Here is a 57,671-nt window from a genome sequence, read left to right as displayed (position 1 = left end):
CACCGCCACCGCGACGCTGGGCCGCCCGGCCGCCGAGGTCGTCGCCCAACTGGACGCGGGGGAGCGGCCCGAATTCCCGGTGACGATCGAGATCCAGCGCGGGGACGGGGCCGTCACCGGTGAGATGACGGTCGTCTGGACGCTGCGGCCCAACAGCTGAGCCGACCGCACGGCAGCAGTCAGGGGCCCCGCGCGGGCCCCTGATCGCATTCCGGGCCTCTGTGCAGCCGTGCGACATGCGGAATTGAAGATTCCGTGGACCAATGTTCTTTGGTCGTACACAATTTGACGGCGTGTTCGTCGACAACTTCGAATGCGGGTGCGGATACCGCGGGTAACTTTTCTGAAATTCTCGCTTTTTGAATCTCGGTCACTCGAACTTCTTGTTTCCTGTGCGTCGCTTGTGCGAAAGTGAGCGGCCCCGATGGTCGATCCATGGCTGACACGGCCTAGGTATGCACCAATCAGGCGCCTGCTTTTCCGACGGACGCACATTCCCCATGGCGTCCAGCGGCTGGGAAGGAAATGGTTCAGTGCAATTCCCCCACCCCCCACGACCGCCGTACCCGCCACGCCCCGGGGCGAGCTCCGGAGAGTCCGACCGTGATCTCGTCGCGAGCCTGAATGAGGCCGGCGCGGACTCCCGCGCCGTCGCCCTGCTGATGGCGCGGCACTGGCGTGCCACCTACGACTACGCGGCCATCTGCCTGGTCTCCACGGAGAGTTCGGCCGCCATGGTGGCCGCCGCGGCGTTCCATCGCGTGCTCCGCAAGCCGGCCGACGGCGCACTGCGTCCCCAACTCCTCGCCGCAGTAAGGGACATGGTGAAGGAGTGGGCGGCGGACGGCCGTATTTCCGCTCTCCTGCCGGAACTCGGCAAACCCACCGGCGGTCGCGGACTGCGTGCCGCACGGTCCGTGACGCCCGAAAGGCGGCAAATCGCCGAGCGCGCATTCCAGGCCCTGTCGGGAGCCTCGCAATGCCTTCTGTGGCACACCGAGGTCGAGGCGGAACCGATAACCGTACCCGCTGGTCTGCTGGGGGTGGACAGGGCCACCGCGACGGCCGCGCTGGAGGAAGTGCGCGAGCAATTCCGCAGGGGTTGTGTCCGCGCCCACGGCGAACTCGCGCCCACCCGGGAATGCCGCTTCTACAACCGCCTCCTCGACGTCCCCATTCGCCGCGGCGGTGCCCTGCTGCCCGATGTCCAGCAGCATCTGATGGAGTGCCGCTACTGCCGGCACGCCGCCGAGCAGCTCAGCCATTTCGAGAGCGGCCTGGAGGTGCTGCTCGCGGAGACCGTGCTCGGCTGGGGCGCCCGGCGCTACCTCGACTCCAGACCCGGGCGGGGCGGCTCGGGAGCGCCGGCGTCCGACCGCGGCCGACGGGGCGGACGGCATCGCCCGGGTCGACCGGCCCCGGCGCACGGACGGGCGAAGTCCCTCGCCGTGGGCGCCGGCCTGACCGCCTTGGCCCTGCTCGTGACGGTGCTCACCGCGAAGGGCTGGACCGAGGAGAGCGGTGCCCCCGAGACCACCTGGGGCGTGCCCAGCAGCCAGACCGTCCACCCCGGCGCCGTGTCCCCGCCCGAGTCCGGCGGATCACCCTCGGCCGCCTCGGCCGAGGACCCCGTCGAGGTCGCCCAGGGCAGGCTCCGCAACCTCGACGACGGCCTGTGCCTGGACCTGCGCGACGGCAGGGTGCGTACCGGTGCCCCGGCCGAGCTGGCGGAGTGCTCCTCAGCCGCCTCCCAGCAGTGGTCGTACCGCGGCAACGGCGTGCTGCGCAGCGCCGCCGAGCCCGCCCTCTGCCTCGACTCCGACCCCGACGAGGGCACGGTCGTGCTGGCGAACTGCCTCGCCCACGCCGGCGAGGTGCGCTACGACCTCACCGTCCACGGCGAGCTGCTGCTGCGCCGGGCCGAGCGGCTGGCGGTCGCGGGCGGCAAGGGCGTGAGCGTGGTCGTCGCCGAACGGGACGGATCCGAGGCGCAGCGCTGGATGCTCGACGGCGACCTGGCGGACGAGGGCGGGCAGAGCCGGCCCGAGCAGAAGCAGAAAGAGGAGGAGCAGGAAAGGGAGGAGGAGCAGGAAGGGGAGAAGGAGAAGGAAAGGGAGAAGGAGTGGGACACCGCGCCCGGGGAGCCCGATCACGGGTCCCCGCACGACCCCGCCCCCGAGCCACCGACCACCGAGCAGCCCACGCGGAACGATCCGGACGGGCCCGAGGAGCACCCTCAGCCGCACTACGGGATGCGGTACGCCCAGGCGGACCCCGGCGAGAAAGCCACCCCGGCCGCCCCGGCCACCCCGGTCGACACCGTGCCTTCGGTTCCCCGACAGCATCCGGCCGATTCTCGTGCAGATCATTGACTCGAGTCACTCCGGTTCATAGTTTTCCCGCCGCGCCAGTGCTGTCCTGCCACACACCCTCACAACGGAGGTGGACCGGTGTTACGTCGTATGTCCGTCGCACTGCTGGCCTTAGCGGCCGCGCTCATCGCTCCCTCACCCGCGCAGGCCGCCGACTCTCCCGTCGTGCGCACCGACGCCGGCTGGGTACGGGGCGAGACCACCGCCGAGGGCCGCCAGTTCCTCGGAATCCCCTACGCGCAGCCGCCCGTCGGCGCGCTGCGCTGGAAGGAGCCGCGTCCCGCGCGGCCCTGGCACGGCGTGCGCGGTGCGGGCGACTTCGGCAACAAGTGTGCGCAGAACGCGAGTTGGGACCCCGGCTACGAGCGGCCCAGCCACACCGAGGACTGTCTCGACCTGAATGTGTACGCCCCCGAGGACGCCGCCCGCCGCGCGGTCATGGTCTGGTTCCACGGCGGCGGACTCACCCAAGGGGCCGGCCAGGACGTCGTCCCCGACACCTTCGCGCGGCAGACCGGCACCGTCGTCGTGACCGTCAACTACCGCCTGGGCGCGATGGGCTTTCTCGCCACGTCCGGCCTCGACGGCGAGGCCCGTGACGGGGTCTCCGGCAACTTCGGCATGCTCGACCAGCAGGCCGCGCTGCGCTGGGTGCGGTCCAACATCGGACGCTTCGGCGGCGACCCCGCCCGCGTGACCGTCGCGGGCGAGTCGGCGGGCGGCCGCTCGGTCTGCACCCAGTTGGCCTCGCCGACGTCCAAGGGCCTGTTCCGCGCGGGGATCATCCAGAGCGGGGCGTACGAGGACTGCGGCGGCCGTACCCACGAGACCGCCCTGGCCCAGGGCGCCGCCTTCGCCGAGCAGCTCGGCTGCTCCGACCTGGCCTGTCTGCGTGCCAAGCCGGCCGCCGAGATCCTGGCCGCGCAGGACGGGTTCGACTGGGCACCGGTGGTCGGCGGCGCCTTCCTGCCGAGGCAGCCGAAGGAGGCGTTCGCACACGGGGCCGCGGCCGGCGTGCCGGTCATGAACGGGGCCAACCAGGACGAGGGCCGGCTGTTCGCCTTCGCCCGCTTCGACCTGGACGGCACCCCGCTCACCGCCGACCAGTACCCGACGGTGATGCGGGAGGACTACGGCGAAGAGGCGCTCAGGCGCTACCCCCTGTCGTCGTACCCGTCGCCGACCATCGCCTACGCCACCGCCCAGGGCGACCATCTCTTCGCCTGCCCGGCACTCCGCCTCGACGCCGCGCTCGCCGGACGCGGCAAGGTCTACGCGTACGAGTTCGCCGACCGCACCTCCCCGCCCTTCGCCTCGCTGCGCAACCTCGGCACCGACTTCGACTTCGGCGCGACCCATGTCAACGAGGTGCAGTACCTCTTCAAGCACTTCGGCCTGCAGAGCCCGCTGAACGCCGAGCAGCGGACGCTGTCCCGGCAGATGGTCCAGTACTGGGGTTCGTTCATCCGGGACGGCGTACCCCGGGCGGCGGGACAGCCCGCGATGCCCGCCGGGCCCGCGGGCACCGTGCTGGCTCTGCGCACCTCGTCCGCCGGCGGGAATGTGCTGAGCGCCACCGTGCACGGTGAGCACCTGTGCAACCTGTGGGACAGCGGGAGCGTCACCCAGACCGGGTAGGCTTCCCCGGCGCACGCCCCCACCGGGCGTGCGCCGGGAACACACGGTCCAGGACACGAGAGGAAGCGGCGTTGCACGTCCAGGAATGGCTCGAAACGGTGCCCCCGCTGGCCATCTATCTGCTGGTCGGCCTGGTCATCGGCCTGGAGAGCCTGGGCATCCCGCTGCCCGGCGAGATCATCCTGGTCTCCTCGGCGCTGCTCGCCTCACAGCACGGTGAGATCGACCCGTTCGTGCTCGGCGCCTGTGCCACGGCGGGCGCGATCATCGGCGACTCCATCGGCTACGCCATCGGCCGCAAGGGGGGCCGCCCCTTGCTGGCCTGGCTCGGCCGCAAGTTCCCCAGGCATTTCAGTGAGGCCCATATCGCGACCGCCGAGGGGTCCTTCCAGAAGTGGGGCATGTGGGCCGTCTTCTTCGGCCGCTTCGTCGCCCTGCTGCGCATCTTCGCCGGTCCGCTCGCGGGCGTGCTGAGGATGCCGTACTGGAAGTTCCTGACCGCGAACGTCCTCGGTGGCATCCTCTGGGCGGGCGGCACGACGGCGGTCATCTACTACGTCGGCGTGGTCGCCGAGTCCTGGCTGAAGCGCTTCTCCTGGCTGGGCCTGGTGGCGGCGGTCCTGATCGGCCTGACATCGATGCTGATCATCAAGCGCAAGGCGAAGAAGGCCCAGACGGCACATCAGGAGCCGGAACCTGTGGGCGCCGGGGACTAAGACGCCGTCCAGGGGCCCTCTACGCCCCGTGCTCTTCCCGATGAGCCTTCGCCAACTCCGCATACATGGTCCCGTTGAGCGTCACCCCCTGCCGCTCTTCCTCACTCAGTTGCCGCCTGACCTTCGCGGGAACCCCCGCCACCAGTGAACCGGGCGGCACCTCCATCCCCTGCGGCACCAAAGCCTGCGCGGCAACCAAGGACCCCGCCCCGATCACCGCACCGTTCAGCACGGTCGCCCCCATCCCGATCAAGCAGTCGTCCTCCACCGTCGCCCCGTGCACGACGGCGTTGTGACCGACCGACACCCGTTCCCCGATCCTCACGGGGAACCCGGGGTCGGCGTGCAGCGTGCAGTTGTCCTGGATGTTGGACCGGGCCCCGACGGAGATCCGCTCCACGTCACCCCGCACCACCGCGCCGTACCAGATGCTCGCGCCCGCCTCCAGCGTCACGTCCCCGATCACCACGGACGCGGGGGCCACGAAAGCCTCTCCGTCGATCTTCGGCTCTCTGCCGCCGATGCCTTTGATCAGCGCCTGATGCGTCATCACCGTCTCCCGTCGTCCGCGATACACCGGCACGTTACGCCACGCGGTAGGGCGAAGATCACAGGCCCCGCACCTCATGAGGGCCCCGTACGGTCAGTACGGTGAAGCGGTGTCCAAGCGCAAGAACACGTTCTCGTCCTGGCGGCGCGGCCTCACGCAGCGCGCGGTGCACGCCGCCTGGGCCTGGGCGCAGCGCACGGGTTCGGTGACGGCCGAGCACCCCGGCCGCTTCCGCTTCGGCTCGATCGGCGAGGCCACCCGTCTCGCCTTCCCGCTGGGCACCGTCTTCGGCGAACCCTGGATCCACCTCGGCTCGCACTGCATCGTCGGCGAGCAGGTGACGCTGACCGCCGGTCTGATGCCCGACCTCGACCTCGGCCCGGAGCCGATCCTGCGCATCGGAGACGGCGTCGTGCTGGGCCGCGGCAGCCATGTCATCGCCGACACGACGGTCACCATCGGCAGCGACTGCTACTTCGGGCCGTATGTCTACGTGACCTCCACGAATCACTCCTACGACGATCCCCACGAGCCCATCGGCAAGCAGTGGCCGCGCATGGAGCCGGTCGAGATCGGCCCGGGGTGCTGGATCGGCACCGGCGCCGTGATCCTGCCGGGTGCGCGGATCGGGCGGAACGTGGTGGTCGCGGCCGGTGCGGTGGTCCGGGGCACGGTGCCCGACCATGCCGTGGTGGCGGGGGCGCCCGCCCGGGTCGTACGGCGCTGGACGCCCGACGAAGGCTGGCAGCCGCCGCTGCGGACCCCGGCACCGGTGCCGATACCCGACGGGGTCACCCCCGAGCAGCTCCAGGCGCTGGCCGAGCTGGACGAGGAGACGGCGGCGAAGCTCGCCGAACTGGACGAGCGGACGGCGGCCCGGCTCGCCGAGGTGGACGCCGAGTCCTGAGTCAGCCGGCCGCCAGCAGCACCGTGCCCACCAGCGCCAGCCCCGCGCCGGCCGCCTGCACCGCCAGCAGCCGCTCTTGCAGGAAGCCTCGCGCGGCCAGGGCCGTCACCACCGGGTACAGCGAGGCGAGCACGGCGGCCACCGTCACCGGGCCGTGCTGGGCGGCGACCACATAGGTGCCGTTCGCCGCGACGTCCGCGAGGCCGACGAAGCCGAGCGCCGGCAGCGAACGCCAGGGGAACGCACCGCCGTCGGGGAGGGCGGCGATGCCGCGCCGCGCGGAGGCGTACAGCGCGAGGCCGCCCGCCACCACGTTGACCACCCGCTGGACGAAGAGCGCGAGGAACAGGCCGGTGACCGTGGTCGACGCCTCCGCGATCAGCGCGAACACCGTGCCGAAGCCGAACGCCGCGATCAGCGTGAGCACGATGGCCTGCCGCTGCACGGGCGCGCCCCGAAGCTGCGGTCCGCCCGCGAGCACGACGCCGAGCACGGCGACCGCGATCCCGGCGACCTGGACCAGCCCCGGCCGTTCGCCGAGGAAGAGGCCCACCCCGACCGGGACGGCCACGCCCACGGTGCCGAGCGGCGAGACCACGCCCATCGGGCCGAGCGCGAGCGCCTTGTAGAAGCAGATCAGGGCGATCGGGCCGACCACTCCGGCGGCGGCCGCGAACCAGAGCCGGTCGCCGGCCTCGCTCCACGCGCCGGTGGCCACCACGATCACGCCGAGCACGGCCGCCGCGATCGCCTGCGAGACGACGACCACCGTCAGCGCCGGGGTGCGCCGGGTCAGCAGTCCGCCGCCGAAGTCGGCCAGCCCCCACAGCAGGCTGGTGGCCAGGGCGAAGAGTGCTGTCACGGGGGCCTCGCAGTACAGTTCGGTGCACGATCGGTCCATCCCACCGTAGTGCAATGTACTGGACTCTGTCATCCAGAATATTGGACTCCGGATCTCGGATGGAATCGGGTGTAGTCAGATGGAATTGGACGGAATGTGTCGGACCTCGACCTGCTGACCCAGTCCCTCGCGCGCAACGTCAAGCACTGGCGTGCGGTGCGCGGCTTCACGCTGGACGTGCTCGCCGCCCGGGCCGGTGTCAGCCGCGGCATGCTCATCCAGATCGAGCAGGCGCGCACCAACCCCAGCCTCGGCACCGTCGTCAAGATCGGCGACGCGCTCGGGATCAGCATCACCACCCTCCTCGACTACGAGCGCGGCCCCAAGGTCCAGATCGTCCCGGCCGAGCGGGCGGTACGGCTGTGGAGCACCGACGCCGGCAGCTACAACCGGCTGCTCGCGGGCGCCGAGGCCCCCGGGCCGCTGGAGATGTGGGACTGGTGCCTGATGCCGGGCGAGAACAGCCCGTCGGAACCGCATCCCGCGGGCACCGTCGAGCTGATCCATGTCACGGCCGGCGAGCTGACGCTGACCGTCGACGGCGTGGACCACCAGGTGCCGGCCGGAGCGAGCGCCTCCTTCGAGGCCAGCAGCCCGCACACCTACGCCAATCAGGGCACCGTACCGATGGAGATGATCATGGCAGTCTCGGTGCCGCCCGTGCCGTGAGCGGCTGTTACGGTGCGGCCATGGACGCACCCATCGGACGCTTCGACCACGCCACCGCCGCCCCCGACTGCCTCGACGAACTCACCCGCCCCGTCGCCGACGCCGTACGCCACTGGCGCGGCAGCGTGCCGGCCGACCAGATCGTCTACGTCGAGACCGATCCGCAGTGGGCCGACACCGCGGTCTTCGTCCAGCACTACGGGCAGGAACTGCTCGAACAGTCCGCGAACTGCGTCGTCGTCGCCGGCAGGCGGGGCGGCGAGACGACGCTGGCCGCGTGCGTCGTGCTCTCCACCACCCGGGTCGACGTCAACGGTGTGGTGCGCCGCCAACTCGGGGCTCGCAAGGCGTCGTTCGCCTCGATGGACACCGCGACCGGCGAGACCGGCATGGAGTACGGCGGCATCACCCCGCTCGGACTGCCCGACGGCTGGCCGGTGCTGGTGGACTCGGCCGTCGTCGACCTGCCCTACGTCCTGGTCGGCAGCGGACGCCGGCGCGGCAAGCTGCTGGTGCCGGGGAAGGCGTTCGCCGAGCTGCCCGGGGCGGTCGTACTCGAAGGGCTTGGCGTCGCCTGAGCCGGCCTCACGTCGCCGTGTGGTGGGCGAGGGCCAGGTGCGGATCCGCCTCGCCCGGCACCGGCGCCGGATCGGCGTGGACCAGGGCCGCGGTGAGCCGCGGGACGGCGTGCAGCAGGGCGTGCTCGGCGTCCACGGCGATGGCGTGCGCCTGCCGTACCGTCGCCTCGCCGTCCACCACGACCGCCACCTCGGCGCGCAGCCGGTGCCCGATCCAGCGCAGCCGCAGCTCACCCACCTCGCGCACGCCCGCGACCTCCCGAAGCGCTCGCTCGGCCCGGTCCACCAGGGCCGGGTCCACGGCGTCCATGACCCGCCGGAACACCTCGCGAGCGGCGTCCCGCAGCACCAGCGCGATGGCGGCCGTGATCGCCAACCCCACGATCGGGTCCGCGAGTTGCCACCCCAGCGCCGCGCCGCCGGCGCTCAGCAGGACGGCCAGTGAGGTGAACCCGTCGGTGCGGGCATGCAGCCCGTCCGCGACCAACGCCGCCGACCCGATGGCGCGGCCCACCCGGATCCGGTACCGGGCCACCCACTCGTTGCCCGCGAACCCGACGAGCGCCGCCACCGCCACGGCCGGGATCTGCTCCACGGGCCGCGGGTCGAGAAGGCGGTCCACGGCCGTCCATGCCGCGAAGGCCGCGGACGCGGCGATCGTCAGCACGATGGCGATGCCCGCGAGGTCCTCGGCCCGCCCGTAGCCGTAGGTGAAGCGGCGTGTGGCCGCGCGTCGCCCCAGCACGAAGGCGATCCCGAGCGGTACGGCGGTCAGCGCGTCCGCCGTGTTGTGCACCGTGTCGCCGAGCAGGGCCACCGACCCGGAGGCGACCACCACGACCGCCTGCGCGAGCGCCGTCACACCGAGGACCGCCAGCGAGACCCACAGGGCGCGCATGCCGCGGGCCGAGGACTCCAGGGCGGAGTCGAGCTTGTCGGCCGTTTCGTGGGAGTGGGGCTTGAGGAGGTGGGTGAGGCGGTGGCGATGACGGTGATGGTGATGGTGCCCGTGGTCATGGTCATGGTGGTGCTGGTGCCCATGGCCGTGCTCGTGCCGGTCGCTCACGGCGGTCTCCTTTCCGGTGCGCGGGAGTGGACGTGCGCCCGTCCACGAGGCCATTATGTGCGTATGAGCGCACGCATGCACCTGTCACCTGCGCACGATGCGCATCCGCGCACCCCGGGCGAGGAGCAGTTCGCGCTCGCCGCCGAACTCCTCGCCCTGCTCGGCGACCGCACCCGCCTCACGCTGCTGCACGCCCTGACGGCGGGCGAGGCCGATGTCACGACGCTCACGGGGGCGTGCGGGGCGGCGCGGCCGGCCGTCAGCCAGCATCTGGCCCGGCTGCGGCTCGCGGGGCTGGTGAGCACGCGCAAGGAGGGCCGCCGGGTGATCTACTTCCTGCGCGACGGCCATCTGCGCCGCCTCGTCGACGAGGCGCTGAACGTGGCGGACCACCGGCTCAGCGACCGGCCTCCGCACGACTGACGTACTCGGGCGCGGTCAGTGCCCGGCGTTCCTGCCCAGGTACTGCTCCGCGAACGCCATCGCGGCCGTGGGGGAGTCGAACAGGCGGCGCAGGCGGGCGAGGGTGGTGCCCGCGCGGTACGGGTCGCCCGACGACGTGCCGTGGTAGACCTCGGAGAGCCACAGGGAGAACTCCTGGCAGTCCCACACCCGGTTCAGACAGGCCGTCGAGTAGCCCTCCAGGCCCGTGTCAGCGCTCTTGGTGAGGTGCGCCACGAGGCCGTCGCCGAGCAGGAAGGCGTCGTGCAGGGCGAGGTTCATGCCCTTGGCGGCGATCGGGGCGGTCAGGTGGGCGGCGTCGCCGGCCAGGAAGAGGCGGCCGGACACCATGGGCTCGACGACGTAGTTGTGCATGTCGAGGACGCGCTTCTCGATCAGCCGCCCCTCCGTCAGCGGCGGCACGCCGTTCGCCCCGAGGCGCTGCTGGAGCTCCGTCCAGACCCTGTCGTGCGACCAGGTCTCCGGGTCGTCGCCGGGCGGGCACTCGAGGTAGTAGCGGGTGACCTCGGCGCTGCGCGGCATGTGCCCGGCGAACCCGCGCGGATGCATGCCGAACAGGACGCAGTCGGAGGACGGCGGCGCCTCGGCGAGCAGTGCGAGCCAGCCGATGCCGTAGTCGCTGCGGGAGATGCGGGTACCGTCGGCGGGCAGTGTGTTGCGCGTCACGCCGCGCGCCCCGTCGCAGCCCGCGACGAAGTCGCAGTGCACGACCTGGCGTTGCCCGGTCTCCGGGCAGGTGTACGACACCGAGGGGTGATCGGTGTCGAGGTCGTGCAACTCCACGTCCCGCACCCCGAAGCGAATGGCCCCGCCGCGCACATCGGCGTACTCGCGCACCAGGTCCGTCACCAGCAACTGCTGGGGGTAGACCCAGTGATGAACACCCGTCAGCCGCCCGTACTCGAACCGGAAGCGCTCCCCGGCGAACCGGAACTCGCACTCGGTGTGCCGCTGGGCCCGCGCCAGCAGGTTGTCCGCGAGGCCGCGCCGCTGGAGTCCGCGTACGGCGCCCTCCTCGAGCACCCCGGCCCGCGGTCGCCGCTCGATGAACTCGCGGGTCTCGATCTCCAGAACCAGGCAGTCGACGGACGCCGCCCGCAGGATGTTGCCGACGGTGAGACCGGCGGGTCCGGCACCCACGACAACGACCGGAAAGCGCTGCGCGGGGCCGGAGTTGGGGTGGGGGGAGGTGGAAGTCACCGGAGCATTATGCGGGCGCCGATGTGGGGGAGGGGAGGGTTCCGGCCGACGCTGGGACGATCCGGAGGGCCGGGTCTAGCCCAGGCGGGGGATCTCGATCGCCGGGCAGCGGTCCATGACCATCTCCAGGCCCGCCGCGCGAGTGCGGTCGTACGCCGCCTCGTCGATCACGCCGAGCTGGAACCAGACCGCCTTGGCCCCCTTGGCGACCGCCTCGTCGGCGACCGGGCCCGCGAGGTCGCTGTTCACGAACACGTCGACCACGTCCACGTCGAAGGGGATGTCCGCCAGGGAGGCGTAGCCCTGCTCGCCGTGGACCGTCTCCGCCTTCGGGTGCACGGGCACGATGCGCTTGCCGAAGCGCTGGAGGACCTCGGCGACCCCGTACGCCGCACGCCGCTGGTTGGTCGACAGGCCCACGACGGCCCAGGTGTCGCCGAGCTCGGTCAGGATCTTGCGGACGGTCGCCGGGTCGCCGTACACGCTCGGACTCCTCGGGGTCGGTGCGAGGGCTGCTGTCCTGGCAACAGCGGGCCGAGTGCGGTGATTCCCGCGTACGTCGACGCGCGGCCCCGCCCGCCCTCACCTCCCGGCCGGCATGGCCTCGCGCACGAGGGCGGTGTCGACGAACTGCTCGAATCGGACGATCAGGCCGCCGCGGACCACGAAGTGGTGGGCGACCCGGACGTCGATCCGTCGTGGACGATCCAGTCGTCCCAGTCCTGGCCGAGCCTCTCCATGACGTTGGCGGTGACACCGTCGGGAGTGCGGTAGGTCCCCGCGAGCGGGAAGCCCGCCATCTCGGTCCATTCCACGTCGGGGGCGAGCGTGGCGCGCAGCGCGTCCAGGTCGCCCGCCGCGGAGGCCAGGTACTGGCGCCGGACCACGTCGGCCGGCGCGGTGAACTCGGTCATGTCAGCCCCACTTCATCTCGCCCTTGGCGACCTTCGCGCCGATCTGGGCGGCGATGCCCATGCCGTTGTCCGGGTAGCGCTCGACGAGGGCGTCGGTCAGGGCGGCACCGTCGGCGGCCTTGCCGAGCTCCTCCTCGAAGGCGACGAGGTAGTCGCGGGTGGCGGTGATCGCGGAGGCGTCGGCGGGGGTGCCGGGAAGCCGGTGGCCGGGGACGACCAGCTCCGGCTGGAGGGCGGCCATCTCGTCGAGGAGGTCGATCCAGGCGGCGCGGTCGGCGGGGGCGGGGGTGTCGGCGACCCAGACGTGCTCCTGCTGGAAGAGCAGGACGCCGCCGAGGATCGCGCGCTGCTCGGCCTGCCACAGGTAGTGGCGGTCGGGCAGCGCGGCCGGGCCGCCCCTGAGCTCGAAGCGATGCCCTTCGAGGGTGAGACCGCCGGTCAGCGGCTCCAGGTCGACCAGGCGGGTGGGCAGGTTCTGGCCCAGGGCCGCCCATGCCTTGAGCTTGCCCTCGTAGGAGTGCCGGATGTGCTCGATGACGAGGGGGGTGGCGACGAACTTCGCCTCGGGGAAAGCGTCGGCGATGACCTCGGCGCCGAAGTAGAAGTCGGGGTCGCCGTGGCTGATGAAGACCGTGGTCAGTGTCCTGCCGGAGTCGAGGACCTCGGCGGCCAGGCGGTGACCGTCGGCGCGGGTGAAGGCGGCGTCCACGAGCAGCGCCTCGTTCTCGCCGGTCACGAGGGTGGCGGTCTTGTTCTTGCTGCCGGCGGGGAAGTCCAGGTCGAGGATCTTGAAGGAAAGGGTGCTCATCGGTGACTCCTTGACGTGAGGGAGGTTCAGGAGGTGCGTACGGCCGCGAGGCGCGCGTCGATCGCGTCGGCCGTGGCGTGGCCGTAGGCCAGGGGGGTGACACGGTCGCCGTCCACGGCGAGGAGGGTGGGGAAGCCGGTGACGCCCAGTTCGGCCCCGAGGCGGAAGTCGGCCCGGGCCGCCTCCCGTGTCTCGGGAGCTTCGAAGGCGGCGGTCACGGCGTCGGCGTCCAGCCCGGCGCGCTCGGCGAGCTTGCGGTAGGTCGCCGGCTCGGAGAGGCTCAGGCCGTCGACGTAGAAGGCCTGCTGCAGGTCCATGGCCAGCTCTGCCGCGCGGTCGGGGGCGAACTGCCGCAGGGCGGCGACTCCCCGCGCGGCGGCCTCGGAGTCCATCACGAACGACCCGTCGGCGATCAGCCGCTCGTACGCGTCGCCGAACTCGGCGCCGGTCTGTTCGGCGATCTTGGCGTTCGCGCCCGGGACGTGGCCGAACTCACGGATCGGCATCCGACGGGGCCCGGTGAACAGGCCGCCGGAGACGACCACCACCGGCAGCTCCGGATGGCGGGAGGCGACCTCGCGCAGGGTGCGGGAGAACTCGTGCGACCAGCCGCAGTAGGCATCGAAGACGTAGACGAGCTGCATGGAGATCCTTGGCAGGGCGCCCGCCGGGTGCGAGCGATTCATCTGAGAGAACAGTAGCTGACTCGTCAGATATTTCCATAGTCGTGTGACGGTGGACACATCCGAGTGCCTCAGGGCAGGCGCGGGAGTTCGTCCCGGGCCGAGTGGCTGAGGACGCGCAGGTTCTCGGCGAAGCGCTCCCGGTCCTCGGGCGGCAGGGGTGCCAGGAAGTAGCGGCGGATGTTCTCCACGTGCAGCCGGGACGCGCGCACGGTGGTCTCCTCCCCCAACGGGGTCAGGCGCACCAGCCGACCGCGCCGGTCCCCGGGGTCCTCGGTGCGCTCGACCAGCCCGGCGGTCTCCATCCGGTCCACGAGACGTGTCACACCGCCCGTGGTCAGTACCTGCTCCTGGGCTATGGCCCGCATCGACATCCCCGGCTCACCGGTCCGCCCGAGGATCAGCAGCACCTCGAACATCAGATGGCTGATGCCGCACTCCCGCTCCAGGGCCCGCCCCAGGATGTACTCCAGCCTGTTCGCGGCCCCCTGCAGCCGCCCGAAGGCCAGCACCAGCGCGTTGTTCGCCGCCTCCATCGGCGACCCGATCTCCGCTTGCTCGTCCACGTCCCCACCGTCCGTCCGGTCCTCCACGGCCTTCAACCCATGATCATGCCGTGTTTGCGGACCGGGCGACGTTCCCTTGACAGAAGGTCGGCGCCCGGGCTTTCTTAGATTCGTTGCGCATCACGATACTGATTGTGTAGTTCGCAACGAGCAAGAGTGGGTCCGATTTCCCTACACCGCGGAGTAGCGCTACCGATGACTCGTAAGCCACCTGCTGAGGACCCCGGCGACGCCCGTCTGCGGGTCGGCCCGCCGAAGGAGTACGCCGCCGGCATCCCCGCGGTCACCTCCTCGCTGCGGCACGCCGGCGAGCAGATGGGGGTCCGCCGCAGCCTGCTCACTCTGCTCCGGGTGAACCAGAAGGAGGGCTTCGACTGTCCGGGCTGCGCCTGGCCCGAGCCGGACCACCGGCACAAGGCGGAGTTCTGCGAGAACGGGGCCAAGGCCGTGGCGGAGGAGGCCACCGTACGCCGGGTCACCCCGGACTTCTTCGCCGAGCACACCCTGGAGGATCTGCTCCCGCGCAGCGACTACTGGCTCGGGCAGCAGGGACGTCTCACCCACCCCATGTACCGCCCGGCCGGCGCCGACCGCTACCGGCCGATCTCCTGGGACGACGCGTTCGCCGTGATCGCCCGCGAACTCGCCGCGCTCGACCACCCCGACCAGGCCGCCTTCTACACCTCCGGACGGGCGAGCAACGAGGCCGCGTTCCTCTATCAGCTCTTCGTCCGCGGCTTCGGCACCAACAACCTGCCGGACTGCTCCAACATGTGCCACGAATCCAGTGGCTCGGCCCTGGTCGAGACGATCGGCATCGGCAAGGGCAGCGTCAGCCTGGCGGACCTCCACGAGGCCGACCTGATCCTCGTCGTCGGCCAGAACCCCGGCACCAACCACCCCCGGATGCTCTCCGCGCTGGAGGAGGCCAAGCGGCGGGGCGCCCGCGTCATCGCGGTCAACCCCCTGCCCGAGGCCGGCCTGCTCCGGTTCAAGAACCCCCAGAAGCCCTCGGGCGTCATCGGCGGCGGCACCCAGCTCGCCGACCGATTCCTGCAGATCAGGCTCGGGGGCGATCAGGCGCTGTTCCAGGCCTTCAACCGGCTGCTGCTGGAGGCGGAGGACGACGAGCCCGGCACCGTCCTGGACACCTCCTTCATCACCGCGCACACGCACGGCTTCGAGGAGTTCGCCGAGCAGGCCCGCAAGGCGTCCTGGGAGGAGATCCTTGAGGCCACCGGTCTGCCCGAGGAGGAGATCCGGGAAGCGTTCGGCCAGGTGCTGGCTGCCGAGAAGATCGTCGTCTGCTGGGCGATGGGACTCACTCAGCACAAGCACTCCGTGCCCACCATCCGGGACGTCGTCAACTTCCTTCTGCTGCGCGGCAACATCGGCCGCCCGGGCGCCGGCCTCTGCCCGGTGCGCGGCCACTCCAATGTGCAGGGCGACCGCACGATGGGCATCTACGAGAAGCCGGACGCCGCGTTCCTGGACCGGCTCGGCGCCGAGTTCGCCTTCACACCCCCACGGCACCACGGCCACGACGCGGTCGACAGCATCCGCGCCATGCGCGACGGTGATGTACGGGTCTTCGTCGCGCTGGGCGGAAACTTCGTCGCCGCGGCGCCCGACACCGAGCTGACCGAGCAGGCGCTGCGCAACTGCCGGCTCACCGTCCAGATCTCGACCAAGCTCAACCGCTCGCACGTCATCGCCGGGGAGCAGGCCCTCATCCTCCCGTGCCTGGGCCGGACCGAGGCCGACCTGCGGCCGGGCGGGCCCCAGCTGGTCACGGTGGAGGACTCCATGGGCATGGTGCACCTGTCCCGGGGGCGGCTCGCGCCCGCCTCCGAGCATCTGCTCAGCGAGGTCGCGATCATCTGCCGGATGGCACGGGCCGCCCTCGGGGAAGCGGGCCCGACGGCGCCGTGGGAGGAGTTCGAGTCGGACTACGACCGCATCCGTGACCGTATCGAGCGCGTCATCCCCGGCTTCGAGGACTTCAACGCCCGCGTCCGGCAGCCCGGCGGCTTCGCCCTGCCCCACCCGCCCCGCGACGAGCGCCGCTTCACCACCGCCACCGGCCGGGCCAACTTCACCGTGAACCCGGTGGAGTTCCCGCGCGTACCGCAAGGCCGCCTGCTGCTGCAGACCCTGCGCTCGCACGACCAGTACAACACCACCATCTACGGACTGGACGACCGCTATCGCGGCATCCACCAGGGCCGCCGCGTGCTGTTCGTGCACCGGGACGACCTCGCCGACCGCGGCCTGGCCGACGGCGACCTCGTCGACATCGTCAGTGAGTACGAGGACGGGGTGGAGCGCAGAGCACCGCGCTTTCGCACCGTCGCCTTCCCGACGCCCCGTGGCTGCTGCGCGGCGTACTTCCCGGAGACCAACGTCCTGGTGCCGCTGGACTCGACGGCGGAGACCAGCAACACCCCCACGTCCAAGTCCATCGTGGTCCGGCTGGAACCCTGCGCCGGGGTGTGAGCAGAGGGAGGTAGGGGCGGCCGGCGTCTTCACGCCGGCCGCCCCGACCTGTTCCGTCGCCACCGTCGCTGAGGGACTCACCCGCCGCCGACGTCGGCCCCGCACGCCACCGCGAGCAGCCGGGACGCCTTCAGTTCGGTCTCGTCCCACTCCCGCTCGGGGTCCGAGCCCCGGGTGATGCCCGCGCCGGTGCCGAAGCGCAGGACGGGGCCGCCGGTCGCGGTCCGGTCGATCCAGAAGGTACGGATGCCGACGGCCGGCTCGCCGGTGCCACGGTCGGCGTCGACCCAGCCGATGCCGCCGCAGTACGGGCCGCGGGGCGCGGTTTCCAGCGTGCCGATGATCCGCAGCGCGCTGGACTTCGGGGCGCCCGTGACAGAGCCCGGCGGGAACGTCCCCGCCGGCAGCTCCGGCCAGCCCGTGCCCTCGGCGAGCTCGCCGCGCACGGTGGAGACCAGGTGCACCAGGCCGGGATGGCGCTCGACGGCGCACAGCGCGGGGACGGTCACCGAGCCGGTGGCGCAGACACGGCCCAGATCGTTGCGGACCAGGTCCACGATCATCACGTTCTCGGCCCGGTCCTTCTCCAGCAGGTCCGCGGCCGTCCACCCGGTGCCCTTGATCGGCCCGGACTCCACCACCCGGCCGGCGCGGCGCAGGAACAGCTCGGGTGAGGCGGTGGCCACTTCCACGCCATGGGCCGGCAGCCGGACCGTACCCGCGTACGGGGCCGGGTTGCCCCGGGCCAGCAGCGTGGTCAGCGCGTCCACGTCCGCGGGTCCCCCGGGCCCGGGCAGCGGCGCGGACAGCACGCGGCAGAGGTTCGCCTGGTAGACCTCGCCCGCCGCGATGTGCTCGCGGATCCGCCGTACCCCCGCGGTGTACGCGGCGCGGTCGAGCGAGGACGTCCAGTCACCGGCGGCGGGGCCGCGCCAGGAGCCGGGCCGGGGAGCGGGGGCTCGTGGCGTACGTCCCCGAAGCGGGCGCAGACCAGGCGGCCCTCGAAGTCCGCGACCACCGCCCAGAACCCGGTCGAGTCCAAAGCCGCGGGGTCGCTGGTGACGTCCCGCAGGCCGGTGGCGACGAGTTCGCCGAAGCGGGCGAGAGCGGGCAGGTGGTGCGCCCCGCGCACACTGTGCTGAGCCGTGCGCCGGGTGGTGCGGGAACCGAGCACGCGCCTCCCCTTTCGGAACGTTGGGCGCCAAAGGCGTGAGCCTCCTGGAACGGTGCTCCAGGAGGCTCACTGAGTGGGACGTCTGCCTATGTGGTGCGCGTGCCTATGTGGTGCGCGCGTCCACCGGGCTGTCCTTGGACTCGTTCGACGAGGTCCCGTTCCCGTTCCCGTTCCCGTTCTCCAGGCCCTCCTCGAACGCCGTGACGGCCTGGTCGATCAGCCGTTCCTCCTGCTTCTTCCGCTGGGCGGCCTGATAGGCGTGGTGTTCCCGGCGGAAGGACTTGGCCGTGGCCAGGCACATCCCGATCATCACGAAGGTGAAGGGCAGTGCCGTGATGATCGCCACCGTCTGCAGCGTGGACAGCGACGAGGTTCCCGTACCGCTGGCGATCAGCAGCGCGACGGCCACGGCGCCCTCGGCGGCGCACCAGAACACACGGCTCCAGGTCGGCGGGTCGGGGTGGCCGCCGGAGGCCAGCACGTCGACCACGTAGCTGCCGGAGTCGGAGGAGGTGACGAAGAACAGCACGATCAGCAGGATCGTCATGCCGGCGATGAACGCGCCGCCCGGCAGGCCGTCGAGGAGTTGGAAGAGCGCGCTGTCCGTACCGACCGCGCCGTCCTCGCCCACCAGTCCGCCCTCACCGACCGTCTCGCGGTGGAGCGCCGAGCCGCCGAGGATCGCGAACCAGAGGAAGGTCAGCAGGGTCGGTACCAGCAGCACGCCGGTGACGAACTCACGAACGGTCCGGCCGCGGGAGATACGGGCGATGAAGACGCCGACGAACGGAGCCCAGGAGATCCACCAGCCCCAGTAGAAGACCGTCCAGCCGCTGACCCACGCGGTGCCGTCCGCGCCCTGGGAGGCGCCGGTGTCGAAGCTCAGCGCGAGGAGGTTCTGCAGATACGCGCCGATGTCCTCGACGAAGCCGTTGAGGATGAACAGCGTCGGGCCCGCGACGAGGACGAACACCATCAGCGCGCCGGCCAGGCCCATGTTGATGTTCGACAGCCACTTGATGCCCTTGCCGACGCCCGTGACCACGGAGACGGTGGCGAGCGCGGTGATGATGACGATGAGGACGACCCGAAGTGGCGTGCCGGGCTCGTCCACCCAGCCCTGGAAGCCGAGGCCCGCGGAGATCTGCAGGACGCCGAAGCCGAGCGAGGTGGCCACGCCGAAGACGGTGCCGACGATGGCGATGGTGTCGATGGCGTCGCCCCAGGCACCCTTGATCCTGTCGCCGAAGATCGGCTCCAGAGCCCAGCGGATCGAGATGGGACGGCTCCTGCGGTGCACGGCGTAGGCGACGGCGAGGCCGACCACGACGTAGATGGCCCAGGGGTGGATTCCCCAGTGCAGGAACGTCTGGACCATGGCCATCTCGCTCCGCTCGGCCACGGCGTCACCGACGCCCGGCCTCGGGGAGGTGAAGTGGTTCAGCGGCTCGGCGACACCCCAGAAGACGAGCCCGATACCCATACCCGCGGCGAACAGCATCGCCAGCCAGGAGGCCATGCTGAACTCGGGCCGTTCGTCGTCCTTGCCGAGCTTGATGTCTCCGAAGCGGCCGATTCCGACCCAGAGGGCAAAGATCACAAAGAGTGAGACGAGGGCTGTGTAATACCAACCGACACCGCTGATGATCTCCGTCTGCACCTTGGTGATGACGTCCTGGGCAGACTTCTTGAAGATTGTTGCATAGAGCACGAAGGCGACGATGATGATCGCGGATGGCCAGAAGACTCGCGGTGCGATCGATGCCGAGGGGGAGCGGATCTCCGATTTCTCTTGATCCGTGGTATCGCCTGGTGATTTCGCCGTCTGGGGAGCAGCCATGCTCTTGTTCCTTCTGTCGTCGGGCTTTGGCATGGTCGGTGGGACTGCCGTGTACTGCGGGGACATGGGTGGCAGTCTGTTGCGCAATGAGAAATTGTTCGCTGTTGGCGCAACAGCGAACACGCCTCGTGTCCTGCCGTCAAGCCCCTTCGGCCAGCCGCTGGGCTCTCGACCAGCATCGGAATCGAGCTGTGACCCATGAGGTGCGGCTCCCGCGTCCCTGTCGCGGTAAGAGTCGTCAAATATAGCCGCCCGCGTGCGCCGTCACCTTCGGTGAGGACGCAACCACCGGTGCACCGGCGAATCTCTTGACCGCTGGTCGGCGCTCCAGGATGCTGTGTTGCGGAAGATGAGATGTGTGCCGTAATGAGCAACATCTGATTCAGATTTCGTATCAGCCGAGGAGTGGCCATGACGCACCAGGTCCGTGCCGTCGTCGCGCGGGGCAAGGGCGCCCCCGTCAGCCTGGAGACGATCATCGTGCCCGACCCGGGCCCGGGTGAGGCGCTGGTGAAGATCGAGGCCTGCGGGGTCTGCCACACCGATCTGCACTATCGCGAGGGCGGCATCAACGACGACTTCCCGTTCCTGCTGGGCCATGAGGCCGCGGGCATCGTGGAGTCGGTGGGGGAGGGGGTCACCGACGTCGCGCCCGGCGACTTCGTGATCCTCAACTGGCGCGCGGTGTGCGGCCAGTGCCGCGCCTGTCAGCGCGGAGAGTCCTGGTACTGCTTCAGCACCCACAATGCCAAGCAGAAGATGACCTTGCTGGACGGCACCGAGCTGTCACCGGCCCTGGGCATCGGCGCCTTCGCGGAGAAGACGCTGGTCGCGGCCGGACAGTGCACCAAGGTCGACCCGGCCGCTTCGGCGGCCACCGCCGGTCTGCTGGGGTGCGGTGTGATGGCGGGCATCGGCGCGGCCATCAACACCGGCAACGTCGGACGGGGCGACTCGGTCGCCGTCATCGGCTGCGGCGGGGTCGGGGCCGCGGCGATCGCCGGGGCGAACCTGGCGGGCGCGGCCAAGGTCATCGCCGTCGACATCGACGACCGCAAGCTGGAGACGGCCCAGAAGCTCGGCGCCACCCACACCGTCAACTCCAAGAACGCCGACGCCGTCGAGGCGATCCGCGAGCTGACCGGCGGCTTCGGCGCCGACGTCGTCATCGAGGCGGTCGGCCGCCCGGAGACGTACCGGCAGGCCTTCTACGCCCGCGACCTGGCCGGCACGGTCGTCCTGGTCGGCGTCCCCACCCCGGAGATGAAGCTGGAACTGCCGCTGCTGGACGTCTTCGGCCGGGGTGGCTCCCTGAAGTCCTCCTGGTACGGCGACTGCCTGCCGTCGCGCGACTTCCCGATGCTCATCGACCTCTATCTACAGGGCCGGCTCGACCTGGACGCCTTCGTCACCGAGACCATCGCGCTGGACGACGTCGAGAAGGCCTTCGAGCGGATGCACCACGGCGACGTGCTGCGCTCGGTGGTGGTCCTCTGATGGCCGCCCGCATCGAGCACCTCGTCACCTCGGGCACGTTCTCGCTGGACGGCGGCACCTGGGACGTCGACAACAACGTGTGGATCGTCGGCGACGACTCCGAGGCGATCGTCATCGACGCCGCGCACGACGCCGAGGCGATCGCCCGGGCCGTCGGCGGACGCACCCTCAGGGCCATCGTGTGCACGCACGCGCACAACGACCACATCGACGCCGCGCCGGAACTCGCGGCGCGCACGGGTGCCCCGATCCTCCTCCACCCGGACGACCTGCCGCTGTGGAAGCAGACCCACCCCGACAAGGCGCCGGACGCCGAGCTGACCGACGGGCAGGGCATCACGGTGGCCGGCGTCGAGCTGACGGTGCTGCATACGCCCGGCCACGCCCCTGGCGCGGTCTGCCTCTATGCCCCGGCCCTGACGGCCCTCTTCAGCGGCGACACGCTGTTCGCCGGCGGGCCCGGCGCGACAGGACGCTCGTACAGCCATTTCCCGACCATCGTCGAGTCGATCCGGGACCGGCTGCTGACGCTGCCCGGAGACACCGTCGTGCACACGGGACACGGGGAGACGACCACCGTCGGCGCCGAGGCCCCGCACCTCCAGGAGTGGATCGACCGCGGTTTCTGACGCCCGCAGGCGACCCTCACACGCCCGCCCTCGGCTCGCGGCCACCGCGAGCCGATGTGGCGGGCTGTTGTTGTTCTATATGAACTGTGTTTTGCATGATGCAACCCCAAGGAATGGCTCACAGCACCCTCTGAACGCCTTGACACGGGGTTCGGGACGACCTCAAACTGGCGTTGCGCTAACCGCAATCCGTTTCGTTATACGCACCGAGGTGGTCATGATGATTCCCGCGTGTCCTCTGGCGGATCTGCCGCGAGGAGAGGCCTTCCGGCTCGAGACCGACCCGGCGGTCACGGTGTTCCACACCGAGGACGGCGAGCTCTTCGCCATCGACGACACGTGCACCCACCAGGACGCTTCGCTCGCCGACGGCTGGGTGGAGGACTGCTGGGTGGAATGCCCGCTGCACGCCTCGAAGTTCAACCTCAAGACCGGTGAGGTCGACGCCCCGCCGGCCAAGCTCCCCGTCCGGACCCACGAGGTCGTCGTCGAGGACGGCATGGTCTACGTCAAGCTGTCCACGGCCGCCCCCAACCTGCCGCACTGCGCCGTGCGCAAGCTCGCGGGGATCACCGCGTGAGGACGGTGGCCGTGGTGGGCGCCTCGCTCGCCGGCCTGTCGGCCGCGCGCTCCCTGCGGAAGCAGGGCTACGACGGGCGGCTGGTGGTCATCGGAGACGAGCTCCACCGCCCGTACGACCGGCCCCCGCTGTCCAAGGAGTTCCTGGCCGGCACCGTCGGCGAAGCCGACCTCGCGCTGGAGATGGACGACGAGGACCTGCAGGCGGAGTGGCTGCTCGGCGTCCGCGCCACCGGACTCGACCGCACCGACCGCGCCGTCCGGCTCGACGACGGCCGGGAGGTCCGCGCCGACGGCATCGTCATCGCGACCGGCGCCGCCGCGCGCACCCTGCCCGGCTCCGAGGGCCTGGCCGGAGTGCACGTCGTGCGCACTCTGGACGACGCCCGCACGCTACGGGACGAACTGGCCCGCGGCGGACGGCTGGTGGTGATCGGCGGCGGATTCATCGGAGCCGAGGTCGCCTCCACCGCCTACACCCTCGGGCTCGACGTGACGGTGGTCGAGGCGGCCGCGACGCCGCTCGCCGGACCGCTCGGCGAGACCATGGGCGGCGTGGTCTCCGCCCTCCACGCGGACCACGGTGTACGGCTGCTGTGCGGCGTGGGCGTCAAGGGACTGGGCGGGGAGACCCGAGTGGACGCCGTTCTGCTGGAGGACGGCCGCAGCATCCCCGCCGACATCGTGGTGGTCGGCGTAGGCGCACGCCCCTGCGTCGAGTGGCTGGAGGGATCCGGCGTCGAACTCGACAACGGCGTCAAGTGCGGTGCGGACGGCCGCACCAGCCTGGCCGGCGTGGTCGCGGTCGGAGACTGCGCCAACTGGTACGACCCTCGTGCGGGCGCCCATCGCCGCGTCGAACACTGGACCGGTGCGCGTGAGCGCCCCGACGCCGCGATCGCTACGCTGCTGGCGGGCGGAGCCGTCGAACCGGGTGTGCCCCGGCCGCCGTACTTCTGGTCGGACCAGTACGGCGTGAAGATCCAGTTCGTCGGCCATGCGGCCGGCGCCGACAGTGTGACGATCGAGGAAGGTTCCGCGGACAGCCGCGATGTCCTCGCCGTCTACCGGCGGGCCGGTGAGCCCGTCGCCGCGCTCGGGATGAACCAGCCGCGGCTGTTCACCCGCTGGCGCAAGCAGCTCGCCCGCCCCACATCTTGACACCGCCCTTGACGGACCCCATGCTGCGGTTTCATATGGCGCGCAGCGTTGCTCCATACACAACGCTGTCCGGAGTCGTTCTTCCCGGCGCGTGAATGACCCCACCACGACGTTCTCCGAGGAGTGCAACGTGACCTCGACCAGCCTGCCGGACAGCCTGATCGCCACTCTCCCCGGCTCCTTCTACACCGATCCCGGGATCTTCGCCCAGGAGCAGGAGCACATTTTCGAGTCCATGTGGTTCTGCGTCGCGCGCTCGTCGGACCTGGACAAGCCCGGCGCCTTCCGGACCGTCGATGTCGGCCGCGAGAGCATCCTCGTCACGCGCGCCCGCGACAAATCGATCCGCGCCTACTTCAACATCTGCCGGCACCGCGGCGCCAGGCTCTGCATGGAGGAGACCGGCGAGGTCAAGCGGGGCTTCCAGTGTCCGTACCACGCCTGGACCTACGGCCTGGACGGCAAGCTGGTCGCGGCGCCCAACCTCACCAAGATGCCGGACATCGGCCGCACCGAGTACGGCCTGGTGAGCGTGGCCACCCGCGAATGGCTCGGCTATGTGTGGGTGTGCCTCGCCGAGAACCCCCCTGCCTTCGAGGAGGCCGTCATCGGCGATGTCGTCGCGCGGCTGGGCGACGCCGAGTCGATCGAGCACTACGACATCGAGAACCTCTCGGTCGGCAGGCGGATCGTCTACGACGTGAAGGCGAACTGGAAGCTCATCATCGAGAACTTCATGGAGTGCTACCACTGCGCCACGATCCACCCCGAGCTCACCGAGGTGCTGCCGGAGTTCGCGGACGGCTTCGCCGCCCAGTACTACGTCGGCCACGGTGCCGAGTTCGGCGAGGAGGTGCGGGGCTTCACCGTCGACGGTTCCGAGGGCCTGGACCGCATTCCGGGTGTGGCCGAGGATCAGGACCGCCGTTACTACGCCATCACCGTCCGGCCGCAGGTCTTCATCAACCTCGTGCCCGACCACGTCATCTTCCACCGGATGTTCCCGATGGCCGAGGACCGCACGGTCGTGGAGTGCGACTGGCTGTATCTGCCGCATGTCGTGGAGAGCGGCAAGGACGTCAGCCGGTCCGTCGAGCTCTTCCACCGGGTCAACCAGCAGGACTTCGACGCCTGTGAGCGCACTCAGCCGGCGATGAGCTCCCGGATGTACGCCAAGGGCGGCGTCCTGGTGCCCAGCGAGCACCACATCGGCGCCTTCCACGACTGGGTGCACGAGCGCCTGGGCACCCACCAGCAGTAGGCGAGGGGGGCGGTCAGCCCAGGTAACCCATCCGGTGGCTGATCTCCTCCGCGCCCTTGACCAGCACCGGAGCGAGTTCGTGCAGGCGCTCCTCGGTGAGCCGGTACGAGGGTCCGGAGGCGCTCACCGCCGCGACGATCTCTCCGTCTCGATTGCGGATGGGAGCGGCTATGGCGTGCAGACCGAGCTCCAGTTCCTCCATGGCCCAGGCGTAGCCACGCTCCCGGATCTCGGTGAGATTTCTCTCGAGCTTCGTCTTCGCGGTGATGGTGTGCGAGGTGACCTTCTTCAACCCGGACTGGGTCATCAGCGTGGCACGCTCCTTGGCGGGCCGGTGCGCCAGCAGCACCTTGCCGCTCGAGGTGGCGTGCAGCGGGGTGAGTTGGCCGACCCAGTTCTGGGCGGTGATGGCCCCCGGGCCGCGCACCTGGTAGAGGTTGACCGCGTAGTGCTCCTGCAGTACGGCGATGTTGACGGTCTCGCCGATCTCCTCGGCGAGGTCCTCGCAGACCGGGCGGCCCTGCTGGGTGATGTCGATGCGCGAGGTGACCGCACCGGCCAGGCGCACGATGCCGAAGCCCAGGCGGTACTTGCCGCGCTCACCCGCCTGTTCGACCAGGCCGCGCGCCTCCAGGGCGCCGAGCAGGCGGAAGGCGGTGGACTTGTGAACATCAATCTCGCCCGCCACCTCGCTGACGCCTGCCTCGCCGCGGTGGGCCAGAATCTCCAGGACGCTGATGGCCCGGTCCACGGACTGTACTCCGCCGGTGTGTGAAGTTGAGGTTTCGGTTTCAAGGTTGTAGTTGCTCACAACGCAACTATACCCACAGTAAACAACGCTACTGCAAGTAACGATAACGAAATGAAGTCCTTGAAAGTTGCGCTTTTCGCAACCTGGTGCGTATAGCGCTACGGCGGCTAGCATGCCCGCACATCTACGGCGCGAGTGAGACGAGGCAGCATGGCTCCCCTCCACTACGACTTCGTCATCGTCGGCGGCGGATCGGCCGGCAGCGCACTGGCGAACAGGCTCTCCGCCGACCCGGCCAACCGGGTGCTGGTCCTGGAGGCGGGTCGTTCGGACTACCCGTGGGACGTCTTCATCCACATGCCCGCGGCGCTGACCTACCCGATCGGCAGCCGGTTCTACGACTGGAAGTACGAGTCCGAGCCCGAGCCCCACATGGGCGGACGGCGCGTCTACCACGCGCGCGGCAAGGTGCTGGGGGGCTCCAGCAGCATCAACGGCATGATCTTCCAGCGCGGCAACCCCATGGACTACGAGCGCTGGGCGGCCGACCCCGGCATGGAGACCTGGGACTACGCCCACTGCCTGCCGTACTTCCGGCGCATGGAGAACTGTCTGGCGGCCGACCCGGACGACGAGTTCCGCGGCCACGACGGCCCCCTCGTCCTCGAACGCGGCCCGGCGGACAACCTTCTCTTCGGCGCCTTCCTCAAGGCCACGCAGGAGGCGGGCTACGCGCCCACCGACGACGTCAACGGCTATCGGCAGGAAGGTTTCGCCAAGTTCGACCGGAATGTTCACCGCGGGCGTCGGCTCTCGGCCTCCAAGGCCTACCTCAAGCCCGCGATGAAGCGGCCCAACCTCACCGTCACCACCCGCGCCCTCGTCACCCGCGTCCTCTTCGAGGGCAAGCGCGCCGTCGGAGTCGAGTTCCAGCGCGGCCGGGGCGCGCCGCAGCGGGTCCGCGCCGGGGAGGTCATCCTCTGCGGCGGCGCCATCAACTCACCGCAGCTGCTCCAGCTCTCCGGCGTCGGCAACGCCGAGGAACTGCGCGCCCTCGGCATCGACGTCGTCCACGACCTGCCCGGCGTCGGCGAGAACATGCAGGACCACTTGGAGGTGTACATCCAGTACGCCTGTAAGCAACCCGTCTCCATGCAGCCGTACCTGGCGAAGTGGCGGGCGCCGTTCATCGGCCTTCAGTGGCTGTTCAGGAAGGGCCCTGCCGCGACCAACCATTTCGAGGCCGGTGGCTTCGCCCGCAGCAACGAGGACGTGGACTACCCCAACCTGATGTTCCACTTCCTGCCCATCGCGGTCCGCTACGACGGCTCCGTGCCCGCCGGCGGCCACGGCTACCAGGTGCACGTCGGACCCATGTACTCCGATGCCGTCGGCTCCGTGAAGATCAAGAGCAGGGACCCGCGCGAGCACCCGGCACTGCGCTTCAACTACCTCTCCACCGAGCAGGACCGCCGCGAGTGGGTCGAGGCGATCAGGGTGGCGCGCAAGCTGCTCAACCAGCCCGCGCTCGCCGCCTACAACGGCGGGGAGATCTCGCCCGGACCGTCGGTGGAGACCGACGAGGAGATCCTGGCGTGGGTGGCCAAGGACGGTGAGACCGCCCTGCACCCGTCCTGCACCTGCAAGATGGGCACCGACGAGATGTCCGTCGTCGACCCCACCAGCATGCGGGTGCACGGAGTCGAGGGCCTGCGCGTGGTGGACGCGTCGGTGATGCCGTACGTCACCAACGGCAACATCTACGCCCCGGTGATGATGGTCGCCGAGAAGGCCGCCGACCTGATCCTCGGCAAGGAGCCGCTCGCGCCGTCGAAGGCCGCGTACTACCGCCACCGTGACGTCCAGAAGCAGGCGGAGTAGGAGTTGGGTGCTGCAGGTCTCAGGGCGCTGCTGGACAGCGTCCGCTACGAGGTGCTGCCCGCGAAGGCGACCGAGGACAAGGTCCTCGCCCATGTCCCGCGCGACGTCGTCGTCACCGTGACGGCGTCGCCGGTCAAGGGCCTGGAACCGACCCTCGACCTCACCGACCGGCTCGCCGCGCACGGTTACCGGGTCGTTCCGCATGTGCCGGCGCGGCTGCTGCGGGACGACCTGCACCTGAAGGAGGTCACGGGCCGGCTGACCGAGGCGGGCGTGGACGACGTCTTCGTCCCGGCCGGCGACTCCGACCCGCCCGCCGGGGCCTACGACGGGGCGCTGCCGGTGCTGCGCGCACTGAGCGAGCTGGGCAGCCCCTTCGCCCGCGTCGGCGTCACCGGCTACCCCGAGAGCCATCCCCTCATCCACGACGACGTCACCATCCAGTCGATGTGGGACAAGCGCGAGCACGCCACGTACATCGTGAGCAACCTGTGCTTCGACCCACGGGTGCTGGGGGAGTGGCTCGCTCGTATACGGCGCCGGGACGTCACCCTGCCGGTCCATGTGGGCGTCGCCGGGCCCGTGCAGCGGGCGAAGCTGCTGGCGATGGCCACGAAGATCGGGGTGGGGGAGTCGACGCGCTTCCTGACGAAACACGCCTCGTGGTTCGTGCGTTTCGCGGCCCCGGGCGGGTATGCCCCCGAGCGGCTGCTGACCCGCACCGAGGAGGCCCTCACCGCATCCTCGGCGGGCGTGGCCGGCCTGCACCTGTTCACGTTCAACCAGATCGCCGAGACGGAGCGGTGGCGCCGCGCGCTGCTGGAACGGCTGGGCGCCTGAACCGGGAGAAGGATGGCAACGGACATCGACTGGAAGCTGACCCGAACCTTCAACAGCTCATCGGGTGACGTCCGCTGGGACCAACTGGGGGAGCCCGGCCGGCCACCGGTCGTCCTGCTGCACGGCACCCCCTTCTCGTCGTACGTGTGGCGCGCAGTCGCCCGCTCGCTCACTCGCCACCACCAGGTGTTCGTCTGGGACATGCCCGGCTACGGAACCTCCGAGAAGGCCGCGGGACAGGATGTGTCCCTGGCGGCCCAGGGCCGTGTCTTCACCGAGCTCCTGGACCACTGGGGCCTCGTGGAACCACTCGTGGTCGCCCACGACTTCGGCGGCGCCGTCGCCCTGCGGGCGCACCTGCTGCACGGCGCTCGCTACCGGGCCCTCGCTCTGGTGGATCCGGTCGCGCTGGCACCGTGGGGGTCCCCGTTCTTCCGGCTCGTCGGCGAACACGCCGACGTATTCGAGCGGTTGCCGACCACACTCCACACCGCCCTGGTGCGTGAGTACGTCACCTCCGCCAGCAGCCCCGGTCTGCACCCCGCGGTCCTCGAACGGCTCGTCGAGCCCTGGCTGGACGGCCCCGGCCAAGCTGCCTTCTACCGGCAGATCGCCCAGGCCGACCAGCGCTACACCGATGAGATCCAGGGCCGTTACGGCGAGATCGGCATCCCCGCGCTCGTCTGCTGGGGTGAGGACGACACCTGGATCCCGGTCGCGAAGGGGCGTGAGCTCGCCGCTCTGATCCCCGGTGCGCGCTTCGAACCCATCGCCGGCGCGGGCCATCTCGTCCAGGAGGACGCCCCCGCGGAACTCACGGCCGCGCTCATCGCCTTCCTCCGGCGGCAGTTGTGACCGGGGGACGGCGCGCCCGGGGCCGTATACGACTCAGCGGAAGACCACCGTGCGGTTGCCGTCCACCATCACACGGCTCTCGCTGTGCCACTTGACCGCGTTCGCGAGCACCTGCGCCTCCACGTCCCGCCCGACCGTGACCAGGTCGCGTGGGTCGAGCGAGTGGTCCACCCGGACCACGTCCTGCTCGATGATCTGGCCCTCGTCCAGGTCCGGCGTCACAAAGTGCGCCGTCGCGCCGACGAGCTTGACTCCGCGCTGGTAGGCCTGGTTGTACGGGCGCGCTCCCTTGAAGCTGGGGAGGAAGGAGTGGTGGATGTTGATGGCCTTGCCCTCCAGCCGCTTGCACAGGTCGTCGGAGAGGACCTGCATGTAGCGGGCCAGTACCACCAGGTCGATGTCCAGCTCACGCACCAGCTCCAGCAGCCGCGCCTCCGCCTCGGGCTTGGTCTCCTTGGTCACCGGGATGTGGTGGAAGGGGATCTGGTACGTCTCGGCGAGTGACTCGAAGTCCCGGTGGTTGGAGACGATCGCCGGGATCTCGATGTTGAGGGCGCCGGTGCGCCTGCGGAAGAGCAGGTCGTTCAGGCAGTGGCCGAACTTGGACACCATGATCAGCGTCCGGGTCGGCGTGGCCGCCTCGCTCAGGGTCCAGGACATGTCGTGGGCCTGGGCGACGGGCCCGAACCGGTCACGCAGATGTGCCGGCTCGACGTTCGGATCGGAAACGTCGAAGTGGACCCGCATGAAGAAACGACCTTGAAGTCGATCGTCGAACTGCTGGCTTTCCAGGATGTTTCCGGAGTTCCTGACGAGAAAGCCGCTCACGGCGTGTACCAGTCCCGCGCTGTCGGGACAGGAGAGGGTCAGGACGTACTCACGGCCAGGGCGGGGTCGGGGTGACATGGGCGGCCTCCGTCGGTGCGTATTGCACAACATGGTGAGTGATACGCAACATGGTCGGCTCGACACTTCTTGCGGTCAAGGGTGGGTAGGTAACGGCGCACCGGCGAAAACGTCATCAGTCAACCCCTTGACGCCGGTCTGCCCATTCGACACTGTGTTCCACCACAAGCAATCGGGTGCACGATGCGCAACGAATTTCCATTGAAAGGCTCGTCGCGTGGCAGACCTGTATGTGGATGGCGAATGGCGGGATCCGGTGGCCGGCGGTCACCGGGAGATCCGGTGCCCCGCTGACGGCACGCTCGCGGCAACCGTCTCGGAAGCGACACGCCCCGACACCGAGGCGGCGATCGCGGCGGCCCGCCGCGCCTTCGACACGGGCGACTGGCCGAACACCCCCGAGCGCGAGCGCGGCGCACTGCTGCTGCGCACCGCCGACATCCTCGAGCGCGACGCCAAGGATTTCGCCCGCGCCGAGTCGCTGGACACCGGCAAGCGGCTGGTGGAGAGCGAGTACGACATCGCCGACGTCGTCTCCTGTTTCCGCTACTACGGCGGCCTCGCGGGCACCGACGCCGGACGCGTGATCGACACCGGCCGCGACGACGCCGTGAGCCGGGTCCACTACGAGCCGGTCGGGGTGTGCGGGCTCATCACTCCCTGGAACTACCCGCTGCTGCAGGCCAGTTGGAAGGTCGCTCCGGCGCTCCTGGCCGGCAACACCATCGTCCTCAAGCCCAGCGAGCTCACCCCCTCCACCTCCATCCTGCTGATGAAGGCACTTCAGGAGGCCGGGATCCCGGCCGGCGTCGCGAACCTCGTCCTGGGCACCGGGCCCGAGGTGGGCGCACCGCTGGCCGAGGACCCGGCCGTGGACATGGTCTCCTTCACCGGAGGCCTTCAGACCGGCAAGCGGATCATGGCCACCGCCGCCGCGACCGTGAAGAAGGTCGCGCTGGAGCTCGGCGGCAAGAACCCCAACGTCGTCTTCGCCGACGCCGACTTCGCCACGGCCGTCGACTTCGCCCTCACGGCCGTGTTCCTGCACTCGGGGCAGGTCTGCTCGGCCGGCGCCCGGCTGATCGTCGAGGACCGTCTGCACGACCGCTTCGTGGACGAGGTCGTCCGCCGGGCCCGGCGGATCCGCCTCGGCGGCCCCTTCGACGCCGAGGCCGACACCGGGGCGCTGATCTCCGCACAGCACCTGGCGAAGGTCGAGGCGTACGTCGCGGCCGGCCTCGCCGAAGGCGCCGTACTGCGCTGCGGCGGCGCACGCCCCGACGACCCGGCGCTGGGAGACGGCCACTACTACCCGCCCACCGTGCTCGACGAGTGCCGGCAGGACATGCGCGTGGTGCACGAGGAGTCCTTCGGGCCCGTGCTGACCGTGGAGCGCTTCACCGACGAGGACGACGCCGTACGCATCGCCAACGACACCGAGTACGGGCTCGCCGGAGCCGTGTGGACGCAGGACGCCGGCAAGGCCCAGCGGGTCGCCCGGCGGCTGCGCCACGGCACGGTGTGGATCAACGACTACCACCCCTATGTGCCGCAAGCGGAATGGGGTGGCTTCGGGCATTCGGGCGTGGGCCGGGAGCTGGGACCGACCGGCCTGAACGAGTACCGAGAGCCCAAACACATCTGGCAGAACATCCAACCCCGGCCGCAGCACTGGTTCCGCGGCTGAACGCCGAAAGAAGGTCGAACGTGACCACACAGACCGAGGTGTCGCAGCGGCGCGGCACGCCTCAGGACCCGGGCTCCACCCCGGTCATATCCGTGCGCAGGCTGTGGAAGGTGTTCGGGCCGAAGGCCGACCAGGTGCCGGACTCCGCGGAGTTGTGCGGCCTCAGCCGCCGCGAGCTCATGGACCGCACCGGATGCACCGCGGCCGTACGCGACGTCCACTTCGACGTCTCGCCCGGCGAGGTCTTCGTCGTCATGGGCCTGTCCGGCTCCGGCAAGTCCACGCTGGTGCGCTGTCTGACCCGGCTGATCGAACCCACCGTGGGCGAGATCGTCTTCGAGGGCGAGGACATCCGCCAGGCCGACGACAGACGCCTGCGCGATCTGCGCCGCCGCAAGTTCTCCATGGTCTTCCAGCACTTCGGTCTGCTGCCCCACCGCCGCGTCGTCGACAACGTGGCGTTCGGGCTGGAGATCCGCGGCATGGGCAAGGCCGAGCGCGTCAAGCGGGCCCAGGAGGTCGTCGAGCTGGTCGGCCTCGCGGGCTACGAGAACTCCTACCCCGACCAGTTGTCCGGCGGTATGCAACAGCGCGTGGGCCTCGCCCGTGCGCTGGCCGGCGACCCCGACGTGCTCTTCTTCGACGAGCCGTTCTCCGCGCTCGACCCGCTGATCCGCCGCGACATGCAGAACGAGGTCATCCGCCTGCACCACGAGGTCGGCAAGACGATGGTGTTCATCACCCACGACCTCTCCGAGGCCCTCAAGCTGGGCGATCGCATCCTGATCATGCGCGACGGCAAGATGGTCCAGTGCGGCACCGGCGACGAACTGGTGGGCGCCCCGGCGGACGACTACGTGCGGGAGTTCGTGAAGGACGTACCGCGCGGTGATGTGCTGACCCTGCGGTGGATCATGCGGGCGCCGGAGGACGGCGACGCCCTGGACGGCCCCGAGCTGGGTCCGGACGTCGTGGTGAAGGAGGCCACGCGGGCGGTGCTCGCGGCCGACAAGCCGGTCAAGGTCGTCGAGAACGGCAAGCTGCTCGGCATCGTCGGCGACGAGGAGATCCTCGCGGTGGTCGCCGGGCAGGAAGGCGACCTGCGATGACCGTCGTCGTGGAGAAGCCCGAGAGGCCCGAGAAGCCCGAGGGGCCCGAGAAGACGCAGGCGCCGCAGCCCGCCGCGCCCGTCGTGCCCGTACGCAGGGTCAGCCGGAGCATGGTGGTCGCCGGGATCCTGGTCGTCTGGCTGGTGCTGTTCGCCGTCCTGCGCGGCAAGCACACCCTGGCCCTGGCGGCGGCGGACCTCACCGATCTGCACCGCTGGTTCAACGACGTCAACGACTCGATCGGCGCCAACCGCAACTCCAACCCTCTCTTCCTCTACTTCTTCAACGAGATCCGCCTGGTCATCGACAACCTCGTGACCTTCATCCAGGGGTTGATCTCCCAGCCGCCCGATGGCCGCCCGGTGCCGCAGATCGGCTGGCTGGGCGTCGTCGGCATCGCCGGCTATGTCTCCTGGGCCGTCGGCAACTGGCGGGTCGCGCTGCTGGCCGTGGCGGGCTTCACCTTCCTCGGGCTGCAGGGCCTGTGGCAGCAGAGCATGGACACCCTGGCGCTCACCGTCTCGGCCGTCTTCGTGGCGCTGCTGTTCGCGATCCCGCTGGGTGTGTGGGCGGGGCTGTCCGACCGGTTCAACCGGATCGTGACACCCTTCCTGGACTTCATGCAGACGATGCCGACCTTCGTCTACCTGGCCCCGCTGACCCTGTTCTTCCTCATCGGCCCGGCCTCCGCCACCATCGCCACGCTGATCTACGCGGCGCCGCCCGCGATCCGCATCACCGCGCACGCCATCCGCTCTGTACCGGCCACGACCGTCGAGGCGGCCGACTCGCTGGGCGCGACGCGGCGGCAGGCGCTGCTGAAGGTCCTGTTGCCGATGTCCAAGCGGACCGTGGTGATGGGCGTCAACCAGACCATCATGGCCGCCCTGGCCATGGTGACCATCGCGGCCCTGATCGACGCGCCCGGCCTCGGCAAGACCGTCGTCACGGCGCTGCAGTCGCTCGACGTCGGCACGGCCTTCAACGCGGGCCTCGCCATCGTCGTCATGGCGATCGTCCTCGACCGGGTCACCACCGCGGCGAGCGGACGCGAGGAGGCGGCCCGGCGCTCCGGCAGCCGCTTCCTCACCTGGCGGCGGCCGCTGCTGGGGGCGGGAGCGGCGGTCACGGCCGTCCTGGTCTACCTGTCGCACACCTACATATGGGCGGCGGAGTTCCCCGGCGAGGGCGGCATCGGCCGCTCCGTCGCGCGGGCCGCCGACACCGCGACCACCTGGGCCCAGGACAACCTGTCGGGCCTGACCAACGCCTTCCGCGACGCCATCACCAACGGACTGCTCAACCCCTTCCAGTCACTGCTCACCGACTCCCCGTGGTGGCTGGTCGGCGCGGCGCTGATCGGACTCGGCGTGGTCCTCGGCGGCCCGCGGGCCGGGCTCACCGCGGCCGTCTGCGTGGGCCTGCTGCTGGGCACGGGCGTGTGGTCGGACAGCATGACCACGCTGGCGTCGACCGTCGTCGCCACCGTGCTGGTGATGGTGCTCGGCCTCGGGTTCGGGGTGTGGATGGGCCGCAGCATGCGGGTGGACCGGATCCTGCGGCCCACGCTCGACGCGGCCCAGGTCATGCCGCCGTTCGTCTATCTGGTGCCGTTCCTCGCGCTGTTCGGCGCCACCCGCTTCACCGCGATCGTCGCCGCCCTCGTCTACGCGGCGCCCGTCGCGATCAAGATCATCGCGGACGGGGTGCGGAACGTTCCGCAGACCACCGTGGAGGCGGCCACCTCCGCCGGGTGCAACACCTGGCAGATCATCACCAAGGTTCAACTGCCGATGGCACGCAGTGCCCTGACCCTCGCCACCAACCAGGGTCTGATCTATGTGCTGTCGATGGTTGTTGTGGGCGGCCTGGTAGGCGCGGGCGCCCTCGGCTACGACGTCGTGGCCGGCTTCTCGCAGGGACAGTTGTACGGGAAGGGGCTTGCCGCGGGGCTCGCCATCGTCCTTCTCGGAGTCATGTTCGACCGGATCACTCAGGCAGCGGCGCGGCGTGCCGGCGCGTAAGGAGCAACTGACCATGGCAAGACAAGCAAGACGAGCAAGACGGTGGAGAGTCGGTGCCGCCGGCATGGCGGTCCTCGGCCTCACCCTCACCGCCTGCGGCGGTGCGAAGGTCGGTGACAGCTCCCAGGAGGCCGGGGGCTCGGGCAGCTCCGGCAAGTGCGGCACCCTCAATCTCGCGGTCAACCCGTGGGTGGGTTACGAGGCCAACGCGGCCGTCATCGCCTACGTCGCGGAGAACGAACTCGGCTGCAAGGTGGTCCAGAAGGACCTGAAGGAAGAGATCGCCTGGCAGGGCTTCGGGACGGGCGAGGTCGACGCCATCGTCGAGAACTGGGGCCACGACGACCTGAAGAAGAAGTACATCACCGACCAGAAGACCGCCGTCGAGGCCGGCCCGACCGGCAACGAAGGCCTCATCGGCTGGTACGTGCCGCCGTGGCTGGCCAAGGAGCACCCGGACATCACCGACTGGGAGAACCTCAACAAGTACGCGGGCAAGTTCAAGACCTCCGAGTCGGGCGGCAAGGGCCAGCTCCTCGACGGTGACCCGTCGTTCGTCACCAACGACGAGGCCCTGGTGAAGAATCTGAACCTGGACTTCAAGGTCGTGTACGCGGGCAGTGAGACCGCGCTCATCCAGGCCTTCCGCAAGGCGGAGAAGGACAAGGAATGGATGATCGGCTACTTCTATGAACCGCAGTGGTTCGTCTCCGAGGTGCCGCTCGTCAAGGTCAAGCTGCCCGAGTACAAGGACGGCTGTGACGCCGACGCGGAGAAGGTCGCCTGCGACTACCCCGTCTACCTCCTGGACAAGATCGTCAGCGCCAAGTTCGCCGAGTCGGGCAGTCCGGCCTATGACCTGGTGGCGAACTTCAAGTGGTCGAACGGCGACCAGAACACCGTGGCCAAGTACATCGCGGTGGACAAGATGGCCCCCGAGGCGGCGGCGAAGAAGTGGGTCGAGGCCAATCGCTTGAAGGTGGAATCCTGGCTCAAGTAGGGATGCTTGGCCCCCTGCGAAGTGCCCGGCAGACTGCGCCGACGGTCTGCCGGGCCCTTGTGTGTCGGGCTGGTTTCCGATGTCATGGCCGCGGCCCGGGTGCTACGGATCAGTACTGATCAGTACTTCGATCATCGGCGAGCTGATATATTTGAGGTATGTCAGAGTCGAGGGTGCTGATGCCACCAGTGCCGCGCGAAGGAAGAGGCAGCCGAATGATGACCAGTCCCGAGGTTTCCCCCGTGACTGACGCGGCGCCGATGTCATTGGCCGACCAGGCCTACGAGCGCCTCCGGGACCGATTGGTCATGCTCGACATCCGGCCCGGCGAGCCGATCAACGACAACCAGCTCGCTGCGGAGATCGGCGTTGGACGCACACCCGTTCGCGAGGCGCTCAAGCGGCTCGAGACCGACCATCTCGTGGTGTCCTACCCTCGCCGGGGCACCTTCGCCACCGCCATCGACGTGACCGAGCTGGGCGCGATCTCCGACATCCGCGAGCAGCTCATGCCGTTCGCGGCACGGCGGGCCGCCGTCCACGCCGGCGGCGCCATGCGGGACGCGCTGCGCGCCAAGGCCGACGAGGTGAGGAGCCTCGAGGGCCCGCTCGGTGACCACACCGCGATGATGCGGACGGACATGTCGCTGCACCGGCTCATCTACAAGGCGGCCGACAACCCGCACCTCGAGGACGTGCTGATCCGCTACGACAACCTGGCCACGCGCATCTGGTGCCTGGTCATCGATCGGCTTCCCGACCTCGCACACCACATCGTCGAGCACGCGGACCTGCTCGACGCCGTCGCTGACGGCGACGCCGACCGCGCCGAGCGCCTCACCCGTGAGCACATCGCCGGCTTCGCCCGAGAGATCCGCGGCGTGCTCTGACCGTCCGCACGCTCGCCGCCCGTCTGCACGCTTGTGTCACCCGGAAGAGCAATGCCCCCATGCCAGGAAGCCGGCATGGGGGCACGCGTATTTTCGTCGGGCCGAGCGATCAGAGGTCGAAGAGACCCTTCGGCTTCTCCCGGGCTTCCCGCTGCTCCGGTGCGGCCTCGCCCTTCGACTCGGACTGGGCCACCGGCTCCTCCTCGACGTCGAAGAGGGAGCCTGAAGGCGTGGGCTTCACGGTGGCTTCGGCTGTCGGCTCGGGTGCCTCGTCGGCCGGTACGTCGAAGAGTGAGGTGCCCGTGGTGGTTGGTGCGGGGGGCGTCTCGGCGGCGGGTTCGTCGAAGAGGGAGGCGCCGGAGGGTGTGTCGGCGGTGGGTGTGTCGAACAGGGAGCCGCCGGGGGGTGTGGCTTGGGTGGGTGTTTGGTCGAAGAGTGAGGTGCCCGTGGTGGTTGGTGCGGGGGGCGTCTCGGCGGCGGGCTCGTCGAAGAGGGAGGCGCCGGAGGCCGGCTTCGCGGGGGCCTCCACGGGTGTCTCGTCGAACAGCGAGGTGCTTGTGGTGGCTGGAGCGGTCGGTTCGGCTGTGGGTGTGTCGAACAGGGAGCCGCCGGAGGCAGGCTTCGCGGGGGCTTCGTCGAACAGCGATGTCCCGGTGGCGCCGGCGGCGGTGGGCTCGGCCGGAGCGGTGGCAGGGGTGGCCGGGGCGGGTGCGGCGGTGGGAGCGGCGGCGGGTGTCTTCTCCGCCTCGGGCGCGCTCTCGCCGGCCTTGACCGAGGCGAGCAGCATCTGTGCGACGTCGAGGACCTCGACCTCCTCGCGGGCCTCGGACTTGGCCTGGAGCGCCGTGACTCCGTCGGAGAGCATCACCCGGCAGAACGGGCAGCCGACCACGATCTGATCGGCACCGGTGCCGACGGCCTCCGTGCTGCGGTTCATGTTGATCCGCTCTCCGAGGCTCTCCTCCATCCACATCCGGGCACCGCCGGCCCCACAGCAGAAGGACCGCTCCGAGTTGCGCTCCATCTCGACGACCGTAGCGCCCGGCAGCGCCGACAGCAGCTCGCGCGGCGGGCTGTAGACCTGGTTGTGCCGGCCGAGGTAGCACGGGTCGTGATAGGTGATCGACCGCGTGTTCGTACCGGGCTCGGGGGCGACCGGCTTCAGCCGGCCCTCGCGCACCAGCCGGTTGAGCAACTGCGTGTGGTGGACGACCTCGAGCTCGATACCGAATTCCTTGTATTCGTTCTTCAGCGTGTTGAAGCAGTGGGCGCAGGTCGCGACCACCTTCTTCACCTTGAACTCCTTGAAGGTCTCGACGTTCTGCTGGGCCAGGGCCTGGTAGACGAACTCGTTGCCGGCGCGGCGGGCGGAGTCGCCGGTGCAGGTCTCGTTGTTGCCGAGTACGCCGAAGGAAACGCCGGCCATGTGGAGCAGCTCGGCGACCGCGCGGGTCGTCTTCTTGGCCCGGTCCTCGTAGGCGCCGGCGCAGCCGACCCAGAACAGCCAGTCGACCGACTCCAGCGACTCGAGGTCCTTGCCGACCTCCCTGACCTCGAACGGCAGGCCCTTGGCCCAGTCCATGCGCGCGCTCGCCGCCATGTTCCAGGGGTTGCCCCTGGTCTCGAGGCCCTTGAAGACCTGGTTGAGCTCGGCGGGGAAGTTCGACTCGATCAGCACCTGGTAGCGCCGCATGTCGACGATGTGGTCGACGTGTTCGATGTCGACCGGGCACTGCTCGACGCAGGCGCCGCACGTCGTGCACGACCAGAGCACGTCCGCGTCGACGACGAAGTCGCCGCCCTCGGGGTTGTAGGACTCCCCGCCCGCGTCGCCCTTGCCGATCAGCGCACGGTCGGTGTGTGCGGCCAGGCCGGCGGCCTTGAGGTAGGTGTGCTCGCGCAGGCCCTTCATCAGCAGCTTCGGCGAGAGCGGCTTCTGGGTGTTCCAGGCCGGGCACTGCGACTGGCAGCGACCGCACTCGGTGCAGGTGGTGAAGTCGAGCAGGCCCTTCCAGGAGAAGTTCTCGATCGCGCCGACGCCGAGCGCGGCGTCCTCGTCGAGGTCGTCGAGGTCCTCCAGGGTGATCGCCTTGCCGTCGACGGCGAGCGGCTTGAGAGCGCCCAGCGCCGTACGGCCCGAGGACTCACGCTTGAACCAGATGTTGAACCAGGCGGTGAACCGGTGCCAGGCGATGCCCATGGTCAGGTTGCGGCCGATGACGATCAGCCAGACCATCGCCAGCGCGATCTTGAAGAACGCGATGAAGTAGACGAGATTCTCGTTGGCGCTCTGGCCGGCGGGGTAGAGCGCTTCACCGATCCAGGAGGAGAGGGGGAAGTGCGCGCGGGTCGCGTGCTCGGGGTCGACGAGGTGGTATTCCGCGCCCCGGATGAACAGGATCGCCGCACCCTCCAGCAGGGCCAGGTACTCCACGAAGTAGGCCTGCCAGAACGTCGAGCCGAAGAACCGGCTCTTACGGCCCTCGCTGCGAGGGTGGTGTTTCTGCCGGTAGACGATCAGCCAGACGATGCCGACCGTGCTCAGCGCGCCGATGAACTCGCTGAACCACTCGAAGGGATACCAGTGGCCCACGATCGGCCACGCCCACTCGGGGTCGAAGAGCTGGACGTAGGCACCCACCACCGCGGTGCTCAGGAAGAGGAACGCCGCGAACACGAACCAGTGCATGATGCCGACCCAGGTCCACTGGAGCATCCGGGTGTGCAGCACGGTCTCCTTGAGCATGGTGACCGTACGAGCGACCGGATCGCCGGTGCGGCTCGGGCTCGCGGGCTGGCCCATCCGGATCACCCGGAGCATGCTCCGGACAGCGGGGACCAGGACGAACAGGGCGGCCAGCGTGAGCGCCAGCGACGCCACCAGGGCGAAGATCTGCATCAGGGCTCCTCAGGGACGGTCTTCTGGCCGGGGGTCGTGGCGGAGCCTTGTACGCCGGCCGGCAAAGCTGCATGTGGGTGCGGATCCGTGGGCGCGGATCCGGCTTTCCCACGGTGGACGGAACGGGTGGACGGAACGGAGGAGGCTGCGGCATCCCCTGCGGGCGCCGCAGCCTCGCTCCAGGGCGATGAGCTGCCTCGCGGTGTCAGAGCCTGTCTGCCGCGAGTCACTCAGCAGCCGTCGGCCACGGGCCTCACCCGCTCACCCCGCGCGACTTGAGCTCCTCGATGACCGCGGGGAGGACCTCGTGCATGTCGCCCACCACGGCGTAGTTCGCCTTGGTCATCATCGGAGCCTCGGGATCGGTGTTGATCGCCAGGATCGTCTTCGACGACGCGCAGCCGGCCCAGTGCTGGATGGCACCGGAGATCCCGCACGGGACGTACAGGTCCGGGCTGATCCGGGAGCCGGTCTGGCCGACCTGCTCGTGGTGGGGCCGCCAGCCCAGCGAGGTGACCACCCGGGAGACACCGACCGCGCCGCCGAGCAGCTCGGCGAGCTCGGTGACCGCGCCGAAGCCGTCCGCACCACCCGCGCCGCGCCCGGCGCCGACGACGACCTTGGCGGACTTCAGCGAGTCGGAGTGGTCGACCTCCTTGGTGCCGGTCGACACGACCCGCGCCACCAGGTCGGCCTCGGCGACCTCGGGGGTCACCTCCACCCAGGCGGCGGGCGACGCGCCCTCGACCGGCGACACGGACCACGAGTGGCCGGCGACGGTGAAGATGGCGGGCCGCTGGTCGAGCTTCATCTCCTCCAGGGCCGCCCCGCCGACCACCTGCCGGGTCACCACGAACGGCGCCAGGCCGTGGAACGCGGTCGCGTTGGCGGCCATGGGCACGTCGAGCCGGGCGGCCAGATGCGCCAGCACCTCGTTGCCCCGGGGCGAGCCCGCGGCGGTGATCACGACGGAGCGGGTCGATTCGCGGATCGCCTGCAGTGCCGCCGCCCAGGCGGCCCCGGAGTACGCCGTGAACGCGTCGCCCACCGCGTGCTGGACCTCGGCCGCGCCGTGCGTGCCGAGCTCGGCCGCCAGCGCGTCGCGGTCCTCGACCGCGCCCACCACGACCGCGCGGATGGCGATGCCGCCGCCCTCGGCCGCCAGCGACCGGGCGAAGGCGAGCGTCTCCAGCGAGATCTCGCTCGCGGTGCCGTTCTCGGTCTCGATCAGCACCAGAATCATCGGGTCACCCCCAGCTTTGCGAACAGGTCGGCGACCGCGCCGGCCGCCTCCGGGCCCTCGCCCAGCACCTCGACCGTCGACGGCGCGGGCGGGGGCAGCAGCAGCCGCACCCGGCTGGCTCCGGCGGGCTCGGCCGCCAGCGCCCGGGTCTCGATCTGGACCTTCTTGGCCGCCATCCGGCCCTTCAGCGTCGGATAGCGCGGCTCCACCCCGCCCTCGAGCAGGGTGGCGACCGCGGGCAGCGGCAGCGAGTAGGTCTCCTCACCGTCGGGGCCGTCGCCCCGGGCGGTCAGGTGGCCGTCGGCCACCTCGACCGTCGACACGCCGTTGACCACCGGCCGGCCGAGCGCGTGGGCCAGCCGGATGCCCACCTGGAAGTCGCCGCTGTCGGCGGCGTCGTTGCCGAGCAGGATCAGGTCGTACGTCGTGCCCGCGGCCTCCTTCTCGCGTACGACGTGGGCGATCTCCCGGGCCACGTCGGCCGGGCCCAGCCGGGTCGGCTCCGCCTCCACCAGTACGGCGGCGTGGCAGCCGAGCGCCAGTGTGTCCCGCAGCTGCTCGGCGGCCTCGGACGGGCCGACGGTCAGCAGCGTGACCGTGCCGCCGGTCGCCTCGGCGGTCTGGACCGCCAGCTCGACCGCACAGCTCTCGTGGTTGCTCACGGTGAAGCCGACGTACCTCCCGTCGACGCCCTGCTGGTCGTCGGTGAGCAGGACCTCACCGGAGGAGTCGGGGACCCGCTTGATGCAGACCAATACGTTCGTCATCGTTCACCTTTCATGGTCTCGACGGTGCCGAGCACTGACAGCACCGCCATCAGCGGATCCGCTCGTTGTCCGGGTCGAAGGGGGGCGTGGCGTCGTTGGTGAGCACGGTCACGGGGTAGAGCTCCTCCATGTAGGAGACCGCGAGCTCGTTGCCGACGCGTGCTTCCGCGGGCGGCAGGTACGCCATCAGCAGGTGCTTGCCCAGCGAGGGGGCCGAGCCGGCCGCGGTGACGTAGGGGTGGTGCCCGTGCCCGTCGACGAGCGCCTCGCCGGAGCGGTTGAGGATCGGCTCGCCGCCGAGCATGTACCGCTTCACCCCGGACGCCGACGTGTGGTCGTCGACGGCCAGCGTGCACAGCACCGCCGCGGGCTCGCTCGCGCGCTGCTCGAGGTAGGCCTCCTTGCCGATGAAGTCGGCGCCCTTCACCTTCGGCCGCTGCATGCCGGCCTCGACGATGGTGCGCTCGGCGTCGAGTTCGTGGCCGAAGGCCCGGTAGCCCTTCTCCATCCGCGCGGTGGTCACGTAGACGCCGATGCCGACCGGGCGGGTGCCGTACGGCGCGCCCGTCGCGAGCAGCTTGTCCCACACCGCCGCGGCCTGGTCGAAGGAGACGTACAGCTCCCAGCCGAGCTCGCCGACGTAGGAGATCCGGGAGGCCAGCACGGGGATGCCGCCGAGGTCGATCTCGCGGCAGCTGAGGAACTTGAAGCCCTCGTGGGACACGTCCGCGTCGGTGAGCTGCGACAGGATGTCGCGGGCCCGCGGGCCCCACAGGCCGATCGTGGAGACCTGGTCGGTGAGGTCCTCGATGGAGGCGTCGTCGCCGAGCTGGTCGGCGAACCACTTCTTGTCCGCCATGCCGTGCGCGCCGCCGGTGACGACCCGGAAGTGGTTCTCACCCAGGCGCATGACGGTGAGGTCGGAGATGAACCCGCCCTTGCGGTCGAGCACCGGGGTGTAGATCACCTTGCCGACCGGCACGTCGCACTGCGCGACGCAGGTGCGCTGCACGGCGTCCAGCGCGCCGGAACCGGTGATGTCGAACATCGCGAAGGCGGTCAGGTCGATGACGCCGGCGGCCTCGCGCATCCGCAGGTGCTCGGCGTTGATGATCGGGCTCCACCAGCGCGCGTCCCACTCGTGCTCGCGCGGCATCACGCGGTCGCCGTACACCTCGAGGAGGTCGGCGTTGGACTCGTACCACTGCGGCCGCTCCCAGCCGACCGCCTCGAAGAAGGCGGCACCGAGCTTCTTCTCCGAGTCGTACATCGGGGAGAGCCGCTGCCCGCGGTCGGACTCGTACTGCTCGGCGGGGTGGATGATCCCGTAGGTCTTGATGAACGACTCGGTGGTGCGCAGCCGGGTGTGCTCGCGGCGCTTCTGGTGGGGGTAGAAACGGGCGATGTCGCTGTGCGCGATGTCGATCTCGCTGTGGCCCTGGACCATCCACTCCGCGACCGCGCGGCCGACGCCCGGGCCCTCCTTGATCCACACCGCGGCCGCCGTCCACAGCCCCTTGACGTCGCTCTCGCCGAGGATCGGGTTGCCGTCGCAGGTCAGCGACAGCAGGCCGTTGATCGCGTACCGGATCTCCGCGCCCTCGGCACCCAGCAGCTCGGGCATCAGCTCGTAGGCCTGCTCGAGCTGCGGGTCGAAGTCCTCGGAGGTGAACGGCATCTCGGTGGGGCTGAGCTTGGCCTGCTCGATGCTCGGGATGTCCTCCGGCTCGTGCAGGATCGCCCGGTGGGCGTAGGACCCCACCTCCATGTCCGCGCCGTGCTGGCGCTCGTAGCAGAAGGTGTCCATGTCCCGGACGATCGGGAAGTTGATCTCGCCGGGCAGCCCGGACAGCTGCGGGCAGGGGCCGACGGAGATCATCTGGTGGACGGCGGGGGTCAGCGGGATGCTGATGCCGGCCATGTCGCCGATCTTCGGGCTCCACACGCCGCAGGCGATCACGACGTACTCGGCCTCGATGTCGCCCTTGTTCGTGCGCACCCGGCGGATCCGCCCGTCCTCGACGTCCAGGCCGACCACCTCGACGTTGGGCACGCTGGTCAGCGCGCCGCTCGCGATGGCGCCGTCACGCATGATCGTGCCGGCCCGCAGGGAGTCGACGACGCCGACGCTCGGCGTCCAGAAGGCGCCGATGAACTGGTCTTCCTCGATGAACGGCACCTTCTCCTTGACGAACGCGGGAGAGACCAGCTCCGCCTCGATGCCCCAGGCCTTGGCGCTGGACATCCGGCGGCGCAGCTCCTCCATGCGCTCCTCGGTGCGCGCGATCTCGAAGCCGCCGGACTCGGTGAAGACGCCCAGCTCCTTGTACTGCCGCACCGAGTCCAGCGTCAGATCGGTGATCTCGCGGGAGTGGTCGACGGGGAAGATGAAGTTGGAGGCGTGACCGGTCGAGCCACCGGGGTTGGGCAGCGGGCCCTTGTCGATCTGCACGATGTCGCGCCAGCCGAGCCGGGCCAGGTGATGGACCAGGCTGTTGCCGACGATGCCGGACCCGATCACGACGCATTTCGCCTGGGGCGGAACCTCTGCCATGGCGGCCTCCTTCAGGGTGACACGCAACTGATATACTAGTTGCAAGCACGCTATATGGCAGTGGGGTGGCGGTCAAGGGGGTCGCACTCACTCAAGCGACTTTCGTGCGGCCGACAAAGACTCTCCCCGATCCTTGACAGGCCTGATCTACCAGGATTCACTAACTCGTATATCAGTTAGATGTCAGATCGGTTAGATGTCAGCCAGTCAGTGGTCGAAAGCGAAAGGAGCACGCCGGTGAACGCACAGCTGCTCGATGGCAAGGCGACCGCCGCCGAGATCCGCCGGGAACTCGCGGAGCGCGTGGCCAAGTTGAGCGCCACCGTCGGCCGCCCGCCGGGTCTGGGCACCGTCCTGGTCGGCGACGACCCCGGCAGCCACGCCTACGTGGCCGGAAAGCACCGCGACTGCGCCCAGGTCGGAATCGCGTCCATCCGCCGGGACCTGCCCGCCGACGCCTCCCAGCAGCAGGTCGAGGAGACGATCGACGAACTCAACGCCGACCCGGCCTGCACCGGCTACATCGTCCAGCTCCCGCTGCCGCGCCACCTGGACGCGGGCCCCGTACTGGAGCGCATGGACCCGGCCAAGGACGCCGACGGCCTGCACCCCGTCAACCTCGGCCGGCTCACCCTCGGGGTCGAGGCCCCGCTGCCGTGCACCCCGCGCGGCATCGTCGAACTGCTCCGCCGCCACGACGTACCCCTCGCCGGAGCGCGGGTGTGCGTGATCGGCCGCGGCATCACCGTCGGACGCCCCATCGGCCTCCTCCTCACCCGCCGCTCCGAGAACTCCACCGTGACCCTGTGCCACACCGGCACCAAGGGCCTGGCCTGGCACGTGCGCGAGGCGGACATCGTCATCGCGGCCGCCGGCTCGCCCGGGCTGGTCACCAAGGACATGCTGCGCCCGGGCGCGGCGGTCCTGGACGTCGGCATCACCCGCACCGACCAGGGTCTGGTCGGCGACATCCACCCGGACGCCGCCCAGGTCGCCGGATGGCTCGCGCCCATGCCCGGCGGAGTGGGCCCCATGACCCGGGCGATGCTGCTCGCCAACGTCGTCGAGGCCGCGGAGAGGAACGCCGGCGCCGCGTGAGCGTGCCGGACCCGCAGGACCCGGCGTCCCTCACCGACGAGGAGTGGGCCCCGCTACCTCTTCTTCCGCGACAACACCAATGGCCCCTTCGCCGAGCGCTGGAGCCATGCGGCGGGCTGCCGCCGCTGGTTCAACGCGGTACGAGGACCCGACACCACCATCCCATTCCCCCACGCACCCGCAGGGGGCTGTACCTGGCAACGGTAGTGCGCGCTCCTCGTCACGGCCCCCGCGCCCGGACGACCCTGGGCCGCACGCAGGTCGTCCTGGTCGCCCGGGACGTCCTCAGGGGCGGATTCTGGGTCCTGGTGCGCCTGACGTTCGCCGGCTGTCTGGCGGACTGGCTGCTCGACGCGGCGACGAGTACATCTGACCGACCTCGGCGGGGACATCCCGCCGCCCCTGTGGGAGCTTCGCCGAGGGGCTCCCACAGGGCTTCCTTCCGTAGGTTTCCTGATACGCATCGAAAGTCGGACGCTCGTGACCACCACGACCCACGCCACCACCCCTCCCCACCCGGGAACGCCCGAACTCCACCCACAGGGGCTGCCGCGGCCCGGCCGGACGCTGGTCATGGGCGTCGTGAACGTCACCCCGGACTCCTTCTCCGACGGCGGGCTGTCGTTCGCCGCGGACGCGGCCGTCGCGCACGGGCTCGCGCTGCTCGAACAGGGAGCGGACATCGTGGACGTGGGCGGTGAGTCGACGCGCCCCGGCGCGGCGCGCCCGCCCGTGGAGGAGGAGCTGCGCCGCGTCCTGCCCGTGGTCCGGGAACTCGCCGCGGCGGGCGCGATCGTCAGCGTCGACACCATGCGGGCAGAGGTCGCCGCCCGCGCGCTGGACGCGGGCGCCCGGCTGGTCAACGACGTCTCGGGGGGCCTCGCGGACCCCGCGATGCTGCCGCTGGTGGCCCGGGCGGGCACGCCGTACGTGATGATGCACTGGCGTGGGCACTCCGCCGGCATGCAGGCGAACGCCCGCTACGACGACGTCGTCGGCGACGTGCTCGACGAGCTCCGCCTGAGGATCGAGGCCGCGCTGGAGGCGGGGATCGGGCCCGGCCGCCTGATCATCGACCCCGGCCTCGGCTTCGCCAAGGCACCCGAGCACAACTGGGAGCTGCTGGGCCGCCTCGGGGCGGTCCGTGCCCTGGGCCACCCCGTCCTCGTGGGCGCGTCACGCAAGTCGTTCCTGGGCCACTTGCTGGCCGACCGGACGACGGGACAACCGCGTCCGCCGCGGCAGCGTGACGCCGCGACCACCGCCGTGTCCGTTCTCGCCGCGGCGCAGGGCGTGTGGTGCCTGCGGGTGCACGATGTCGCCTCGACGCTCGACGCGGTACGGGTGACGGCGCGCTGGGGCATGGAGGCGGAGGCGTCGGCGCCGTCGCCGCTGGGGGGATGAGCACCCCGGCTCAGCCCAGGTAGCCCATCCGGCGGCTGACCTCCTGCGCGCCGCCGATCAGCACGGGCCCGACTTCGTGGATGCGCTCCTCGGTGAAGCGGTACGTGGGGCCGGAGGCGCTGAGGGCGGCGATGACGTCACCGTCCCGGGAGCGGATCGGGGCCGCCATGGCGTGCAGCCCGATCTCGAGTTCCTCCAGCGCCACCGCGTATCCGCGCTCCCGCGCCTCGGCGAGGTCCTTCTCCAGCTTCGCCCTGACGGTCAGGGTGTGCGGCGTGAGCTTCTGCGTCCCCGACGCCGCGAGCACGTCGGTGCGCTCCTTCTCCGGCAGGTGGGCCAGCAGGATCTTGCCGCTCGACGTGGCGTGCACCGGCGTGAGCTTCCCGACCCAGTTGTGCGTGCCCACCGCGCCCGGGCCGCGTACCTGGTAGAGGTTGACCGCGTAGTGCTCCTGCAGGACCGCGACGTTGACGGTCTCGCCGATCTCCTCGCTGAGCCGCTCGCACACCGGCCGGCTCTGCTGGGTGATGTCGAGTCGGCCGGTGACCGCGCCGGCCAGGCGCACGAGCCCGAAGCCGAGCCGGTACTTGCCCCGCTCGGCGGTCTGCTCGACCAGACCGCGTGCCTCCAGCGCCCCGAGCAGACGGAACGCGGTCGACTTGTGGACGTCGAGTTCCGCGGCCACCTCGCTGACACCCGCCTCGCCGCGCTGGGCCAGGATCTCCAGGACGCTGACGGCCCGGTCGACGGACTGCACCCCGCTCGGCGGAGGGCCTGTTGTTTCGCCATCTGCAATGTGGTTGCCCATGGCGCAACTGTAGTGCGATTGCCGGTGTGCGGCGAGGGGGGCGCGGGGAGTGGACTTCGCACACTAAGGCCGGCCGTTCGTCAGCGGAAGACCACTGTGCAGTTCCCGTTCACGAGAACCCGGCTCTGGCTGTGCCACTCCACGGCGCGGGCGAGTACCTGGGCCTCGACATCGCGGCCGATGGTGACCAGCTCGTCAGGGTCGCGCGAGTGGTCCACGCGCACGACGTCCTGCTCGATGATCGGGCCTTCGTCGAGGTCGGGCGTGACGTAGTGCGCCGTGGCCCCGACGAGCTTCACACCACGCTGATGTGCCTGGACGTACGGCCGGGCCCCCTTGAAGCTCGGCAGGAAGGAGTGGTGGATGTTGATGGCCCGGCCGTCGAGCTGCTTGCACAGGTCGTCGGAGAGGATCTGCATGTAGCGGGCCAGCACCACCAGGTCGATGTCCAGCTCGTCCACGAGCTCCAGCAGCCGTGCCTCGGCCTGCGCCTTGGTCTCCTTGGTCACCGGGATGTGGTGGAAGGGGATGCCGTAGCTCTGTGCCAGCGCCTCGAATTCGCGGTGGTTGGAGACGATCGCCGGGATCTCGATGTTGAGCGCGCCCGTGGACTTGCGGAAGAGCAGGTCGTTCAGGCAGTGGCCGAACTTCGACACCATGATCAGCGTGCGCGTCGGGGTCGAGGCGTCGTGCAGCTGCCAGTCGATCCCGTACGTCCGGCTGACCGGGCCGAAGTCGGTGCGCAGGTCCTGCAGCGAGACGCCGGGGTCCGAGACGTCGAAGTGCACCCGCATGAAGAAGCGGTCCTGCAGCCGGTCGTCGAACTGCCGGCTCTCCAGGATGTTGCCGGAGTGGTCCACGAGAAAGCTGGTCACGGCGTGGACGAGGCCGGCCTGGTCGGGGCACGAAAGGGTGAGGACGAACTCGCTGCCGGGCTGCGGTCGGGGAGACATGCCATCCTCCGGTCGTCTGGTGCGTATTGCGAAACGCGATGAGTGATACGCAACATGCTCCACTGTGGACGACCGGGCGGTCAAGAGGTGGTGCGTGGAGGGCCGGGCGCCCGGGTCTTCTTGGGAAGTTCGCCCGACCAATCTCTTGACAGTGGATGTCCGCGAGGAGACAGTTTGGGCGGCCGTTGCTCATGGTGAAGAAGGTTGCGCAATATGCAACCTACGCGCTCGGCCGTCCCTCTGCGAGGAGATCGACCGTGACACACGAGGTACGGGCCGTAGTCGCCCGGAAGAAGGGCGCACCGGTCTCGGTGGAGACCATCCTGGTGCCGGACCCCGGCCCGGGTGAGGCGCTGGTGCGGGTGCAGTCCTGCGGCGTCTGCCACACCGACCTGCACTACCGGGAGGGCGGGATCAACGACGAGTTCCCCTTTCTGCTCGGCCATGAGGCCGCGGGTGTCGTCGAGGCGGTGGGCGAAGGCGTCACCGATGTCGCGCCCGACGACTTCGTCGTCCTCAACTGGCGTGCGGTGTGCGGCACTTGCCGGGCCTGCGGCAAGGGCAAGCCGTGGTACTGCTTCGCCACCCACAACGCGACCCGGCCGATGACCCTGGCCGACGGCACCCCGCTGTCCCCGGCCCTCGGCATCGGCGCCTTCGCCGAGAAGACCCTCGTCGCCGCCGGCCAGTGCACCAAGGTCGCCCCGGCCGCCTCGCCCGCCGCGGCCGGTCTGCTCGGCTGCGGGGTGATGGCCGGATTCGGTGCCGCGGTCAACACCGGCGGCGTGGGCCGCGGCGACTCGATCGCGGTGATCGGCTGCGGCGGCGTGGGCATGGCCGCGATCGCAGGCGCCAAGGTCGCCGGCGCCTCCCGCATCATCGCCGTGGACGTCGACGAGCGGAAGCTGAAGTGGGCCGAACAGTTCGGCGCCACCGACACCGTCGACTCCTCCCGGACCGACGCCGTCGCGGCGATCCGTGAGCTCACCCGCGGCTTCGGCGCCGACGTCGTCGTGGACGCGGTGGGCCGACCCGAGACCTTCAAGCAGGCCTTCTACGCCCGCGACCTGGCCGGTACCGCCGTCCTGGTCGGCGTCCCCACCCCGGAGCTGACCCTCGACCTGCCCCTGCTGGACGTCTTCGGCCGGGGCGGCGCCCTGAAGTCCTCCTGGTACGGCGACTGCCTGCCCTCCCGCGACTTCCCCGCCCTGATCGACCTCTACCTCCAGGGCCGCTTCGACCTGGGCGGCTTCGTCACCGAGACGATCTCCCTGGACGACGTGGAGGACGCGTTCGCCAAGATGCACCACGGCGACGTACTGCGCTCGGTGGTGCTCCTGTGACCGCGCGCATCGAACGCCTCGTCACCTCCGGCACCTTCGAACTGGACGGCGGCCGCTGGGAGGTCGACAACAACGTCTGGCTGATCGGCAACGACGACGAGGTCCTGGTGATCGACGCCGCGCACGACGTCGACGTGATCGCCGCCGCCGTCGGCAACCGGCGCCTGGTCGCCGTCGTCTGCACCCACGCCCACAACGACCACGTGGGCGCCGCCCCGGCCCTCGCCGCCCGCTACGGCGCGCCGATCCTGCTGCACCCGGCCGACGCCGTGCTGTGGAAGACGGCGCACGCCCCGAGGGTGCCCGGCTTCTGGGAGCTGATCGACGGCGAGGACCTGATCGTGGCCGGCGTCGAACTGCGGGTGCTGCACACGCCCGGGCACTCTCCCGGCTCCGTGTGCCTGTACGTGCCCGAGCTGAGCGCCCTGTTCTCCGGCGACACCCTCTTCCAGGGCGGCCCCGGAGCCACCGGCCGGTCCTTCTCGGACTTCGACACCATCATCGCCTCCATCCGCGACCGACTGCTCACCCTCCCCGCCGACACCACCGTTCACACCGGCCACGGCCCCACCACCTCGATCGGGGCCGAGGCGCCCCACCTCGACGAGTGGATCGCCCGCGGCCACTGACCGCCCGTCACCGCCGCCGAACCCCTCTTCGACCCCGGGATGCCGCGCATCCGCCGCTGAACGGGCCCCGAGCACCGGCAGCACCACACCCTCATCGGCAAGATTCCCAGGAGACGAACACATGGCCACTTCGTACGACGTGATCGTCATCGGCCTGGGCGGTATGGGCAGCGCAGCCGCCTATCACCTCGCCGCCCGCGGTCAGCGAGTGCTCGGCATCGAGCGCTTCGGCCCCGCCCACGCCCTCGGCTCCAGCCACGGCGGCTCCCGTATCTACCGACAGGCCTACTTCGAGGACCCGGCCTACGTGCCGCTGCTGCTGCGCGCCCGCGAACTGTGGCAGAAGCTGGCGGCCGACTCCGGCCGCGAGGTCTTCACCGAGACCGGCGGCCTCATGATCGGCCGTGAGGGGAGCGAGGCCTTCACCGGCACCCTGCGCAGCGCCCACGAGTGGGGACTGGACCACGAGGTCCTGGGCGCCGCCGACATCCGGCGCCGCTTCCCCACCTTCAACCCGGCGGCCGAGGACGTCGCCTTCTACGAGCGCGGGGCCGGCATCGCCCGGCCCGAGGCGACCGTCACCGCCCACCTGGACCTGGCCCGGGCCCACGGCGCCGAACTGCACTTCGCGGAACTCGTCCTCGGCTGGGAGGCCGACGGACCGGGCGGCAAGGCCTGGGTGGTCACCGACCGCGGCGCCTACACGGCCGACCGGCTGGTCATCGCACCCGGGGCGTGGGCGCCCAAGCTCCTGTCCGACCTGGGCGTGTCCGTGACGGTGGAGCGCCAGGTCATGTACTGGTTCCAACCCGAGGGCGGAATCCGCCCGTTCAGCGCCGAACGGCACCCGGTCTACATCTGGGAGGACCCGGACGGCACCCAGATCTACGGCTTCCCCGCGCTGGACGGCCCCGACGGCGGCGCCAAGGTCGCCTTCTTCCGCAAGGGCGTCCCCAGCGACCCCGACCACCTCGACCGCCGGATCCACCCGGACGAGATCGCGGCCATGGCCGAGTACCTGCGCCCGCGCATCCCGACCCTGCCCGGCCGCTTCCTCAAGGGCGCGGCCTGCATGTACGCCAACACCCCGGACGAGAACTTCGTGCTCGCCCGGCACCCCGAGCATCCGCAGGTGACGGTGGCCTGCGGATTCTCCGGCCACGGGTTCAAGTTCGTCCCCGTCGTCGGCGAGATCCTCGCCGACCTGGCGACCACCGGCACCACCGACCACTCCATCGCCCTGTTCGACCCTCGCCGCGTGCGCGTCTGACACTTACCGATATTTTCCGAAGGTGACGAGATGTCCATCACGAATCTGCCGCCCAGCCTGATCCCCACGCTGTCCGGCGAGTACTACACCGACCCCGAGGTCTTCGCCCAGGAGCAGGAGCGGGTCTTCGAGGCCATGTGGTTCTGCGTGGCCCGCGCCGCCGATCTGGACAAGCCCGGCGCGTTCCGCACCTACCAGGTGGGCCGCGAGAGCGTGCTGGTCTCCCGCGCGCGGAACGGCTCGATCAAGGCGTTCCTCAACATCTGCCGGCACCGCGGCGCCAAGCTGTGCACCGAGGAGTCCGGCGAGGTCAAGCGGGCCTTCCAGTGTCCGTACCACGCCTGGACCTACGGCCTGGACGGCAAACTGGTCGCCGCGCCCAACCTGACCTCGATGCCGGACATCGACCGGACCGAGTACGGCCTGGTCAACGTCCATGTGCGGGAGTGGCTCGGCTATGTGTGGGTGTGCCTCGCCGACGAGCCGCCGTCCTTCGAGGCGGACGTGCAGGGCGATGTCGTCGCGCGGCTGGGCGACGCCGAGTCGATCGAGCACTACGACATCGAGAACCTCTCGGTCGGCAGGCGGATCGTCTACGACGTGAAGGCGAACTGGAAGCTCATCATCGAGAACTTCATGGAGTGCTACCACTGCGCCACGATCCACCCCGAGCTCACCGAGGTGCTGCCGGAGTTCGCGGACGGCTTCGCCGCCCAGTACTACGTCGGCCACGGTGCCGAGTTCGGCGAGGAGGTGCGGGGCTTCACCGTCGACGGTTCCGAGGGCCTGGACCGCATTCCGGGTGTGGCCGAGGATCAGGACCGCCGTTACTACGCCATCACCGTCCGGCCGCAGGTCTTCATCAACCTCGTGCCCGACCACGTCATCTTCCACCGGATGTTCCCGATGGCCGAGGACCGCACGGTCGTGGAGTGCGACTGGCTGTATCTGCCGCATGTCGTGGAGAGCGGCAAGGACGTCAGCCGGTCCGTCGAGCTCTTCCACCGGGTCAACCAGCAGGACTTCGACGCCTGCGAGCGCACCCAGCCGGCGATGAGCTCGAAGGCGTACGCCAAGGGCGGCGTCCTGGTGCCCAGCGAGCACCACATCGGCGAGTTCCACACCTGGTTGCAGAACAAGCTCGAGGTCGGTCCCACGCACTGACCCCGCCCCAGAACGCCCGCCCACCTGCTGTTGCGGCCCCTCCGGCAGGTGGGCGGGCCATTGGGCCGTCATGTGGAGATCCGACAGGAGGGGAGGCCAACCAACATTGACGGCCAATACTTGCTGCATGGACAGGTCCAGATCACGGCGCCCCTCGATCCGTCGGCCTTCCGCGCTGAATGTGCACAGCGTCGCGGGCCAGGTCTTCATCCTGCAGGTGGCCGTCGTCGTGCTGCTGGTGATCGCCGCGGTGACGGCCCTCGTGCTGCAGGCCCGGAGCGCGAGCCTGCAGGAGGCCAAGGAGCGCTCGCTCGTCGGCGCCGAGACCTTCGCGCACGCCCCGGGGACGCTGGCCGCCATGAAGTCCCCCGATCCCAGCGCCCTGCTCCAGCCGCAGGCGGAAGCGGCACGGAAGAACTCCGGGGTCGCCTACATCATCGCGTTCGACACGAACGGCATCCGCTGGACCCACCCCGACCCGAACCTCATCGGCAAGCATGTCGTCGGCTCCTACGCCGAGGCGCTCGCGGGCCGTGTGCACCAGGAGACCTACGACACGCCCGGTGTCGGCCGCGCGGTGGACGCGATGGTTCCCGTCTTCGACACCGACGGCGAGGTCGTCGGACTGGTCTCCGTCGGCATCACGCTGCAGAGCATCAACGAGCGGGTGACCGAGCAACTGCCGCTGCTGATCGGCTCCGCAGTCGTCGGGCTCGCGCTGGTCACGAGCGGATCGGCGCTGGTGAGCCGGCGACTGCGGCGGCAGACCCACGGCTTGGATCCGGCCGAGATGACACGGATGTACGAACACCACGACGCGGTCCTGCACTCGGTCCGGGAGGGCGTGGTCGTCGTCAGCGGCGAGGGGCGGCTGCTGCTGGCCAACGACGAGGCGCGCCGGCTGCTGGATCTGCCCGAGGACGGGGAAGGCCGACCGGTCACCGGACTCGGGCTGGCCCCGCGGGCCGCCGCGCTGCTCACCTCGGGCCGGGTCGTCACCGACGAGGTGATCCTGGCCGGGGAGCGGCTGCTGGCGGTCAACCTGCGGCCGACCGCCCCGACCGGGAGCGTGGCGACGCTGCGGGACACCACGGAGCTGCGCGCCCTGGCGGGACGGGCCGAGGTGGCGCGCGAACGCCTGGAACTGCTCTACGACGCCGGGGTGCGCATCGGCACCACGCTGGACGTGGTGCGCACCGCCGAGGAACTGGCCGAGGTCGCGGTTCCCCGGTTCGCCGACTTCGTCACCGTCGAACTGCTGGACGCGGTCCGCCAGGGCGAGGAGCCGAACGGCGACGTGCGCCCGAGCATGGACCGCATCGCCGTACGCGGGATCCGGGACGACCACCCGCTGACCCCGGCGGGGGAGCGGATCACCTTCGTGCCGAGCATGCCGCAGGCGCAGGGGCTGCAGAGCGGTCACGCCGTGCTGGTGCCCGAGCTGAGCGGCGCGCCGCACTGGCGGGCGCAGGATCCCGAACGGGCGCGACGCGTCGTGGACTTCGGTATCCACTCCCTGATCACCGTGCCGCTCCAGGCCCGCGGCACGGCCCTGGGCATGGTGGACTTCTGGCGCTCGGACCAGAAGGCGTTCACGCGCGACGATCTGGCCTTCGCCGAGGAGCTGGCCGCACGTGCGGCGGTCGCCATCGACAACGCCCGCCGCTACACCCGCGAGCACACCATGGCGGTCACCCTGCAGCGCAGCCTGCTGCCGCACGCCCTGCCCGAGCAGTCGGCGCTGGAGGTGGCCCACCGCTACCTGCCGGCCCAGGCCGGGGTCGGCGGGGACTGGTTCGACGTCATTCCGCTGCCCGGGGCCCGCGTCGCCCTCGTCGTCGGCGACGTCGTCGGCCATGGCCTGCACGCCGCCGCGACGATGGGCCGGCTGCGCACCGCGGTGCACAACTACTGTGGCCTCGATCTCTCCCCGGACGAGCTCCTGAGCCACCTGGACGAGCTGGTCGCGCGCATCGACGAGAGCGAGACCGCCGACTCGGAGAGCGAGCCCGTCACCGGAGCCACCTGCCTGTTCGCGATCTACGACCCGGTCTCCGGCCACTGCACCGTCACCCGGGCCGGCCACCCCGGGCCCGCCGTGGTCCACCCCGACGGCTCCGTGACCTTCCCCGACATCCCGGTCTCACCCCCGCTCGGCCTGGGGGCCGGCCTGCCGATCGAGACGGCCGAACTTCCGTTGCCCGACGGCTCCCGACTCGCCCTGTACACCGATGGGCTCGTCGAGGACCGCGACCGGGACATCGACGTCGGCCTCGAACTCCTCCGGGGCGCGCTGGCGCACCCCGACCGGACCCCGGAGCAGGACTGCCAGGCCGTGCTCGACGCCCTGCTGCCCGACCGCCCCCGTGACGACATCGCCCTGCTGGTGGCCCGCACCAGGCGGCTCGACCCGGACCGGGTCGCCGACTGGGACGTACCCTCCGACCCCGCGGCCCTGGGCCCGCTCCGAGCCGCCTGCGCCCGCCGCCTGGAGGCCTGGGGCCTGGACGAGATCGCCTTCACCACCGAGCTGATCCTCAGCGAACTCGTCACCAACGCCATCCGCTACGGCGGCGATCCCATCCGTCTTCGTCTGCTGTACGACCGCGACAGCCTGATCTGCGAGGTCTCCGACGGCAGCAGCACCTCCCCGCATCTGCGCCGCGCGGCCACCACCGACGAGGGCGGCCGAGGGCTGTTCCTCGTCGCCCAGTTCGCCCGGCGCTGGGGTACCCGGTACACCGATCGCGGCAAGGTCATCTGGAGCGAACAGTCCCTGGACGCCGCCGAATCCGGGCTCGACGAAGCCATGGGCGACCTGCTCCTCGACCAGTGGGACGAGCCGACTCTGTAGGTTGCGGATCGCGCAACCTACAGCATCATCAGAAATTCAGGTGCGCCGCCTCCCTTGACAACGCCCGCACCACGCGGAAAGCATGTTGCGTATAGCGATTGTAGTTGTGTTATGCGAGACAACTCCCCGTCTGGAGCCGGCATGAGGAGCATCACCGTCGTCGGAGCGTCGCTGGCCGGCCTGAGCACGGTCCGCGCGCTGCGCGCAGAGGGCTACGACGGCGAGATCGTCGTCGTGGGGGAGGAGCGCCACACCCCCTACGACCGCCCCCCGCTGTCCAAGGACTTCCTCAAGGGCGACATCGACGCCGACGCGCTCGCGCTGGGCGACGCGGACGAGTACGAGGTCCTGGACGCGCAGTGGCTGCTCGGCGAGCGCGCGACGCGGCTCGACCCCGTCGCCCGCACCGTCACCCTGGCCTCAGGACGGCATGTGCGCACCGACGGCGTCGTCGTCGCGACCGGCGCCACCCCCCGCACCCTCCCCGGCACGGACGGCCTGGCCGGTGTCCACACCCTGCGCACCCTGGACGACGCCCAGGCCCTGCGCACCGAACTGCTGGACGGCCTGCCCCGGGTCGTCGTCATCGGAGCGGGGTTCATCGGCGCCGAGGTGGCGTCCACCGCCCACCGGCTCGGCCTGCACGTCACCGTCGTCGAGGCGCTCGACGTACCCCTGGAGCGCCAGCTCGGGCGCGAGATGGGGCTGGTGTGCTCCTCGCTCCACAGCGATCACGGGGTCCGGCTGCTGTGCGGAACCGGCGTGGCGGAACTCGTCGGCGAGGGCCGGGTCACGGGCGTACGGCTGGCGGACGGACGTCTGCTGCCCGCCGACATCGTGGTGGTCGGGGTGGGCGTGCGGCCCAACACCGACTGGCTCGCCGGCTCCGGGGTACAGGTGGACGACGGCGTGGTCTGCGACGCCGGCTGCTCGACCGGTGTCCCGCGTGTGGTCGCCGTCGGTGACGTCGCCCGCTGCCCCCACCCGTTCACCGGACGGCACGCCCGCATCGAGCACTGGAGCAGCGCCACCGAGCAGGCGAAGACCGCCGCCCGCACACTGCTGACCGGTGTGCCGGCCGCCGCCCCGCTCACCGCGCCGTACTTCTGGTCCGACCAGTACCAGGTGCGCATCCAGGTCGCCGGACACGTCGCCCCCGGCGCCGAGCCCGAGGTCGTCGAGGGCGACATCGACAGCCGCGCCTTCACCGCCGTCTACCGGCGCGAGGGCACCCCCGTCGCCGTCCTCTCCCTCAACCAGCCGAAGTTCTTCAACCGCCTCCGCCGCACCCTCGCCCCCGCCGCCGCGGCCGTCGTGTCATGAGCTCCGCGCCCCGACCCTCCGTGGAACCCGCAGGGGAGAGCGGAGCGAGCATCCCTCGGCACCTCCGCTACACCTGGGACCACGAGTGGCTGGTCGTGGACGAGGGCAACGCCACCGTCGGTATCACCGCGTTCGCGGCGAAGGCCCTGGGTGACGTCGTCCACCTGCGCCTGCCCGAGGTCGGCAGCTGGGTCGAGGCGGGGGAGAGCTGTGGCCGGATCGAGTCACGGACCGCCGCCAGCGGCCTGTACGCCCCAGCCTCGGGCCGGGTCCTGGAAGTCAACCCCGCACTGACCGACGACCCCGGCGTCGTCAACGCCGCCCCCTACACCGGCGGCTGGCTGTTCCGGCTGCGGGTGGAGAACATCGCCGGCGCGCTGACCGCCGATGCCTACGCCGCCCACTGTGCCCACACCGAAGGAGACCGCCGATGACCCTCTTCAACCAGCCCCTGCACGAACTCGACCCCGAGGTCGCCGCCGCGGTCGACGCCGAGCTGGAGCGTCAGCAGTCGACCCTGGAGATGATCGCCTCCGAGAACTTCGCGCCGGTCGCGGTGTTGGAGGCGCAGGGCTCGGTCCTGACGAACAAGTACGCCGAGGGCTATCCGGGCCGCCGTTACTACGGCGGCTGTGAGCACGTCGACGTCAGCGAGCAGATCGCCATCGACCGGATCAAGGAGCTGTTCGGCGCGGAGTACGCGAATGTGCAACCGCACTCGGGCGCCTCCGCCAACCAGGCCGCCCTGTTCG

The 57,671-nt window shown here is 70.3% G+C and carries 47 protein-coding genes and 6 pseudogenes (1 of these 53 running past the window's edge); 34 read left to right on the top strand and 19 right to left on the bottom strand.

Going from position 1 to position 57,671, the window contains the following annotated elements; all coding sequences use genetic code 11:
- The 4 genes from ACP4J3_RS43945 to ACP4J3_RS43930 form a co-directional block, all read left to right on the top strand.
- Window positions 1-160, top strand: partial view of a DUF4442 domain-containing protein gene (locus tag ACP4J3_RS43945; protein ID WP_426542691.1) — the 3' portion only. It extends 278 nt beyond the left edge of the window; 160 of the gene's 438 nt are visible here — the last part of the coding sequence; its start codon lies off the left edge, out of view; it ends in the stop codon at window positions 158-160.
- 373 nt (window positions 161-533) lie between these two features.
- Window positions 534-2,372: an RICIN domain-containing protein gene (locus ACP4J3_RS43940; protein ID WP_426542667.1), complete on the top strand. Its 1,839-nt coding sequence runs from the start codon at window positions 534-536 to the stop codon at window positions 2,370-2,372.
- A gap of 90 nt (window positions 2,373-2,462) precedes the next feature.
- Window positions 2,463-4,010 carry a carboxylesterase/lipase family protein gene (locus ACP4J3_RS43935; RefSeq protein ID WP_426542665.1) on the top strand — a complete coding sequence of 516 codons (1,548 nt, stop codon included), beginning with the start codon at window positions 2,463-2,465 and terminating at the stop codon, window positions 4,008-4,010.
- Between the two features lie 71 nt (window positions 4,011-4,081).
- Window positions 4,082-4,726 carry a DedA family protein gene (locus ACP4J3_RS43930; RefSeq protein WP_426542663.1) on the top strand — a complete coding sequence of 215 codons (645 nt, stop codon included), beginning with the start codon at window positions 4,082-4,084 and terminating at the stop codon, window positions 4,724-4,726.
- A 19-nt stretch (window positions 4,727-4,745) separates the two neighbouring features.
- Here the strand turns inward: ACP4J3_RS43930 and ACP4J3_RS43925 are convergent, their stop codons facing one another.
- Window positions 4,746-5,276 carry a gamma carbonic anhydrase family protein gene (locus ACP4J3_RS43925; RefSeq protein ID WP_426542661.1) on the bottom strand — a complete coding sequence of 177 codons (531 nt, stop codon included), beginning with the start codon at window positions 5,274-5,276 and terminating at the stop codon, window positions 4,746-4,748.
- Window positions 5,277-5,385: 109 nt separating this feature from the next.
- On the opposite strand from ACP4J3_RS43925, the gene ACP4J3_RS43920 reads away from it, so the two are divergent.
- Window positions 5,386-6,183 carry an acyltransferase gene (locus tag ACP4J3_RS43920; RefSeq protein WP_426542659.1) on the top strand — a complete coding sequence of 266 codons (798 nt, stop codon included), beginning with the start codon at window positions 5,386-5,388 and terminating at the stop codon, window positions 6,181-6,183.
- 1 nt (window position 6,184) lies between these two features.
- Here the strand turns inward: ACP4J3_RS43920 and ACP4J3_RS43915 are convergent, their stop codons facing one another.
- Window positions 6,185-7,045, bottom strand: a complete 861-nt coding sequence (locus ACP4J3_RS43915; RefSeq protein ID WP_426542657.1) for a DMT family transporter — start codon at window positions 7,043-7,045, stop codon at window positions 6,185-6,187.
- 135 nt (window positions 7,046-7,180) lie between these two features.
- Between ACP4J3_RS43915 and ACP4J3_RS43910 the strand changes: the two genes are divergently transcribed.
- Complete coding sequence (locus ACP4J3_RS43910; protein WP_426542655.1) at window positions 7,181-7,753, top strand: helix-turn-helix domain-containing protein; 573 nt, start codon at window positions 7,181-7,183, stop codon at window positions 7,751-7,753.
- 20 nt (window positions 7,754-7,773) lie between these two features.
- Window positions 7,774-8,331, top strand: a complete 558-nt coding sequence (locus tag ACP4J3_RS43905; protein ID WP_426542653.1) for a YbaK/EbsC family protein — start codon at window positions 7,774-7,776, stop codon at window positions 8,329-8,331.
- A gap of 7 nt (window positions 8,332-8,338) precedes the next feature.
- On the opposite strand, the gene ACP4J3_RS43900 is transcribed toward ACP4J3_RS43905, so the two are convergent.
- Window positions 8,339-9,397 carry a cation diffusion facilitator family transporter gene (locus ACP4J3_RS43900; RefSeq protein WP_426542651.1) on the bottom strand — a complete coding sequence of 353 codons (1,059 nt, stop codon included), beginning with the start codon at window positions 9,395-9,397 and terminating at the stop codon, window positions 8,339-8,341.
- 63 nt (window positions 9,398-9,460) lie between these two features.
- On the opposite strand from ACP4J3_RS43900, the gene ACP4J3_RS43895 reads away from it, so the two are divergent.
- Complete coding sequence (locus ACP4J3_RS43895; protein WP_426542649.1) at window positions 9,461-9,820, top strand: ArsR/SmtB family transcription factor; 360 nt, start codon at window positions 9,461-9,463, stop codon at window positions 9,818-9,820.
- 15 nt (window positions 9,821-9,835) lie between these two features.
- Here the strand turns inward: ACP4J3_RS43895 and ACP4J3_RS43890 are convergent, their stop codons facing one another.
- The 6 genes and pseudogenes from ACP4J3_RS43890 to ACP4J3_RS43865 all read right to left on the bottom strand — a co-directional run bounded on the left by ACP4J3_RS43890 (window position 9,836) and on the right by ACP4J3_RS43865 (window position 14,030).
- Window positions 9,836-11,059 (bottom strand): 4-hydroxybenzoate 3-monooxygenase, encoded by a 1,224-nt coding sequence (locus ACP4J3_RS43890; protein ID WP_426542647.1) that lies wholly within the window; start codon window positions 11,057-11,059, stop codon window positions 9,836-9,838.
- Window positions 11,060-11,134: 75 nt separating this feature from the next.
- On the bottom strand, window positions 11,135-11,542 hold the full coding sequence (locus tag ACP4J3_RS43885; RefSeq protein ID WP_426542645.1) for a CoA-binding protein: 408 nt from the start codon (window positions 11,540-11,542) through the stop codon (window positions 11,135-11,137).
- Between the two features lie 99 nt (window positions 11,543-11,641).
- A pseudogene (locus ACP4J3_RS43880) lies at window positions 11,642-11,973 on the bottom strand (nuclear transport factor 2 family protein).
- Between the two features lies 1 nt (window position 11,974).
- Window positions 11,975-12,781, bottom strand: coding sequence for an MBL fold metallo-hydrolase (locus ACP4J3_RS43875; RefSeq protein WP_426542643.1), 807 nt, complete (start codon window positions 12,779-12,781; stop codon window positions 11,975-11,977).
- Window positions 12,782-12,807: 26 nt separating this feature from the next.
- Window positions 12,808-13,425 (bottom strand): DsbA family protein, encoded by a 618-nt coding sequence (locus tag ACP4J3_RS43870; protein ID WP_426542689.1) that lies wholly within the window; start codon window positions 13,423-13,425, stop codon window positions 12,808-12,810.
- Window positions 13,426-13,535: 110 nt separating this feature from the next.
- Window positions 13,536-14,030: a MarR family winged helix-turn-helix transcriptional regulator gene (locus ACP4J3_RS43865; protein ID WP_426542641.1), complete on the bottom strand. Its 495-nt coding sequence runs from the start codon at window positions 14,028-14,030 to the stop codon at window positions 13,536-13,538.
- Window positions 14,031-14,225: 195 nt separating this feature from the next.
- On the opposite strand from ACP4J3_RS43865, the gene ACP4J3_RS43860 reads away from it, so the two are divergent.
- Window positions 14,226-16,526: an FdhF/YdeP family oxidoreductase gene (locus ACP4J3_RS43860; RefSeq protein ID WP_426542639.1), complete on the top strand. Its 2,301-nt coding sequence runs from the start codon at window positions 14,226-14,228 to the stop codon at window positions 16,524-16,526.
- A 77-nt stretch (window positions 16,527-16,603) separates the two neighbouring features.
- On the opposite strand, the pseudogene ACP4J3_RS43855 reads toward ACP4J3_RS43860, so the two are convergent.
- Together ACP4J3_RS43855 and ACP4J3_RS43850 are read right to left on the bottom strand one after the other, a co-directional pair.
- Window positions 16,604-17,658 (bottom strand): annotated as a pseudogene (locus ACP4J3_RS43855) (chorismate-binding protein).
- Between the two features lie 145 nt (window positions 17,659-17,803).
- Window positions 17,804-19,540 (bottom strand): BCCT family transporter, encoded by a 1,737-nt coding sequence (locus ACP4J3_RS43850; RefSeq protein ID WP_426542637.1) that lies wholly within the window; start codon window positions 19,538-19,540, stop codon window positions 17,804-17,806.
- 411 nt (window positions 19,541-19,951) lie between these two features.
- On the opposite strand from ACP4J3_RS43850, the gene ACP4J3_RS43845 reads away from it, so the two are divergent.
- The 5 genes from ACP4J3_RS43845 (at window position 19,952) to ACP4J3_RS43825 (ending at window position 24,667) form a co-directional block, all read left to right on the top strand.
- Window positions 19,952-21,037: an S-(hydroxymethyl)mycothiol dehydrogenase gene (locus tag ACP4J3_RS43845; RefSeq protein ID WP_426542635.1), complete on the top strand. Its 1,086-nt coding sequence runs from the start codon at window positions 19,952-19,954 to the stop codon at window positions 21,035-21,037.
- Window positions 21,037-21,666, top strand: a complete 630-nt coding sequence (locus ACP4J3_RS43840; RefSeq protein ID WP_426542633.1) for an MBL fold metallo-hydrolase — start codon at window positions 21,037-21,039, stop codon at window positions 21,664-21,666. Before ACP4J3_RS43845 ends, ACP4J3_RS43840 begins: the two co-directional genes overlap by 1 nt.
- A 217-nt stretch (window positions 21,667-21,883) precedes the next feature.
- On the top strand, window positions 21,884-22,246 hold the full coding sequence (locus ACP4J3_RS43835; RefSeq protein ID WP_426542632.1) for a bifunctional 3-phenylpropionate/cinnamic acid dioxygenase ferredoxin subunit: 363 nt from the start codon (window positions 21,884-21,886) through the stop codon (window positions 22,244-22,246).
- Entirely contained in the window at window positions 22,243-23,406 is a 1,164-nt protein-coding gene (locus tag ACP4J3_RS43830; protein ID WP_426542630.1) for an NAD(P)/FAD-dependent oxidoreductase, read from the top strand. The genes ACP4J3_RS43835 and ACP4J3_RS43830 overlap by 4 nt, the downstream gene beginning before the upstream one ends.
- A 130-nt stretch (window positions 23,407-23,536) precedes the next feature.
- A complete protein-coding gene (locus ACP4J3_RS43825) occupies window positions 23,537-24,667 on the top strand; it encodes an aromatic ring-hydroxylating oxygenase subunit alpha (protein WP_426542628.1) in 1,131 nt (376 codons plus the stop codon).
- A gap of 13 nt (window positions 24,668-24,680) precedes the next feature.
- Here ACP4J3_RS43825 and ACP4J3_RS43820 read toward each other — a convergent pair whose 3' ends face one another.
- Window positions 24,681-25,478 (bottom strand): IclR family transcriptional regulator, encoded by a 798-nt coding sequence (locus tag ACP4J3_RS43820; RefSeq protein ID WP_426542626.1) that lies wholly within the window; start codon window positions 25,476-25,478, stop codon window positions 24,681-24,683.
- Between the two features lie 150 nt (window positions 25,479-25,628).
- On the opposite strand from ACP4J3_RS43820, the gene betA reads away from it, so the two are divergent.
- The 3 genes from betA to ACP4J3_RS43805 are packed head-to-tail and all read left to right on the top strand — an operon-like array spanning window position 25,629 to window position 28,994.
- Entirely contained in the window at window positions 25,629-27,299 is a 1,671-nt protein-coding gene (betA, locus tag ACP4J3_RS43815; protein WP_426542624.1) for a choline dehydrogenase, read from the top strand.
- Window positions 27,300-27,302: 3 nt separating this feature from the next.
- Complete coding sequence (locus ACP4J3_RS43810; protein WP_426542622.1) at window positions 27,303-28,139, top strand: 5,10-methylenetetrahydrofolate reductase; 837 nt, start codon at window positions 27,303-27,305, stop codon at window positions 28,137-28,139.
- A 12-nt stretch (window positions 28,140-28,151) separates the two neighbouring features.
- Window positions 28,152-28,994 carry an alpha/beta fold hydrolase gene (locus ACP4J3_RS43805; RefSeq protein ID WP_426542620.1) on the top strand — a complete coding sequence of 281 codons (843 nt, stop codon included), beginning with the start codon at window positions 28,152-28,154 and terminating at the stop codon, window positions 28,992-28,994.
- A gap of 33 nt (window positions 28,995-29,027) precedes the next feature.
- Here the strand turns inward: ACP4J3_RS43805 and purU (ACP4J3_RS43800) are convergent, their stop codons facing one another.
- Window positions 29,028-29,900: a formyltetrahydrofolate deformylase gene (gene purU, locus ACP4J3_RS43800; RefSeq protein ID WP_426542618.1), complete on the bottom strand. Its 873-nt coding sequence runs from the start codon at window positions 29,898-29,900 to the stop codon at window positions 29,028-29,030.
- A gap of 217 nt (window positions 29,901-30,117) precedes the next feature.
- Here purU (ACP4J3_RS43800) and ACP4J3_RS43795 point away from each other — a divergent pair, with 217 nt between their 5' ends.
- The 5 genes from ACP4J3_RS43795 (at window position 30,118) to ACP4J3_RS43775 (ending at window position 36,610) form a co-directional block, all read left to right on the top strand.
- On the top strand, window positions 30,118-31,587 hold the full coding sequence (locus tag ACP4J3_RS43795) for an aldehyde dehydrogenase family protein (RefSeq protein ID WP_426542616.1): 1,470 nt from the start codon (window positions 30,118-30,120) through the stop codon (window positions 31,585-31,587).
- A gap of 20 nt (window positions 31,588-31,607) precedes the next feature.
- Complete coding sequence (locus ACP4J3_RS43790) at window positions 31,608-32,696, top strand: quaternary amine ABC transporter ATP-binding protein (RefSeq protein WP_426542615.1); 1,089 nt, start codon at window positions 31,608-31,610, stop codon at window positions 32,694-32,696.
- Window positions 32,693-34,720 (top strand): ABC transporter permease, encoded by a 2,028-nt coding sequence (locus tag ACP4J3_RS43785; protein WP_426542614.1) that lies wholly within the window; start codon window positions 32,693-32,695, stop codon window positions 34,718-34,720. Before ACP4J3_RS43790 ends, ACP4J3_RS43785 begins: the two co-directional genes overlap by 4 nt.
- A gap of 13 nt (window positions 34,721-34,733) precedes the next feature.
- A complete protein-coding gene (locus ACP4J3_RS43780) occupies window positions 34,734-35,720 on the top strand; it encodes an ABC transporter substrate-binding protein (protein ID WP_426542612.1) in 987 nt (328 codons plus the stop codon).
- Between the two features lie 242 nt (window positions 35,721-35,962).
- On the top strand, window positions 35,963-36,610 hold the full coding sequence (locus ACP4J3_RS43775) for a GntR family transcriptional regulator (RefSeq protein WP_426542610.1): 648 nt from the start codon (window positions 35,963-35,965) through the stop codon (window positions 36,608-36,610).
- A gap of 727 nt (window positions 36,611-37,337) precedes the next feature.
- On the opposite strand, the pseudogene ACP4J3_RS43770 reads toward ACP4J3_RS43775, so the two are convergent.
- From ACP4J3_RS43770 to ACP4J3_RS43755, 4 genes and pseudogenes are all read right to left on the bottom strand, one after another.
- Window positions 37,338-39,509 (bottom strand): annotated as a pseudogene (locus ACP4J3_RS43770) ((Fe-S)-binding protein); the annotation flags it as partial.
- A 253-nt stretch (window positions 39,510-39,762) separates the two neighbouring features.
- A complete protein-coding gene (locus tag ACP4J3_RS43765) occupies window positions 39,763-40,752 on the bottom strand; it encodes an electron transfer flavoprotein subunit alpha/FixB family protein (RefSeq protein WP_426542608.1) in 990 nt (329 codons plus the stop codon).
- The gene (locus ACP4J3_RS43760; protein ID WP_426542606.1) at window positions 40,749-41,519 is read right to left on the bottom strand and encodes an electron transfer flavoprotein subunit beta/FixA family protein; all 771 of its coding nucleotides are present in this window, start codon (window positions 41,517-41,519) and stop codon (window positions 40,749-40,751) included. Before ACP4J3_RS43760 ends, ACP4J3_RS43765 begins: the two co-directional genes overlap by 4 nt.
- Before the next feature lie 49 nt (window positions 41,520-41,568).
- Complete coding sequence (locus ACP4J3_RS43755; RefSeq protein ID WP_426542604.1) at window positions 41,569-44,073, bottom strand: GcvT family protein; 2,505 nt, start codon at window positions 44,071-44,073, stop codon at window positions 41,569-41,571.
- A 237-nt stretch (window positions 44,074-44,310) separates the two neighbouring features.
- Between ACP4J3_RS43755 and ACP4J3_RS43750 the strand changes: the two genes are divergently transcribed.
- The 4 genes and pseudogenes from ACP4J3_RS43750 (at window position 44,311) to folP (ending at window position 46,575) form a co-directional block, all read left to right on the top strand.
- The gene (locus ACP4J3_RS43750) at window positions 44,311-45,171 is read left to right on the top strand and encodes a bifunctional methylenetetrahydrofolate dehydrogenase/methenyltetrahydrofolate cyclohydrolase (protein WP_426542602.1); all 861 of its coding nucleotides are present in this window, start codon (window positions 44,311-44,313) and stop codon (window positions 45,169-45,171) included.
- A gap of 2 nt (window positions 45,172-45,173) precedes the next feature.
- Window positions 45,174-45,327: pseudogene (locus ACP4J3_RS43745) on the top strand (sarcosine oxidase subunit delta); the annotation flags it as partial.
- Window positions 45,328-45,380: 53 nt separating this feature from the next.
- Window positions 45,381-45,533 (top strand): annotated as a pseudogene (locus tag ACP4J3_RS43740) (sarcosine oxidase subunit gamma); the annotation flags it as partial.
- 118 nt (window positions 45,534-45,651) lie between these two features.
- On the top strand, window positions 45,652-46,575 hold the full coding sequence (gene folP / locus ACP4J3_RS43735; RefSeq protein WP_426542600.1) for a dihydropteroate synthase: 924 nt from the start codon (window positions 45,652-45,654) through the stop codon (window positions 46,573-46,575).
- A gap of 10 nt (window positions 46,576-46,585) precedes the next feature.
- Here the strand turns inward: folP and ACP4J3_RS43730 are convergent, their stop codons facing one another.
- The gene (locus ACP4J3_RS43730) at window positions 46,586-47,383 is read right to left on the bottom strand and encodes an IclR family transcriptional regulator (RefSeq protein WP_426542598.1); all 798 of its coding nucleotides are present in this window, start codon (window positions 47,381-47,383) and stop codon (window positions 46,586-46,588) included.
- Window positions 47,384-47,463: 80 nt separating this feature from the next.
- A complete protein-coding gene (gene purU / locus ACP4J3_RS43725; RefSeq protein ID WP_426542596.1) occupies window positions 47,464-48,336 on the bottom strand; it encodes a formyltetrahydrofolate deformylase in 873 nt (290 codons plus the stop codon).
- Window positions 48,337-48,593: 257 nt separating this feature from the next.
- Here purU (ACP4J3_RS43725) and ACP4J3_RS43720 point away from each other — a divergent pair, with 257 nt between their 5' ends.
- The 8 genes and pseudogenes from ACP4J3_RS43720 to ACP4J3_RS43685 all read left to right on the top strand — a co-directional run.
- Window positions 48,594-49,679, top strand: a complete 1,086-nt coding sequence (locus ACP4J3_RS43720; protein WP_426542594.1) for an S-(hydroxymethyl)mycothiol dehydrogenase — start codon at window positions 48,594-48,596, stop codon at window positions 49,677-49,679.
- Entirely contained in the window at window positions 49,676-50,308 is a 633-nt protein-coding gene (locus tag ACP4J3_RS43715; protein WP_426542592.1) for an MBL fold metallo-hydrolase, read from the top strand. Before ACP4J3_RS43720 ends, ACP4J3_RS43715 begins: the two co-directional genes overlap by 4 nt.
- Window positions 50,309-50,429: 121 nt before the next feature.
- Window positions 50,430-51,578 (top strand): N-methyl-L-tryptophan oxidase, encoded by a 1,149-nt coding sequence (gene solA, locus ACP4J3_RS43710; protein ID WP_426542590.1) that lies wholly within the window; start codon window positions 50,430-50,432, stop codon window positions 51,576-51,578.
- A gap of 30 nt (window positions 51,579-51,608) precedes the next feature.
- Complete coding sequence (locus ACP4J3_RS43705) at window positions 51,609-52,742, top strand: aromatic ring-hydroxylating oxygenase subunit alpha (protein WP_426542589.1); 1,134 nt, start codon at window positions 51,609-51,611, stop codon at window positions 52,740-52,742.
- Between the two features lie 127 nt (window positions 52,743-52,869).
- Window positions 52,870-55,596, top strand: coding sequence for a SpoIIE family protein phosphatase (locus ACP4J3_RS43700; protein ID WP_426542588.1), 2,727 nt, complete (start codon window positions 52,870-52,872; stop codon window positions 55,594-55,596).
- A gap of 141 nt (window positions 55,597-55,737) precedes the next feature.
- The gene (locus tag ACP4J3_RS43695; protein ID WP_426542586.1) at window positions 55,738-56,919 is read left to right on the top strand and encodes an NAD(P)/FAD-dependent oxidoreductase; all 1,182 of its coding nucleotides are present in this window, start codon (window positions 55,738-55,740) and stop codon (window positions 56,917-56,919) included.
- Entirely contained in the window at window positions 56,916-57,353 is a 438-nt protein-coding gene (gcvH, locus tag ACP4J3_RS43690; RefSeq protein WP_426542584.1) for a glycine cleavage system protein GcvH, read from the top strand. Before ACP4J3_RS43695 ends, gcvH begins: the two co-directional genes overlap by 4 nt.
- A pseudogene (locus ACP4J3_RS43685) lies at window positions 57,350-57,671 on the top strand (serine hydroxymethyltransferase); the annotation flags it as partial. The gene gcvH and the pseudogene ACP4J3_RS43685, both read left to right, overlap by 4 nt.

Source organism: Streptomyces sp. UG1 (assembly GCF_049974585.1).
Classification (GTDB): domain Bacteria; phylum Actinomycetota; class Actinomycetes; order Streptomycetales; family Streptomycetaceae; genus Streptomyces.
The sequence above is the reverse complement of the archived record's forward strand: the minus strand, read 5'-3'. Positions and strand labels throughout refer to the sequence as shown.

Coding starts and splice junctions, on each gene's coding strand:
- ACP4J3_RS43935 (WP_426542665.1), top strand. CDS start 2,463: ATGTCCGTCGCACTGCTGGCCTTAGCGGCCGCGCTCATCGCTCCCTCA.
- ACP4J3_RS43925 (WP_426542661.1), bottom strand. CDS start 5,276: ATGACGCATCAGGCGCTGATCAAAGGCATCGGCGGCAGAGAGCCGAAG.
- ACP4J3_RS43905 (WP_426542653.1), top strand. CDS start 7,774: ATGGACGCACCCATCGGACGCTTCGACCACGCCACCGCCGCCCCCGAC.
- ACP4J3_RS43895 (WP_426542649.1), top strand. CDS start 9,461: ATGAGCGCACGCATGCACCTGTCACCTGCGCACGATGCGCATCCGCGC.
- ACP4J3_RS43875 (WP_426542643.1), bottom strand. CDS start 12,781: ATGAGCACCCTTTCCTTCAAGATCCTCGACCTGGACTTCCCCGCCGGC.
- ACP4J3_RS43870 (WP_426542689.1), bottom strand. CDS start 13,425: ATGCAGCTCGTCTACGTCTTCGATGCCTACTGCGGCTGGTCGCACGAG.
- ACP4J3_RS43860 (WP_426542639.1), top strand. CDS start 14,226: ATGACTCGTAAGCCACCTGCTGAGGACCCCGGCGACGCCCGTCTGCGG.
- ACP4J3_RS43850 (WP_426542637.1), bottom strand. CDS start 19,540: ATGGCTGCTCCCCAGACGGCGAAATCACCAGGCGATACCACGGATCAA.
- ACP4J3_RS43845 (WP_426542635.1), top strand. CDS start 19,952: ATGACGCACCAGGTCCGTGCCGTCGTCGCGCGGGGCAAGGGCGCCCCC.
- ACP4J3_RS43840 (WP_426542633.1), top strand. CDS start 21,037: ATGGCCGCCCGCATCGAGCACCTCGTCACCTCGGGCACGTTCTCGCTG.
- ACP4J3_RS43835 (WP_426542632.1), top strand. CDS start 21,884: ATGATGATTCCCGCGTGTCCTCTGGCGGATCTGCCGCGAGGAGAGGCC.
- betA (WP_426542624.1), top strand. CDS start 25,629: ATGGCTCCCCTCCACTACGACTTCGTCATCGTCGGCGGCGGATCGGCC.
- ACP4J3_RS43805 (WP_426542620.1), top strand. CDS start 28,152: ATGGCAACGGACATCGACTGGAAGCTGACCCGAACCTTCAACAGCTCA.
- purU (WP_426542618.1), bottom strand. CDS start 29,900: ATGTCACCCCGACCCCGCCCTGGCCGTGAGTACGTCCTGACCCTCTCC.
- ACP4J3_RS43785 (WP_426542614.1), top strand. CDS start 32,693: ATGACCGTCGTCGTGGAGAAGCCCGAGAGGCCCGAGAAGCCCGAGGGG.
- ACP4J3_RS43780 (WP_426542612.1), top strand. CDS start 34,734: ATGGCAAGACAAGCAAGACGAGCAAGACGGTGGAGAGTCGGTGCCGCC.
- ACP4J3_RS43765 (WP_426542608.1), bottom strand. CDS start 40,752: ATGATTCTGGTGCTGATCGAGACCGAGAACGGCACCGCGAGCGAGATC.
- ACP4J3_RS43760 (WP_426542606.1), bottom strand. CDS start 41,519: ATGACGAACGTATTGGTCTGCATCAAGCGGGTCCCCGACTCCTCCGGT.
- ACP4J3_RS43755 (WP_426542604.1), bottom strand. CDS start 44,073: ATGGCAGAGGTTCCGCCCCAGGCGAAATGCGTCGTGATCGGGTCCGGC.
- ACP4J3_RS43730 (WP_426542598.1), bottom strand. CDS start 47,383: ATGGGCAACCACATTGCAGATGGCGAAACAACAGGCCCTCCGCCGAGC.
- purU (WP_426542596.1), bottom strand. CDS start 48,336: ATGTCTCCCCGACCGCAGCCCGGCAGCGAGTTCGTCCTCACCCTTTCG.
- solA (WP_426542590.1), top strand. CDS start 50,430: ATGGCCACTTCGTACGACGTGATCGTCATCGGCCTGGGCGGTATGGGC.
- ACP4J3_RS43705 (WP_426542589.1), top strand. CDS start 51,609: ATGTCCATCACGAATCTGCCGCCCAGCCTGATCCCCACGCTGTCCGGC.
- ACP4J3_RS43700 (WP_426542588.1), top strand. CDS start 52,870: ATGGACAGGTCCAGATCACGGCGCCCCTCGATCCGTCGGCCTTCCGCG.
- ACP4J3_RS43695 (WP_426542586.1), top strand. CDS start 55,738: ATGAGGAGCATCACCGTCGTCGGAGCGTCGCTGGCCGGCCTGAGCACG.
- gcvH (WP_426542584.1), top strand. CDS start 56,916: ATGAGCTCCGCGCCCCGACCCTCCGTGGAACCCGCAGGGGAGAGCGGA.